48 protein-coding genes, 2 tRNA genes and 1 other RNA gene (1 of these 51 cut by a window edge) are annotated in these 46,429 nt (G+C 64.9%); 16 read left to right on the plus strand and 35 right to left on the minus strand.

Going from position 1 to position 46,429, the window contains the following annotated elements; translation table 11 throughout:
* The 7 genes from IEV62_RS03925 to IEV62_RS03955 form a co-directional block, all read right to left on the minus strand.
* A protein-coding gene (locus IEV62_RS03925) for a CheR family methyltransferase (protein ID WP_188445614.1) crosses the window boundary here: on the minus strand, positions 1-486 show its 5' portion. Its footprint begins 309 nt before the window's first position; only the first 486 of its 795 coding nucleotides appear in the window; the start codon lies at positions 484-486; the stop codon falls past the left edge of the window.
* A gap of 65 nt (positions 487-551) precedes the next feature.
* Positions 552-1,631, minus strand: coding sequence for a chemotaxis protein CheB (locus IEV62_RS03930; RefSeq protein WP_188445553.1), 1,080 nt, complete (start codon positions 1,629-1,631; stop codon positions 552-554).
* Between the two features lie 14 nt (positions 1,632-1,645).
* Positions 1,646-2,011: a response regulator gene (locus IEV62_RS03935; RefSeq protein ID WP_188445554.1), complete on the minus strand. Its 366-nt coding sequence runs from the start codon at positions 2,009-2,011 to the stop codon at positions 1,646-1,648.
* A gap of 75 nt (positions 2,012-2,086) precedes the next feature.
* Positions 2,087-2,515, minus strand: coding sequence for a chemotaxis protein CheW (locus tag IEV62_RS03940; protein ID WP_188445555.1), 429 nt, complete (start codon positions 2,513-2,515; stop codon positions 2,087-2,089).
* On the minus strand, positions 2,515-4,803 hold the full coding sequence (locus tag IEV62_RS03945; protein WP_188445556.1) for a chemotaxis protein CheA: 2,289 nt from the start codon (positions 4,801-4,803) through the stop codon (positions 2,515-2,517). The genes IEV62_RS03940 and IEV62_RS03945 overlap by 1 nt, the downstream gene beginning before the upstream one ends.
* A 69-nt stretch (positions 4,804-4,872) precedes the next feature.
* On the minus strand, positions 4,873-5,517 hold the full coding sequence (locus IEV62_RS03950; RefSeq protein WP_188445557.1) for a histidine phosphotransferase family protein: 645 nt from the start codon (positions 5,515-5,517) through the stop codon (positions 4,873-4,875).
* 84 nt (positions 5,518-5,601) lie between these two features.
* Positions 5,602-6,012: a M67 family metallopeptidase gene (locus IEV62_RS03955; RefSeq protein WP_188445558.1), complete on the minus strand. Its 411-nt coding sequence runs from the start codon at positions 6,010-6,012 to the stop codon at positions 5,602-5,604.
* Between the two features lie 16 nt (positions 6,013-6,028).
* Between IEV62_RS03955 and IEV62_RS03960 the strand changes: the two genes are divergently transcribed.
* The 3 genes from IEV62_RS03960 to mtgA all read left to right on the plus strand — a co-directional run bounded on the left by IEV62_RS03960 (position 6,029) and on the right by mtgA (position 8,747).
* Positions 6,029-6,979, plus strand: coding sequence for an RluA family pseudouridine synthase (locus tag IEV62_RS03960; RefSeq protein WP_188445559.1), 951 nt, complete (start codon positions 6,029-6,031; stop codon positions 6,977-6,979).
* Between the two features lie 57 nt (positions 6,980-7,036).
* The gene (gene rpoH, locus IEV62_RS03965) at positions 7,037-7,942 is read left to right on the plus strand and encodes an RNA polymerase sigma factor RpoH (protein ID WP_188445560.1); all 906 of its coding nucleotides are present in this window, start codon (positions 7,037-7,039) and stop codon (positions 7,940-7,942) included.
* Between the two features lie 70 nt (positions 7,943-8,012).
* Positions 8,013-8,747: a monofunctional biosynthetic peptidoglycan transglycosylase gene (gene mtgA / locus IEV62_RS03970; protein ID WP_188445561.1), complete on the plus strand. Its 735-nt coding sequence runs from the start codon at positions 8,013-8,015 to the stop codon at positions 8,745-8,747.
* Between the two features lie 3 nt (positions 8,748-8,750).
* Here mtgA and IEV62_RS03975 read toward each other — a convergent pair whose 3' ends face one another.
* The 9 genes from IEV62_RS03975 to IEV62_RS04015 form a co-directional block, all read right to left on the minus strand.
* Positions 8,751-8,996, minus strand: coding sequence for a hypothetical protein (locus tag IEV62_RS03975; protein WP_188445562.1), 246 nt, complete (start codon positions 8,994-8,996; stop codon positions 8,751-8,753).
* 170 nt (positions 8,997-9,166) lie between these two features.
* On the minus strand, positions 9,167-9,490 hold the full coding sequence (locus IEV62_RS03980) for a YbaB/EbfC family nucleoid-associated protein (protein WP_176495800.1): 324 nt from the start codon (positions 9,488-9,490) through the stop codon (positions 9,167-9,169).
* Positions 9,487-11,178: a DNA polymerase III subunit gamma/tau gene (locus tag IEV62_RS03985; RefSeq protein ID WP_188445563.1), complete on the minus strand. Its 1,692-nt coding sequence runs from the start codon at positions 11,176-11,178 to the stop codon at positions 9,487-9,489. The genes IEV62_RS03980 and IEV62_RS03985 overlap by 4 nt, the downstream gene beginning before the upstream one ends.
* Before the next feature lie 592 nt (positions 11,179-11,770).
* Positions 11,771-11,944, minus strand: coding sequence for a hypothetical protein (locus IEV62_RS03990; protein ID WP_188445564.1), 174 nt, complete (start codon positions 11,942-11,944; stop codon positions 11,771-11,773).
* A 303-nt stretch (positions 11,945-12,247) separates the two neighbouring features.
* Positions 12,248-12,343: signal recognition particle sRNA small type (gene ffs / locus IEV62_RS03995), an RNA gene on the minus strand.
* A gap of 40 nt (positions 12,344-12,383) precedes the next feature.
* Positions 12,384-12,605 carry a hypothetical protein gene (locus tag IEV62_RS04000; RefSeq protein ID WP_188445565.1) on the minus strand — a complete coding sequence of 74 codons (222 nt, stop codon included), beginning with the start codon at positions 12,603-12,605 and terminating at the stop codon, positions 12,384-12,386.
* Between the two features lie 59 nt (positions 12,606-12,664).
* A complete protein-coding gene (locus IEV62_RS04005) occupies positions 12,665-12,997 on the minus strand; it encodes a 2Fe-2S iron-sulfur cluster-binding protein (protein ID WP_188445566.1) in 333 nt (110 codons plus the stop codon).
* The gene (locus IEV62_RS04010; RefSeq protein ID WP_229732812.1) at positions 12,994-14,256 is read right to left on the minus strand and encodes a cysteine desulfurase family protein; all 1,263 of its coding nucleotides are present in this window, start codon (positions 14,254-14,256) and stop codon (positions 12,994-12,996) included. Before IEV62_RS04010 ends, IEV62_RS04005 begins: the two co-directional genes overlap by 4 nt.
* Positions 14,253-15,269: a cysteine desulfurase family protein gene (locus IEV62_RS04015; protein ID WP_229732813.1), complete on the minus strand. Its 1,017-nt coding sequence runs from the start codon at positions 15,267-15,269 to the stop codon at positions 14,253-14,255. Before IEV62_RS04015 ends, IEV62_RS04010 begins: the two co-directional genes overlap by 4 nt.
* 182 nt (positions 15,270-15,451) lie before the next feature.
* Between IEV62_RS04015 and IEV62_RS04020 the strand changes: the two genes are divergently transcribed.
* Genes IEV62_RS04020 through IEV62_RS04030 form a run of 3 tightly spaced genes read left to right on the plus strand, consistent with a single transcriptional unit; the run spans position 15,452 to position 16,872 of the window.
* On the plus strand, positions 15,452-16,108 hold the full coding sequence (locus tag IEV62_RS04020) for an alpha/beta hydrolase (protein WP_188445569.1): 657 nt from the start codon (positions 15,452-15,454) through the stop codon (positions 16,106-16,108).
* Positions 16,109-16,135: 27 nt separating this feature from the next.
* On the plus strand, positions 16,136-16,405 hold the full coding sequence (locus IEV62_RS04025) for a hypothetical protein (protein ID WP_188445570.1): 270 nt from the start codon (positions 16,136-16,138) through the stop codon (positions 16,403-16,405).
* Positions 16,405-16,872 (plus strand): PIN domain-containing protein, encoded by a 468-nt coding sequence (locus IEV62_RS04030; protein WP_188445571.1) that lies wholly within the window; start codon positions 16,405-16,407, stop codon positions 16,870-16,872. The genes IEV62_RS04025 and IEV62_RS04030 overlap by 1 nt, the downstream gene beginning before the upstream one ends.
* Before the next feature lie 22 nt (positions 16,873-16,894).
* Here the strand turns inward: IEV62_RS04030 and IEV62_RS04035 are convergent, their stop codons facing one another.
* Together IEV62_RS04035 and IEV62_RS04040 are read right to left on the minus strand one after the other, a co-directional pair.
* Positions 16,895-17,062, minus strand: a complete 168-nt coding sequence (locus tag IEV62_RS04035; protein ID WP_188445572.1) for a hypothetical protein — start codon at positions 17,060-17,062, stop codon at positions 16,895-16,897.
* Positions 17,063-17,218: 156 nt separating this feature from the next.
* Positions 17,219-18,187: a threonine ammonia-lyase gene (locus IEV62_RS04040; RefSeq protein WP_188445573.1), complete on the minus strand. Its 969-nt coding sequence runs from the start codon at positions 18,185-18,187 to the stop codon at positions 17,219-17,221.
* A gap of 137 nt (positions 18,188-18,324) precedes the next feature.
* On the opposite strand from IEV62_RS04040, the gene IEV62_RS04045 reads away from it, so the two are divergent.
* From IEV62_RS04045 to IEV62_RS04055, 3 genes are all read left to right on the plus strand, one after another.
* A complete protein-coding gene (locus IEV62_RS04045; RefSeq protein WP_188445574.1) occupies positions 18,325-19,545 on the plus strand; it encodes a type III PLP-dependent enzyme in 1,221 nt (406 codons plus the stop codon).
* A gap of 152 nt (positions 19,546-19,697) precedes the next feature.
* Positions 19,698-20,747, plus strand: coding sequence for a 1,9-bis(guanidino)-5-aza-nonane synthase (locus IEV62_RS04050; RefSeq protein WP_188445575.1), 1,050 nt, complete (start codon positions 19,698-19,700; stop codon positions 20,745-20,747).
* 59 nt (positions 20,748-20,806) lie between these two features.
* Positions 20,807-21,235 carry an MAPEG family protein gene (locus tag IEV62_RS04055; protein ID WP_188445576.1) on the plus strand — a complete coding sequence of 143 codons (429 nt, stop codon included), beginning with the start codon at positions 20,807-20,809 and terminating at the stop codon, positions 21,233-21,235.
* A gap of 1 nt (position 21,236) precedes the next feature.
* Here IEV62_RS04055 and IEV62_RS04060 read toward each other — a convergent pair whose 3' ends face one another.
* The 12 genes from IEV62_RS04060 to IEV62_RS04115 form a co-directional block, all read right to left on the minus strand.
* Positions 21,237-23,129: an XrtA/PEP-CTERM system amidotransferase gene (locus IEV62_RS04060; protein ID WP_188445577.1), complete on the minus strand. Its 1,893-nt coding sequence runs from the start codon at positions 23,127-23,129 to the stop codon at positions 21,237-21,239.
* Between the two features lie 133 nt (positions 23,130-23,262).
* Positions 23,263-24,819, minus strand: a complete 1,557-nt coding sequence (gene xrtA, locus IEV62_RS04065) for an exosortase A (protein WP_188445578.1) — start codon at positions 24,817-24,819, stop codon at positions 23,263-23,265.
* A gap of 4 nt (positions 24,820-24,823) precedes the next feature.
* On the minus strand, positions 24,824-26,035 hold the full coding sequence (locus IEV62_RS04070) for a TIGR03087 family PEP-CTERM/XrtA system glycosyltransferase (RefSeq protein WP_188445579.1): 1,212 nt from the start codon (positions 26,033-26,035) through the stop codon (positions 24,824-24,826).
* The gene (locus IEV62_RS04075; protein WP_188445580.1) at positions 26,035-27,108 is read right to left on the minus strand and encodes a FemAB family XrtA/PEP-CTERM system-associated protein; all 1,074 of its coding nucleotides are present in this window, start codon (positions 27,106-27,108) and stop codon (positions 26,035-26,037) included. Before IEV62_RS04075 ends, IEV62_RS04070 begins: the two co-directional genes overlap by 1 nt.
* On the minus strand, positions 27,105-27,962 hold the full coding sequence (locus IEV62_RS04080) for an XrtA system polysaccharide deacetylase (RefSeq protein WP_188445581.1): 858 nt from the start codon (positions 27,960-27,962) through the stop codon (positions 27,105-27,107). The genes IEV62_RS04075 and IEV62_RS04080 overlap by 4 nt, the downstream gene beginning before the upstream one ends.
* Positions 27,963-27,966: 4 nt before the next feature.
* On the minus strand, positions 27,967-29,148 hold the full coding sequence (locus tag IEV62_RS04085; protein WP_188445582.1) for an ExeA family protein: 1,182 nt from the start codon (positions 29,146-29,148) through the stop codon (positions 27,967-27,969).
* A 39-nt stretch (positions 29,149-29,187) separates the two neighbouring features.
* Positions 29,188-30,822: a hypothetical protein gene (locus tag IEV62_RS04090; protein WP_188445583.1), complete on the minus strand. Its 1,635-nt coding sequence runs from the start codon at positions 30,820-30,822 to the stop codon at positions 29,188-29,190.
* Positions 30,819-31,733 carry a P-loop NTPase family protein gene (locus tag IEV62_RS04095; protein ID WP_188445584.1) on the minus strand — a complete coding sequence of 305 codons (915 nt, stop codon included), beginning with the start codon at positions 31,731-31,733 and terminating at the stop codon, positions 30,819-30,821. The genes IEV62_RS04090 and IEV62_RS04095 overlap by 4 nt, the downstream gene beginning before the upstream one ends.
* Positions 31,730-33,247, minus strand: coding sequence for an XrtA system polysaccharide chain length determinant (locus tag IEV62_RS04100; RefSeq protein ID WP_188445585.1), 1,518 nt, complete (start codon positions 33,245-33,247; stop codon positions 31,730-31,732). The genes IEV62_RS04095 and IEV62_RS04100 overlap by 4 nt, the downstream gene beginning before the upstream one ends.
* Before the next feature lie 15 nt (positions 33,248-33,262).
* Complete coding sequence (locus IEV62_RS04105; protein WP_373868542.1) at positions 33,263-33,877, minus strand: XrtA/PEP-CTERM system exopolysaccharide export protein; 615 nt, start codon at positions 33,875-33,877, stop codon at positions 33,263-33,265.
* Positions 33,878-34,025: 148 nt separating this feature from the next.
* Complete coding sequence (locus IEV62_RS04110; protein WP_188445587.1) at positions 34,026-35,255, minus strand: pyridoxal-dependent decarboxylase, exosortase A system-associated; 1,230 nt, start codon at positions 35,253-35,255, stop codon at positions 34,026-34,028.
* A gap of 142 nt (positions 35,256-35,397) precedes the next feature.
* Positions 35,398-36,897 carry an acyl-CoA ligase (AMP-forming), exosortase A system-associated gene (locus tag IEV62_RS04115; protein ID WP_188445588.1) on the minus strand — a complete coding sequence of 500 codons (1,500 nt, stop codon included), beginning with the start codon at positions 36,895-36,897 and terminating at the stop codon, positions 35,398-35,400.
* A gap of 108 nt (positions 36,898-37,005) precedes the next feature.
* Between IEV62_RS04115 and IEV62_RS04120 the strand changes: the two genes are divergently transcribed.
* Genes IEV62_RS04120 through IEV62_RS04130 form a run of 3 tightly spaced genes read left to right on the plus strand, consistent with a single transcriptional unit; the run spans position 37,006 to position 38,774 of the window.
* Positions 37,006-37,278, plus strand: coding sequence for an acyl carrier protein (locus IEV62_RS04120; RefSeq protein WP_188445589.1), 273 nt, complete (start codon positions 37,006-37,008; stop codon positions 37,276-37,278).
* 9 nt (positions 37,279-37,287) lie between these two features.
* The gene (locus IEV62_RS04125; protein WP_188445590.1) at positions 37,288-37,995 is read left to right on the plus strand and encodes an alpha/beta hydrolase family protein; all 708 of its coding nucleotides are present in this window, start codon (positions 37,288-37,290) and stop codon (positions 37,993-37,995) included.
* Positions 37,983-38,774: a hydrolase 1, exosortase A system-associated gene (locus IEV62_RS04130; RefSeq protein WP_188445591.1), complete on the plus strand. Its 792-nt coding sequence runs from the start codon at positions 37,983-37,985 to the stop codon at positions 38,772-38,774. Before IEV62_RS04125 ends, IEV62_RS04130 begins: the two co-directional genes overlap by 13 nt.
* A gap of 169 nt (positions 38,775-38,943) precedes the next feature.
* On the opposite strand, the gene trxB is transcribed toward IEV62_RS04130, so the two are convergent.
* The 5 genes from trxB to IEV62_RS04155 form a co-directional block, all read right to left on the minus strand.
* Positions 38,944-39,909, minus strand: coding sequence for a thioredoxin-disulfide reductase (gene trxB / locus IEV62_RS04135; RefSeq protein ID WP_188445592.1), 966 nt, complete (start codon positions 39,907-39,909; stop codon positions 38,944-38,946).
* Positions 39,910-40,023: 114 nt separating this feature from the next.
* A complete protein-coding gene (locus tag IEV62_RS04140) occupies positions 40,024-40,401 on the minus strand; it encodes a VOC family protein (RefSeq protein ID WP_188445593.1) in 378 nt (125 codons plus the stop codon).
* A 116-nt stretch (positions 40,402-40,517) separates the two neighbouring features.
* Positions 40,518-40,594: transfer RNA gene (locus IEV62_RS04145), tRNA-Met, on the minus strand.
* 65 nt (positions 40,595-40,659) lie between these two features.
* Entirely contained in the window at positions 40,660-41,181 is a 522-nt protein-coding gene (locus IEV62_RS04150; RefSeq protein ID WP_188445594.1) for a 2'-5' RNA ligase family protein, read from the minus strand.
* Complete coding sequence (locus IEV62_RS04155; protein WP_229732806.1) at positions 41,178-43,124, minus strand: potassium transporter Kup; 1,947 nt, start codon at positions 43,122-43,124, stop codon at positions 41,178-41,180. The genes IEV62_RS04150 and IEV62_RS04155 overlap by 4 nt, the downstream gene beginning before the upstream one ends.
* A gap of 162 nt (positions 43,125-43,286) precedes the next feature.
* On the opposite strand from IEV62_RS04155, the gene ald reads away from it, so the two are divergent.
* The 4 genes from ald to IEV62_RS04175 all read left to right on the plus strand — a co-directional run bounded on the left by ald (position 43,287) and on the right by IEV62_RS04175 (position 46,217).
* The gene (gene ald / locus IEV62_RS04160; RefSeq protein ID WP_188445595.1) at positions 43,287-44,393 is read left to right on the plus strand and encodes an alanine dehydrogenase; all 1,107 of its coding nucleotides are present in this window, start codon (positions 43,287-43,289) and stop codon (positions 44,391-44,393) included.
* A 4-nt stretch (positions 44,394-44,397) separates the two neighbouring features.
* Positions 44,398-44,868 carry a DUF3237 domain-containing protein gene (locus IEV62_RS04165; protein WP_188445596.1) on the plus strand — a complete coding sequence of 157 codons (471 nt, stop codon included), beginning with the start codon at positions 44,398-44,400 and terminating at the stop codon, positions 44,866-44,868.
* A gap of 6 nt (positions 44,869-44,874) precedes the next feature.
* Positions 44,875-46,125 (plus strand): S1 family peptidase, encoded by a 1,251-nt coding sequence (locus IEV62_RS04170; protein ID WP_188445597.1) that lies wholly within the window; start codon positions 44,875-44,877, stop codon positions 46,123-46,125.
* Between the two features lie 15 nt (positions 46,126-46,140).
* Positions 46,141-46,217 (plus strand) — tRNA-Pro (locus tag IEV62_RS04175).
* The last annotated feature ends 212 nt before the right edge of the window (positions 46,218-46,429 follow it).

The raw sequence follows: 46,429 nt of genomic DNA on the forward strand, positions 1-46,429 counted from the left end.
GCGCACCATGCGGCGCACCGGGAGCCCGCGTTGAATCTCGAATTGCGAATAGCGCCCCGAACGGGCTCGGGTGAGTGCGATCTCGGAGACGTCGGTCGCGACAATCTCGGGCGGCTGCGTGTCGCGGCCGATCTCCCGTTCGCCAAACAACATCGCCAGCGACAGCGGTTCCTGCCCGAACGAACATCCTGCGGACCAGATTCGCGGGCGGCGGTGGGGATGATCGGTACGCATCGCCTCGACCGCGTCGGCGACCATGTCGAGCACGGCGGCGTCGCGAAAGAACGAGCTTTCCTGGTTGAGCAAGGCATCCGCCACCTGGTCGCCAATGTCGGGCGATCGCAGCGCCGCGCTGGCCAGCGCTTCGATCGTGTCGAACTTGAGGTCGCGCAACAACGGCTTCAACGCGGTTTCCAAACGCCATTCGCGATTCGCCGCCAGTTGCTGCCCGGTGCGGGATTCGAGGATTGCCGTCAGGATGCCCATCGCCCCCTTTGCCGAGGCGCGGGGGGAAGGTTGGCGGGGGACGAAGGTGTCGGCGCGCGGCTCGATCATGCCGGACGCCGCCGCGCAGCGGTGAGACGCCCGATCTCGACGGGGGTCAGCACCGCGCTGGCGATACCGGCGCCAGCGATTGCGCCGGGCATGCCCCACACCACCGAACTTGCCTGGTCCTGCACGACGACCGTACTGCCGCGATCGATCAAACTCCGCGCGCCCTCGCACCCGTCGCGCCCCATACCGCTGAGCACGATGCCGAGTGCGCGGCTGCCATAGGTTTCGGCGACACTCTCGAACATCGGATCGACCGAAGGCATGCAGCCGCTTTTGCTCGGTTCGTGCGACAAACGGACGGCGGTCGCATCACCGGTGCTGACGATCCGCATATGCGCATTGCCGGGCGCGACGATCACGCGGCCGGGCCGAATCCGCATACAATCGGTCGCGACATCGCAGGGCCGGTTGGACAGCAGCGCCACCTGCGCCGCGAAATACGGCATGAACGATTCGGGCAAATGCTGGGTGATGACGATCGGCACCGGAAACGCCGTCGGCAATTCGCGCAACAAGACACTCAACGCGTGGATACCCCCGGTCGACGCCCCAATCGCGACGACATCGAAACCGTGGCCGGCGGTGACCGGTAGGTCCGGCGCGCGCCGCTGGGCCGGCAGCTCTGCTGGCAGCTCGACGGCAAGCAAGCGCGCCAGCTTCTCGACCAGTTCAACCGAAAAGCGCCCAGCGAAATCGCCGACATCGGGCTTCACCAGCGTATCGGCCGCACCCAGCGCCAGCGCCTTGATCGTTGCCGCGGCGCCATCGCTGGCGGAGGACGACACGATTAAGACCTTCGCCCCCCGCCCTGCGGCGATCAGGTCGGGCAAAGCGACCAAGCCGGTGACACCTGGCATTTGGATGTCGAGCATGATTCCCTCGACACGGGTGTGGCGCAGGAAATCGAGCGCGGCGGCGGCGCTCGAGACCGCACCGGCCACCACGAAACGTCCGCGCTGTTCGACGGCGCGTGCGATCACCGCCCGCGCGACCGCCGAATCATCGACGATCAACACGCGCGGTGGCGCATCGCCGCCAGCGAACCGTTCTTGACTGGGGGCGGTCTGGATGGGCATCGTATTCGGCCGTTTCAGGCCATGCCGACGATCTGAAGTTTGCTTTCCAACGTCTCGCGATCGAAGGGCTTCATGACATATTCGTCAGCCCCCGCCTCGATCGCGGCCCGGATATGCGCCATGCCATTCTCGGTCGTGCAGAACACGACCTTCGGGCGCGTTGGAATGCTGCTGTCGCGGAGCGCACGCAGGAAATCCATGCCGCTCATTACCGGCATGTTCCAGTCGAGCAGGATGACATCGGGCGCGGAGGCCAAGCACGAATCCAGCGCCTCGCGCCCATCACAGGCTTCGCTGACCTGAAAATTGAGCGTTTCCAGAATGTGACGCGCGACCTTGCGGATCACTTTTGAATCATCGACGACGAGACAGGTCTTCATGAAGTCACCCTGAGTAAGCACGCTTGCGAACACCCTTGCCCTAAAGGGGTAAGCGTCCCGTTAATCTGCGAAGATTCAGGCGGCGATTGCGGCGACGCCGGGGATCAGCGCATCGAGCGCAATCGCCAGGATCGGCTCGCCATCTCGCTCGACCAGCCCGCGTCCGATCGTGCGCCACCCCTTGTCGAGCACGATCCCCGCCGACACCGGTGCCAAATCAAACGGTGCCACATCATCGAGCGCGTCGACCAACACTGCATAATGATGACCCTCGACAATCGTAATGACCGCCCGCGTCGCCTCGACGGAACCCGCATCGAGACCGAGGGCGGCACGGGTATCGATCACGGTCACGACCCGGCTGCGCAAGGCCGCAAGCCCACGCACGTGCCGCTCGGAACGCGGCACCGGCACGATCGTGCCGATATCGACGACGGATTCGACTTGGCCCGATTCGATCGCCACGGTCCGTCCGGCAATTTGCGCGATCAGGAACAACGCCATTATCGACCTCCCGCCGACCGTGCGACCGCGGCCAGGAGGCCCGACCGGTCGTATCGGAAAATGCTGCTCTCATCCCCTTCCGCCTCGCGGCGCAGGCGAACAACCGCGGCGGACCCGACCGGTGTGGCGACATCCCCGTCCATCCTGACCACGACCTGCGCGCTTTCGCCAGCGCGAAGGGCCGAAGTCACGCGATATCCGGCCCCTTCGAGGACCGGCCGCAGGAATGTCGTCATCCAGGCCGATTCGGTGCCATCAAGCAGGCATAACGGCGCGCCGAGGTCGGATCCGCCCTGCGCATGATGCGCGAAAATCCAATGAAGATCGACGACCTCGACCTGCTCACCCTCGATCGCTACCACGCCTGCGATCGGGCCAGCTTCGCGCGCGGCAACGATCGCATCGGGCAGTTCGACGATGTCGAGCGCCTCGCCGATCGCGTAACCGATCTCGAGCCCGCCATCGCGCAGCCGCAAGACGGAAACCGAGGTCTTTGCCGCCCAGTCACCCAAAGCGACGAGTGGAATGATCGCATCATCGACCGACAATCGAAGCTGACCCGCAGAAAAGCGAATGGCGCTGGTCGACACCGGTTCGACGCGATCGATCACCGACAGCGGTACAATCCGGCGCGTGCCATCAAGGTCATCAAACAAGAGTGCCTGAACACCCGGCGTTCGCGTTTCGACCACAAAATCGTCGGTCGGAGATTCACGTCGGAATTCCAGCCCGGCGACATGCGCGATCCCGGCACAATCGAGCATCAACATCGGCAGACCACTGTCGGGCAGCGTCTGCCCGGCATAGACGCCCGTTGCCATAATCGCAGGCGCGGCGGGCTTTATCACCAATTCCTCATGATCGAGCACGGTATCGACCGCCAGCGCGTAGCTGCCGCCCGACACCCCGACGATCACGAGCATCGCCGGTTCGCTGGGTTCAAAACCGAGCATCGCGCCAAGGTCGATCAAGGGCATCCGGCGGTCTCGAACCGTCGCGGTGAGCGTATCGCCGATCCGGTCAATCCGGATCGCCTCGCCGCCGACGCGCACGATCTCTTCAATCGCCTGACGGGAAATCGCAAAGCGCTGATCGCGCACGCCGATCCCGATCGTCGCCATGATCGATAGCGTCAGCGGCACATGGATCGCGATCCGCAGGCCCTTACCCGGCGTGTTGTACAATTCGATGCGCCCGCCAATCTGTTCGACATTGGCCCGAACGACATCCATCCCGACGCCCCGACCAGAGATGGCGGTAACGGTGTCCTTGGTCGATAATCCCGGCTCGAACACCAGTTCGAGCCTGGCCTGCTCCCCGAGCCCGCGAAGCTCAGCCTCACCGCGAATCCCGCTGCTGGCGATCTTGGCGACGAGCCGGTCGATATCGATTCCCTGCCCGTCATCGCTGATCTCGATGATGATCTGATTGCCCGATTGGCGCGCCGCGACGTTCAGCCAGCCATTTTCCCGCTTGCCAGCCATCCGACGCAAGGCCGGTGCCTCGATCCCGTGATCGATCGCGTTGCGGATGATGTGGACCAGTGGATCGCGCATCATCTCGATCATCTCGCGGTCGAGCTCGACGTCGCTACCCTCGATATGGAGCGTCACCGATTTGCCGAGTTCGGCCGCCGTATCGCGCACCATGCGGGGGAGTGCCGAGAACAGCGCATCAATCTTTTGCATGCGCGTCCGGGTCACGGTGTCGCGCATCTCGGCGACCGTCAATGACAGCCGTTCGAGCGCTGCCTCGACGCTCGGGTTCGCCCCATCGTCGCGCATCCGGCGTGCGAGTTCGTTGCGCGCGAGGACCATGTCCGACATGCCGCTCATCATCCGGTCGAGCAGATCGACGTTAAGGCGCACGCTACGGCTTGGCGTGCGCAGCGTTGGGGCGGCCGCGACAACGACCGCTTCGGCCCCGGCATCGAGCGCGGCGATGAGCAGATCTTCGCCAGAATCCGCGAGCGCATGACCCGAATCGATCGCCTCGACGATCTCGCCGATCCGGTCGACAATCGCCAACACCGCATTGACGAGCTTTGTATCGGGGCTACGCTCCCCCGAGCGCACTGCGGCAAGCACATCCTCTGCGGCGTGACTCATCCGTGCGAGTCGCGGCAGATCAAGAAACCCGCAGCTTCCCTTTACGGTGTGGACAAAGCGGAAGATCGCATCGAGCCGATCGCGATCGTCGGGCGCGGATTCCCACGCGACGATCTCGCCCGAGAGCGCTTCGAGCGTCTCGCGCGTCTCGGCGATGAATTCCTGTAGCAGATCGTCCATGAGCCCCCGCGGAACAGTAGGGACTTGCATGGGCGGGAAGTGGTTAAGGAGCGGTTTATCGAGCCCCGCTCAGGCGACTTTAAACGCCGCGCCGAATAACAAGACAGCTTCGTCCGGATCGGACACCTGGACGATGCCGCCGCCCTCCTGAACGAGCGCGTGGACCAGATAGGCCGCCGCCGCGCGCGGGGTGATGACCGCTTCGCCATGAGTACCGGTCAGTGCCGCGCGCATTTCGGCGTCGAGCACGATTCGCGGGCCATCCGCGCGCACGACGATCTCGACTTGGCCATCGACGCTCTCCGCACCGACATCAAGCTGCCCGCCACGCACCAGCGCATCGCCCGCGATCAGCGCGAGATTGAGCAGCACCTTGATCGCGGGCTTGGGCAATGTCGCATCCTCGACCAGCCAGCCAAGCTTGACCTTGTGCCCATCGCCGAACAGCCCCTCGATCGCGGCGCGTGCCTCGCGCGCATCGACCGTCTCGCCGAATCCGCCCGCGGCACCAAAGGCAAGCCGGAAGAATTTGAGTTTGTTGGCCGAAGCCTTGGCGCTGTCGCTGAGCAGTTCGAGGCACCGCGCCCGCATTTCGGGGTCGTGTTCGTCGGTGAGCAATTCGAGCCCGTTGTTGAGCGCGCCCACCGGGCTGAGCAGATCGTGGCACAGCCGCGAACACAGCAGGCTAGCAAAATCGACGGGAGTCATCGTCATCGGGTCTTTGGCTTTCGGGTCAAAACGTGTCGCTCTTCTGACGATGCAGGCGCAGTGACGCAACCCACAGCGCAGCGACGCGACTCATAGTTCCACAATCTCGTGCCGGACCGCGACGAAGCGGCCCTCGACCGGGCCGTTTTCGGCTGCGCGGTAAAAGCTTGCGTCACGCCCGGCCATGATCAGCCAGATTGAATCATCCGGCGTGGCAGCCGCCGCATCGCGCGCCGACGGAATCGCCGCGCCGCAGGGGTGTGAATGATAGCAGCCGACAATCGCTGGGCCGCCGGCACGCGCGGCTTTGTGCGCAGCGATCAGCGGCACTGGGTCGATTTCAAACGCACAGCGTGGATCCGGTGCGACATTGCGACAGCGTGAGAAGTCGAGAATGCGGGTCGGCGACCCGAACAGCAAGCCGCACACCTCACGGTCCGGGGTCTTTTCCGCCTCGTTTAGCAGTCTCGCTAGTAGAGTGCTTGAAATCTCCAACGCCATGCCCAGATTCTAGCGCATGAACCGGGGGAGTGCCACTATCGAAGCCCGCGTCGCCGACGACGTGCCAGGCTTGCGTCTCGACCGGGCGCTGGCGGACGCCTTGCCCGAGGTTTCGCGGGAGCGTTTGAAGGCGCTGATCGCCGGCGGCGCGGTGACCGATCCGCAGGGCAAGCTTGCCAGCGATCCCTCCGGCAAAGCGATTCCCGGCGCGATCTATCGCGTCACCTTTCCACCCGCCGCACCCTCCGAAAACGCAGCGCAAGATATCGCCCTGAACGTCGTGTTCGAAGACGAATATCTGATCGTGATCGACAAGCAGGCCGGGCTCGTCGTGCATCCCGCCGCTGGCAACGCCGACGGCACGCTGGTCAACGCGCTGCTGCACCATTGCGCGGGCAATCTGTCGGGCATCGGCGGCGTCGCGCGGCCCGGGATCGTCCACCGTATCGACAAGGACACCTCCGGGCTGATGGTCGCAGCGAAGACCGATCGCGCGCATGAGGGGCTCGCCCGACAATTTCACGACCACACCATCGACCGGCGTTACAAGGCGATCGTGTCAGGACGCCCTGCCCCGCCCGCTGGAACGATCGATGCGCCGCTCGCGCGGTCGCCATCCAACCGCAAGAAGATCGCGATCGTCCCCGGCGGAAAGCGCGCGGTCACGCATTACAGCACGATCGAGCGGCTGCGTGAGGGCGCGCTGGTCGAATGTCGACTCGAGACCGGTCGCACGCATCAAGTCCGCGTTCATATGGCCTCGCTCGGACACCCCTTGCTCGGCGACCCGGTGTACGGTAGAACAAAGCAAGGCCATAAGGCAGTTTTGGAAACCTTGGGTTTCCGCCGTCAGGCGTTGCACGCCGCCCGGCTTGGGTTCATTCATCCGGTAAGAAGTACCGCTTTGTCATTCGATAGCGAAATGCCTTCGGACATGCAGGAACTGTTCGATACACTCTATAGTTAGACTACCGGGCGGGTGTATCCTATTCTGGAGCAACCGCCGCATAAAGGGAGACACACCATGGCAGCCCGCAGCAACGTCCCCGCGACGATCCCCGCCCTTGGCGGCGAGGCAAGCCTCAATCGCTATCTGAGCGAGATCAAGAAATTCCCGCTGCTCGCGCCCGAGCAGGAATATATGCTCGCAAAACGGTTCGAGGAACATGGCGATACCGATGCCGCGGCCCAGCTCGTCACCTCACATCTCCGCCTCGTGGCGAAGATTGCGATGGGCTATCGCGGCTATGGCTTGCCGGTCAGCGAGCTGATTTCCGAGGGCAATATCGGCCTGATGCAGGGCGTAAAGAAGTTCGAGGCCGATCGCGGCTTCCGACTTGCGACCTATGCGATGTGGTGGATTCGCGCCTCGATCCAGGAATTCATCCTGCGCTCGTGGAGCCTCGTGAAGATGGGCACCACCGCTGCGCAGAAGAAGCTGTTCTTCAACCTGCGCCGGATGAAGTCGAAGCTTGATGCGTTCGAGGACGGCGATCTGTCGCCGGAGCATCTCGCCAAGATCGCCAAGGACCTCGGCGTGACCGAGGCCGAAGTGACCAGCATGAACCGCCGCATGGCGATGGGCGGCGACACGTCGCTCAACGTGCCGATGCGCGAGGATGGCGAAGGCCAGTGGCAGGATTGGTTGCAGGACGATGCGCCGCTGCAGGACACCGTCGTCGCCGAAGCGCAGGAAGCCGATGTCCGGCACGAGATGCTGACCTCGGCGATGAGCGATCTCAACGAGCGCGAGAAGTTCATCCTGACCGAACGCCGCCTGACCGACGAGCCCAAGACGCTCGAAGAGCTTTCGCAGGTTTACGGCGTAAGCCGCGAGCGCGTGCGCCAGATCGAGGTGCGGGCCTTTGAGAAATTGCAAAAGGCGATGATGCGGCTTGCCGGTGACAAACGGATGCTAGTCGCCGCCTGATTCGCCTGGGGCCGGTCGTAAAGTGGACAGTGCCGACCGGCTCCTCCTAGAAGACGGTATGAGCGACCTGATGCCGTCCCCCGCCCTGCCCAGTCCGCGTGACCAGCGGGCGTCGCCAAGACGCGGCATCGTCCGGCGACTCAACGCTTGGATCGTGCGGCTCGTGCTGGGTTTCGTGCTGCTCTCGGTCCTTATGGTCGTGATCTACCGCTTCGTGCCGCCACCGGTCACGCTGACGATGATTGGCGATGCGATCGGCGGGCACGGGATCGACAAATCCTGGCGGCCCTTGTCCCAGATCGACCCCAATATGGCGCGGGCCGCGATTGCGGGCGAAGATTCGCGGTTCTGCACGCATCACGGGTTCGATCTGAAGGCGATCGAGACCGCCTATAGCCGCAATGCGCGCGGCGGGCGTATCCGCGGTGGATCGACGATCAGCCAGCAGACCGCCAAGAACGTCTTCTTGATTCAGGGCGGCGGTTATGTCCGCAAGGCGCTCGAAGCGTATTTCACCGTGCTGATCGAGGCGATTTGGGGAAAACGCCGGATCATGGAGGTGTATCTCAACGTCGCCGAGACCGGCATCGGCACCTACGGCGTCGAGGCCGGCGCGCAGCGTTATTTCGGTCATGACGCCGGGCAATTGTCGCCGCAGGAGGCCGGGCGGATCGCTGCGATCCTGCCGCTCCCGAAGAAGCGCGCCGCAGTGGCCCCGCGCGGCTTCACTCGCCGTCACGGCAACGCCATCACCCGCCGGGTCGGCGTCGTCCGCAACGACGGGCTGGATGGGTGCCTGCGCTAGCGCTTATTTGGTTGCGTCGTCCGCAGCTTTGGAGGCGCTGTCGCCGACCTTCTTTGCACTATCGCCGACATCCTTGGCGGCACTCGTCACCGCGTCGGTCCGCAGATTGTCGTTCTGGCTCTTGTTGAAGAGAAAGAACGCGCCGACCGCGACCGCGATCAGCAACGCGAGGCCGATCAGGATCGTCCCGCCGCTGCCGCGACGTTCGATGACGGTGGTGTGCGGCGTGTCGGTGACCTTGTCTGGCATGCTATCCTCCTGTTTTGACTGGAGACGATAACTTGCGCAGCGGTGAAACGTTCCGCTGGGGGGATCCGCTCGGAGCGCGCGACGTGGCAAAGCCACGTCGTCGGACGGGCAAATGCCCGCCGGCCGAGCTTGCGCGAGTCGAGCGGGCGTAGCCGCTCGCCGCGCTGCGCTCAAAACGGCAATTTGAACCCCGGCGGCAACGGAATGCCGCTCGTCATCTTCGCCATTTCCGCACCCGAAGCCGCATCGGCCTTCGCCTTGGCGTCGTTAAAAGCAGCGACGACCAGATCCTCGATCATCTGCTTCTCGCTTGGCTGGAGCAGCGATTCGTCGATCTCGATGCCGATGATCCGGCCCTTGGCCGACGCACGCACCTTGACGAGGCCACCGCCCGCGGCACCTTCGACCTCGATCTTGTCGAGCCCATCCTGCGCCTTGGTCAATTCGGCCTGGACGTTTTGCGCCATCGCCATAATCTCTTCGATGCTCTTCATACGCTCTTACTCCGCTGTTTCATCAAACTCTCGATCTCGCTGTCGGCGATCTCCGCCTCCGGGAACACATCAAGCGCCGCTCGGACCATCGGACTCGCCATGATTTCGGCCTTGAACGATTCATACTGCGCCGCATCGAGCTCGCGCAGCGTTGCTGCACCCGGCGTGTCGGCAGTGGTGATCTTCCAGTTACGCGCCGTGGCGCTCTTCAGCGCCCCCGCAAGTTCGCCGATCAGATCGGACGGTAACGGCCGCGCCGAGCTTAGCACGAGATCGGTCCCGCTGAGACTGACGAGGCTGGCATGATGCCGAACGCGCAGCGACAGGCCGATATTCCGGGTCCGCTCAAGCAAGTCGATGATCTCCGAGATCGATGCAGGCAAGGCCGCCTCGGCCGAAGCACCCGCCGGCGCCGCCACCGGTGCCACGGGCGCGGAGATCGCCATCGGCGCACCATTCTGGATCATCCGCGCCAGCTCGCCCGGATCCGGCAAGGTCGAGGCATGGACCAGCCGCAACAGCGCCATCTCGCACGCCTCGATCGGCATCGCCGCGCGGCCGACCTCTTCATGCCCCTTGAGCAGCAATTGCCACAGCCGGTGGAGCGCGGCGAAGGACAGCGACGCGGCCCAGCCCTGCAGCGCCTCGCGCTCCTCGGTCGCTTGCCCCGGCTCAACCGCCGCGCCGAGCTTGACCAGCGTGGTCGCGTGGACCGTCTCAAGCAGCCCGCGCAGCACGCCGAGCGGATCGACGCCGAGATCATATTGCCGCCGCAGCGCCGCGAGCGCCCCGATGCCGTCGCCGCCGAGCAGCAGCGTCATCAAATCGCGGATCGCACCACGATCGGACAGACCGAGCATGTCGCGCACGGCGGCGGCACTCACCGCGCCGCCGTCCATATCGGCATGCGCGATCGCCTGATCGAGGATCGACAGACCGTCGCGCGCCGACCCTTCCGCCGCGCGCGCGATCAGTCCGAGCGCCTCGGGCTCGGCGCTCACACCCTCAGCGTCGAGCACGCGAGCGAAGTGATCCGCGAGCTTTTCCGCCGGAATACGGCGCAAATCGAAGCGCTGGCAGCGCGACAGCACCGTCACCGGCACCTTGTTCACTTCGGTCGTGGCGAGCACGAACTTCACGCCCTCGGCCGGTTCCTCGAGCGTCTTCAACAGCGCGTTGAACGCGTTCTTGGACAGCATATGGACTTCGTCGATGATGTAGATCTTGTAGCGCGCGACGAACGCGGTCATCCGCGAGGCATCGATCACCGCGCGCATGTCATCGACGCCGGTATGGCTCGCGGCGTCCATCTCGATCACGTCGATATGGCGGCCCTCGGCGATGCCGACGCATGGCTCGCAACGCCCGCACGGATCGATCGTCGGCCCGCCCTGCCCGTCCGGCCCGATGCAGTTGAGCGCCTTGGCGAGCAAGCGCGCGGTCGAGGTCTTGCCGACGCCGCGCACACCGGTGAGCAGAAAGGCATGCGCGAGCCGCCCGCGGCGGATCGCATTGCCGAGCGTGGTGACCATCGCATCCTGGCCGATGAGTTCGGCAAAGGTCTGCGGGCGGTATTTGCGGGCGAGGACGCGGTAGGCTTCGCTCTTCGGCGGCGCGGGGGGTTCGCCCAAGTCAAAGCCGGGGGTGTCGTCGGCTGGGCCGCCAAGGAGATCGGAGGAGTCGGACATTGCGCCCTATCTAGGGGCAGCGGGGGGGATTGTCGAAGGGTTGGTTTTGGCGGGCGGGCGTGTGCGTGGGACCGGCGTTAAAGTCGCAAAAGTTACGGTATCCCGCGTTTTTCGGGGAATGCTCGATGCGCGGAAGTTTAGGCTAAGGTTAGGGATAAACGCGGTTGCTTTGGCTATTGCGTGCGCAACGGCGCACGCCGTGGCTCCGCGCGTCCAGCTGGTTTTGGCGACAACGATGGGAAAGAGCAGCCGCGAGTTTGGCAGATCGCGCGGTTGTAGGACATATGTGTCGGTTTGGGGTGGGAGCCGGAATGGCCGCTTTGGAGCGACTGTTTGCAGTAAGCCGACATTTTTCTTCGCGCCTTGGCAGGTCAGCTACACGCCCTCTAATCGAGATCAGTCGCGATTGATTTCAAACGAGCCGATACTGGTCGTTCGCTCAACTCCCGTGTCAGTGCGGCCCACATCGCCTTGACCGTATCACGTTTTCCGGTTGAGCAACCAAGGCGGGCAATTTTGACGGTCATGAGTTCCGCGGCGCTGAGGGACCGGCGAAGCCGACGTTCCTGATAGCCGATGAAGTGGCCGGGTTTCATTCGACTGCCCGACGGAATGGAAACGCGTCGTCGCCGTGCGCCAGCATCTCATATTGTGTCGCCATTTCGACGTGGATTTGCCGAATACCCGCGTCGGTTGCCTTGTCGGCGAGCGAGCGCGCTTGGGAGGCGCGAACAGCATAATATGGACCTTTACGATCTTCCTGCATTGGAATTCTCCTGCCCGAAGCGGGAGCTTTGCAGACGCTCTCAGTCACCGACTCGCCATGCCAGTCTCGATGATACCAAAGTATAACATATATTAGGGGACAGAGTCTCTCGCTAGATCAAAAGCTTTCCCTACAGGGAAACGCCCGATCTTTGCCGGCCAGTCGCGCCGAGAAGCGTTTGCTCGGCGAACGGCAGATTTCCTGAAATTGAAGCGACCCGGCAAAGCCGGGTCGTCGGACGGGCTTTGCCCGCCGGCCGCGCTTGCCTGCGTGGCGAGGCGCAGCCTCGCTCTCGCTGGCTGCGCGGTGGGAGCCGGAACGACCCGGGGCGAAATCGTTGTGGCTGCTGCCTTCCGGCCCTGACCAGGTTGGCGACGACCCCGTCCGCCCGACTCCCACGGCGCATATGGCGGGGTCGGGCGGCGGGATCAAGGGCTGCTTAGCGGCGAACCGTGCGGCAGGTGCGGATGCGGCGGTGATGGCGATACTTTACCGTGCAGACGCGGCGGGTGTGCGGGCGATAGCCATCGCGCACGGTGTGGACGGTCCGCGTGCGCTCAACCACGCGACCGTGGCGCTCGGCCATTTGAGCGCTGGCGCTGGCGGGAAGCATCGCGGCGGCGGCGATCAGGCCGGCGGACAACAGGGCTGCGAGTTTCATGCGATCATCTCCTGAACATTGCCCCAAAACCCATTTTCGGCGGCACCGGAGCGAAATGTTCAGCGGCCCTGCATGTTCCGTACTTCGCCCGGAATTCGCACCGTCAGCCCGTCGAGCGCTTGCGTCAGCAGAATCTGGCACGCGAGGCGCGAGGTGCGCGTGGCGCCGGCGGCGAGATCGAGCATGTCCTCCTCATCCTCGCTCGGCGGCGGGAGACGCGCGAAATCCTCGGCCGCGACGATGACGTGGCAGGTCGAGCACGCCATTTGCCCCTCGCACGTACCCTCGAGCGGCTGGCCGTCGGCTTGCGCGACTTCGAGCAAGCGGTCGCCAGGATTGGCCGCGACGGTGCGCACCGCGCCGTCCAGTCCGATGAAGCGCACCTCGATCATGCCGCGCGGTCTCCTATCGTCTGTTGCGCGTCGGCGGCGGCGATGATGCGGTCGATCGCCTCGGCCAATTCGGCTTCGGTGGTGTAGCGCCCGAAGCCGAGCCGGATGCTGGAGCGCGCCTGTGCCTCGCTGAGGCCCAGCGCGCGGAGCACGTGGCTGGAGCGGCCCGAGCCGCTCGCGCAGGCCGAGCCTGCGGAAAAGGCGATGTCGCGGAGGTCGGACATCAGGCGCGCGACGTCTAGGCCGTCGTGGCGGATGTTGAGGTTGCCGTAGTAGCGGTGCTGGGTGGAGCCGTTGATGTTCCATCCTCCCCTCCTTGGACGAGCGTCAGGAGAACCATGCCCCGCATGGTTCAGGTCATCCCGGTGGGATGACCGACCTGACGCTGGGGCGGGTTGGTATGGGGAGAGGGTAGACGCCGCCTCTGGCCGACCCACCCTCAGCCCCTCCCTTCCAGGGAGGGGAGGCGTCAAGCCCAACCGCTCGGTCGCGATAACCCAAAGGCGTTCGATATGCACCGCGTCAGCCTCGCGCCGTTCCGCCATCAGGGCCGCCGCGCGACCGAAGCCGGCGCACAAAGCGGGCGAGAGCGTGCCCGAGCGCCCGCCTTCCTGATCGCCGCCGTGGAGCAGCGGCTCCAGCGTCACGCCGTCGCGGATCCACAACGCACCGATGCCCTTGGGGCCGTATATCTTGTGTGCGGAGAGCGCGATCAGGTCGCAGCCTTCGGGGATGGGCACGCGCCCGTACCCCTGCACCGCATCGCACAGGAACAGCGCCCCGACCCGGTGCGCCGCTTCGGCCAGTTCGGTGATCGGCTGAACGACGCCGATCTCGTTATTGACCAGCATCGCGGCAACCAGCCCGGTGCCCGGCTGGATCGCCGGATTCGCCGCAGCGAGATCAACAACGCCATCGACATCGACCGCCAAGACCGTGGCCGATCGCCCGTGCCGCGCTTCAGCATCGACGGCATCGAGCACGGCGGCATGCTCGCTCGCGAGCGTCACCATCTCGCCAGTCGTGCCCTTGATCGCCCAGTTGAGCGACTCGGTCGCGCCGCTGGTGAAGACGACACGCCCGCCCGGTGGCAACACGGCCGCGACCTGATCGCGCGCGAATTCGACCGCCGCTTTTGCCTTGCGCCCCGCGGCATGCGCCGAGTGCGGGTTGGCGTGCTGGTCGCGCAGCCATGGCAACATCGCATCGAGCGCCTCGGGCGCGAGCGGGGTGGTCGCCTGATAATCGAGGTAGATCATGCCGCGAACGCCCGCGCCGCGCGCGAGATCGCGCGCCATTCCTTGATGAAGCGATCGACATCGGCCGCGCTGGTCGAGCGACCGAAACTGACGCGGACGACTTCGCGTGAGGCTTCCACGCTCCAGCCCATCGCGCCCAGCACATGGCTCGGCTTCATGCTGCCAGAGGAACACGCGCTGCCGGCCGAGACCGCGATCCCGGCCATGTCGAAGCGGATCAACTGCGTCGCGGCGCCCAGGCCGGGCATGCGGTACGACCCGATCGCCGGGTGGCGCGGCGCGGCGGGCGCGACAATCTGCCCGCCCGAACGGGTGATCGCGTCGTCGAGTGTCGCACGAAGCAGGGACATCGCGGCGACATCCTCCGGCGCGGCCAGCGCTGCGGCGAAACCAAGTGCGCCGGGAAGATTCTCGGTCCCGCTCCGATAGCCGCGTTCTTGCCCGCCAGTCGGGCTGAGCGTCGCCACGTCGCGCACCAGCAATGCGCCAACCCCCGGCGGCCCGCCGCGCTTGTGCGCGGAGATCGCGATGAAATCGGCGTGGTGCGCCACGTCCGCATCGGCCCCCGGCGGCATTTGCGCGGCATCGACCAGCAACAGGCCGCCTGCGGCATGGACGATCCCGGCGATCGCGGCGATCGGCTGGCGCACGCCGGTTTCGCTGTTGCACCATTGCGCCGCGAGGAGCGTCGGCTGCCCGGCGAGCACGCGCTGCAAGTTCGCGGAATCGATCAGGCCATCGGTGCCGACGCGGAGCACATCGGCCGTAGGGGCCGCGCGAATCACCGCATCATGCTCGACCGCCGAGATCAGCCGCCGTGCCGCCACACCGCGCCCGAGCGCGATCGCCAGCGCCTCGCTCGCACCGCTGGTCAGGATCGTCTCGCCGCTCCAGCCATAAGCGGAAGCGATCCGCGCCCGCGCCGCCTCCAGCGCCGCGCGCGCGGCGCGGCCTTCGGCATGCGGCGAGGACGGGTTCGCCCAGTGCGTCATCGCCTCCGCCGCCGCCGCCATCGCCCCGGGCAGAATCGGCGTGGTGGCGGCGTGATCGAGATAAAGCCGGGAAGCGGGGTGGTCGGTCAAAAGGCGGTCGGTTCCGAAGTGATTGCGAAGGGGAGCGTTGTGCTTATATAGCGCGCAACTTCCCGCGCCCAAATATCTTGGGCTGCGCGCCCCTTTTTTAGTCAGCAGGTCCGATGCCAGAAGTCATTTTCCCCGGCCCCGACGGCCGTCTCGAAGGCCGTTTCATCCCCGCCCCGCGCCCGCGCGCGCCGGTCGCGATGATCCTCCACCCGCACCCGCAAGCCGGCGGCACGATGAACAATCACATCGTGCTGGAACTGTACAAGACCTTCCAGCGGCGTGGCTTCGCCGTGCTGCGCTTCAATTTCCGCGGCGTCGGCAAGAGCCAGGGGACGTTCGACAATGGCGTGGGCGAGCTCTCCGACGCGGCGAGCGCGCTCGACTGGGTGCAGAGCTTCCACCCCGAGGCCTCGACCACCTGGATCGCGGGAGTCAGCTTCGGCGCGTGGATCGGAATGCAACTTCTGATGCGCCGCCCGGAAATTCGCGGCTTCATCTCGGTCGCGCCGCCCGCCAACATGTACGACTTCACCTTTCTGGCCCCCTGCCCGGCGAGCGGCATCATCATCCAGGCCGAGAATGACGAAGTCTCGCCGCCGCTCGCGACGCAGAAGCTGGTCGACAAGCTGCGCACGCAAAAGCACATCACGATCCACCACGACACGATCCCCAAGGCGAACCATTTCTTTGAGCATGAAATGCCGCAGTTGATGGGGTCGGTGGACAAGTATCTGGACATGCGGCTCGATCCGAATTCACCGATTCGCTAGAAGACGTCGATATTGAGGAGGGTAGCGATGGACGTTCAAGCTGCTGTTGCAAAAGCAAAAAGCTATGTAACTCAGATTTTTGGCCCGGAAGGTGCGACCAATATCGGGCTGGAAGAGGTACGTTTCGACGATGAGAAATCGATTTGGAATGTAACGATCGGCTTCACGCGGCCATGGGACAATCCGTCAAGGTCTCCTCTCCTTCCAATTGCAGATAAGCGTACCTACAAGGCGGTCGAGATAGACGATGGCGGCAATGTATTGGCCGTACGAAATCGTCACGCAACCGAGTTTTAATGTCGCACCGTGTCATTATAGACACAAATCTGCTTTGCCTTTTGGCGGTGGGCAGAGTCGGTGTAGATTGGATTGCGCGTCATAAGCGTTTACAAGCCTATAACGCCCTTGATTACGAATTGCTCGCTCAAGTGCTTGGCGGATTTACACACTGGGTGACGACTCCTCATATCCTCGCAGAAACATCAAACCTAATTCGACAGACTTCGAACCCTTTGGCGAGTTTGGCCAGCGTATCGTTAGCTGAACTGATCTTGCAATCCGATGAACTGGCCGTTTCTGGTGTAACGGTCGTCAAAATACCCGAATATGTCCGGCTTGGTGTTACGGACGCTGCAATCCTTGCCTTGCTTGCCGACGGGTGTAGCCTGGTAAGTGTGGACTTTGATCTCTATATCGCAAGCGTTGCGGCAGGCCATAGCGCCATAAATTTCAATCATTTGCGAGAGGATGCCGGACTCCTGTAGTAGTTCCAGCATGTGTAAGCCCTCACATCGTCCAGATCAGCACATTCCCGACCAGCACCGCCGCCATCACCAGCATCAGCACGCCCTTGCGCGCGTTCTGGCGCTTGGCGATCAGCGTGCCGCCGCCGAGGAGGCAGGCGAAGGCCGCGAGCATCGCGATGGCGGGGGCGAGCGATTCGAGCGTGGTCATGGGGGGTTACTAACCATTCCTCCCCGGTACGGGGAGGGGGACCGTTCGGCTCCTTCGGCCGAATGGTGGAGGGGCAGTTGCGGGTGACGGCGTTTGGGGCTGCCCCTCCACCGTTCGCTGAATGCTCACGGTCCCCCTCCCCCGTTGGGGGAGGAGTTAAGAGATGCCCGCCAGCACCCGCCCGTACGCCGCCAAATCGACGTTCCCGCCCGACAGCAGCACCAGCATCCCAGCCTCGACCTTTACCCGCCCCGCCAGCAGCGCCGCCAGCGCGACCGCGCCACCGGGTTCGACCACCAGCCGCAATCGCTCTGCCGCCCAGCGTTGCGCTGTGCGAATCTGCGCTTCGCTCACCGCCACACCCGTCGCGCCACGGCGCGAGAGGACATGGAAGGTCAGCTCCGACACGCGCTTGGTCTGCAAGGCATCGCAGGCGGTCGGCGGTGGCGAAGCGCCGACTTCCTCGATCCAGCCGGCCTCGAGCGAGCGGCGCATGTCGTCCCAGCCTTCGGGCTCCGCCACCGTGATGCCCGCATCGGGTAAGGCCAGCGCCAGACCAGCGGCCAGGCCACCGCCACCGCATGGCACGACCACGCGAGTCGGCGCGCCGAGGCCGACCGCCTGCATCTGCGCCGCCGCTTCGATCCCGGCACTCCCCTGCCCCTCAATCACCCACGGGTCGTCAAAGCTCGGCACCAACACTGCGCCCCGCGCCGCCGCGAGGGCTGCTGCGATCTTCTCGCGACTCTCCGTCGCGCGGTCATAGGTCACCACCTCCGCCCCGAGCGCGAGCGTGCCCTCGCGCTTCGCTTTGGGGGCATCGGAGGGCATGACGATCAGCGCGGGCATGGCGAGCCGCTTCGCCGCCCACGCGACTCCTTGGGCGTGATTGCCCGATGAGAAAGCGACGACGCCTTTGCTGCGCAAATCGGATTCAATGGCGGTGAGCCGATGCCATGCCCCGCGCAGTTTGAACGCGCCCATCGGCTGCAAGCATTCAGCCTTGAAAGCGACCTTAACCCCTTCGATTTCCACCACGAATAAGGGCGACGGCGGGACGATCGCGGTGACCTTTGCGGCGGCATCGCGCACCCCGGCGCGGGTCGGCTGTCTTAAAATTGTCACGCATTATCTCCGGGGGTCTAAAACCGCTTTACAATAGAAAAGCGCGACCGTATTGCGCCCATCCGCTGCCCCATGGGACTTCCAACCGCAAGGCAGTGTTTCGTGAACTTGTCTGCGGACATTGGAGGTCCCTTGAATTGCACAATCTACATCGCGCGCTGGGGTTAGCGACCACCCCTTCGACTACCACTTCGGTATTCGACATCGCTAAGCAGCGGCCGGTTCAGCCGGTCACGCTGGTTCGTCCGCATGCGGCATCGCGTGCGGCCCGGTTCTTCGTCGAGAAGTTCCCGGGCCGCTCGATGTATGCGGTGAAGGCGAACCCGTCTCCCGCCCTCCTGCAGATTCTGTGGGGCAGCGGAATCACGCATTACGACGTCGCCTCGATTGCCGAGGTGCGGCTGGTGGCGACCACGCTGCCCGACGCGACCTTGTGCTTCATGCACCCGGTCAAGGCAGCGGAGTCGATCGCTTCGGCCTATTTCGACTATGGCGTGCGGACGTTCTCGCTCGACAGCGTGGAAGAGCTGGAGAAGATCGTCCGGGCGACCAACCATGCCGAGGATTTGACGCTGTGCGTCCGTCTCCGCGTATCGTCGGAACATTCCAAGCTGAGCCTCGCGTCGAAGTTCGGCGCGGCCCCGGGCGAGACCAAGGAACTGCTGTTCCGTGCGCGCCAGGCGGCGGATGCGCTTGGCATCTGCTTCCATGTCGGCAGCCAGGCGATGACGCCCGAAGCCTATGCCAATGCGATGGAGCGTGTTCGCGCCGCCATCGTCGATGCGGCGGTGACGGTCGACGTGATCGATGTCGGCGGGGGTTTCCCCTCGACCTATCCCGGAATGGAACCGCCCCCGCTCGAACGTTATTTCGAGACGATCCACCGTGCGTTCGAATCGCTGCCGGTCAGCTATTCGTCCGAACTGTGGTGCGAGCCCGGTCGTGCGTTGTGCGCTGAATATAGCTCGATCGTGGTGCGCGTTGAGAAGCGCCGCGGCGATGAGCTGTTCATCAATGACGGTGCTTACGGCGCGTTGTTCGATGCAGCGCATATCGGCTGGCGCTTCCCGGTCGAATTGCTGCGGGAACCCGAGAGCCGGTCGAAGGACATGCCGTTCAGCTTCTACGGCCCGACCTGCGATGACATGGACCATATGGTGGGTCCGTTCTATCTGCCGGCGGACGTGCAGGCGGGCGACTATCTCGAGATCGGGATGCTCGGCGCGTATGGATCGGCGATGCGCACCGCGTTCAACGGCTTCGGATCGGACGAGACGGTGATCGTCGCGGATGAGCCGATGGCGTCGCTGTATGTCGGGGATGAGCGCGAAGTCGCTTCGAACGTCGTCACGCTGTAACACGGCAACACCACTATGGCCTTCTTCCTCCCCTCCCGCTTGCGGGAGGGGACCGAGGGGTGGGCCTGCGCTCTCCCCACACCATCCCTCGCGGTTCACGCGAGCCCACCCCCCTGCCCCCTCCCGCAAGCGGGAGGGGAGGAGAAGAAGAAATGACCGAAGTCCTCAACACCAACCGCAAGGCCGAGCTCCTCTCGACCACCGTCGAACATATCGACATCACCAGCTTCGACGCGCGGCCGATTGTCGACGCAATGAAGAAGATGAGCTTCACCAGCCGCGATCTCGGCCGCGCGACCGACATCTATAACCAGATGCTCGCCGATCCCGATTGCTCGATCTTCCTCGTCATCGCCGGATCGACCTCGGCGGGCGGGTGCATGGACCTCTATGCCGAACTGCTGCGCAACAACATGATCGACGGCGTCGTCGCGACCGGTGCGTCGATCGTCGACATGGATTTCTTCGAAGGCCTTGGCCACAAGCATTATCAGGCGCTCGACGTGCCGCACGACGACGTGCTGCGCTCGCTGCTGATCGACCGCATCTACGACACCTATATCGACGAGGAAGAGCTCCAGCACGTCGACCATACGATCTTCGAGATTGCCGAAACGCTGGAACCCCGCCCTTATTCGAGCCGCGAATTCATCCGCGAGATGGGCAAGTACCTCGTCGAGCATGGCAAGAAGGACAACAGCCTGGTCAAGCTCGCGTATGAGCATGACGTGCCGATCTTCTGCCCGGCATTCGTTGACAGCTCGGCCGGCTTCGGGCTGGTCAAGCATCAGGTCGACAGCGTTAAGGCGGGCAAGCCGTACATGGTGCTCGACGCGATCGCCGATTTCCGCGAGCTGACCGAAATCAAGATCAAGGCAGGCGTTACCGGCCTGCTGATGATCGGCGGCGGCGTGCCGAAGAACTTCATCCAGGATACGGTCGTCTGTGCCGAAATCCTCGGCCATGACGATGTCCAGGTGCACAAATACGCCGTGCAGATCACCGTCGCCGACGTGCGCGACGGGGCGTGCTCGTCCTCGACGCTGCAGGAGGCGGCGTCGTGGGGCAAGGTCAACACCGCGATCGAGCAGATGGTCTTCGCCGAGGCCGGTTCGGTGATGCCGCTGCTCGCCAGCGACGCCTATCACCGCGGCTTGTGGAAGAATCGCGTGAAGCGTCGCTGGGGTGCCAGCTTCGATTAAGTTGCGCTTCGCTACCGAATGATGCAGCCTCCCCCGAAGCAATTTGGGGGAGGCTTTTTATGCAGAGCGAAATTCTAAAACCGGTCGTCGTGCTCGTCGCCTGGTCGCTGGTGATGTGGGCGTGGATGGTTGCCGTGCGCATTCCCGCGCTGAAGAAAGCCGGGATCGATCTCGGCAAGATACGCGGCAGCCGCCCGGGGCAGCTCGACGGCGTGGTGCCGGACAAGGCGCAATGGCCCGCGCACAATTACATGCATTTGATGGAACAGCCGACGATCTTCTACGCGATCGCCATCGTCATCGCGCTGAGCGGGACTGGCAACGGCGTTAACGCCTGGATCGCCTGGGGCTATGTCGCGATTCGGATCGCCCACAGCGTTCTTCAGTCGACGATCAACAAGATCAACATCCGCTTTCTGTTGTTTTTGCTCTCTACGCTGTGCCTGATCGCGCTGACGCTGCACGCGGCGATGGCAGTGTTCGCGTAGCTCAGCCGAACAACCGCGCCATCGATCGGTCGAGCATCACCAATTGCCACAGCGTCCGCCCATGGTCGGCGCGACCGGCGCGGTGATCCTCGGCGAGGCGCGCGATCGTGGCGGGATCGAACCAGCCGGTGCCGATCAGCACGCGCGATTTGGCGAGCGCCGCCGCCTCGTTGGCGAGCGGCCCGCGCAACCACGCACTGATCGGCGTGACGAAGCCCATTTTCGGGCGGTAGAGAATGTCCTTGGGGAGGTATCGCTCCATCGACTTTTTGAGCAGCCACTTCCCCTGCCCTCCCTTCAACCGCAGTCCGGCGGGGAGTTTCGCGGCGAATTCGACGAGGCGATAATCGAGCAGCGGCTCGCGCGCCTCCAGCCCGACCGCCATGCTGGTGCGGTCGGCCTTGGTGAGGATGTCGCCGGGCAGCCAATGCTGGAAATCGGCATATTGCGCGCGGTCGAGCGCATCGCGCGCTGGCGCATCGCGCATCGAGCGGACGTAGCGGTCCTCGGCGCGGTGGCCGCCGAGCGCGCTGCGGGCGGCGTCGCTGAACAGGGCCGCGCGCAGAGCGGGCGTGGTGACACCAACCGAGCGGGCATAGCCCTCCGCGCCATCTGCGGCGAGAGCGAGCAAAGTGGTTTTGGCGCGCAGCGGGCGCGGCGCCCAATCGGCCTTGGGATAATAGCGGCCGAGCGTGCCGAACAAATTCTGGCGGATCGAAGCGGGGACAAGGCCTCTTACCCGTTCTTCCGCCGCCTGAAATTTGTAGCGGCGATAGCCGGCGAAGGCTTCATCGGCGCCGTCGCCCGAGAGCGCGACTGTAACATCTTCGCGCGCAAGTTCGCATACGCGGTAGGTGGCGAGCGCCGAGGCATCGGCAAACGGCTCGTCGAACGCGTGGACGAGCGTGTCGATCAGGCTGAAATCATTTGCTGCGACGATCCGCTCGCGGTGCTGCGTGGCGAAGCGCTGCGCGATCTCGTCGGCATAGCGGCGCTCGTCGAGGCTCGCTTCGTCGAAGCCGATCGTGCAGGTCCGCACCGCGCCGCGCGACGCCTCCGCCATGAGCGCGACGACCGCCGAACTGTCGACCCCGCCCGACAGGAATGCACCGAGCGGCACGTCCGCCACCATCCGCGAGGTGACGGCATCGCGCAGCAAAGCGAGCAACTCTTCTTCGAGCGCCTTGGCGGAGCCAGTCGCACGGCGGCTGAAATCCACGTCCCACCAGCGCGATGGCGCGGGCACGGCCTTGCCGCGTTCGATCAGCAGGGAATGTCCGGCGGGCAGTTTCTTCACCCCTGCGACGAGGCAGGTGTCGTCGGGGACGTAGCCGAAGGCGAGATAATCCTCGACCGCGCTGATCTGCGGCGCGCGACGCAGCAGCGGATGCGCGAGCAGGCCCTTCAACTCCGACGCGAAGGCGACCGCGCCATCGGACAGTTCGGCATAGTGTAGCGGCTTCACGCCGAGCCGGTCACGCGCAAGGAACAGGCATTGCCGCCGCGCATCGTGCAGCGCGAAGGCGAACATGCCGTTCAACCGATCGAGCATCGCCGGGCCCCATGCCGCCCAACCGTGGAGCAGCACTTCGGTATCGCCTGCGGTGACGAACACCGCGCCCATCGCCTGCAATTCGGCGCGGAGTGCCGCGAAGTTATAGATTTCGCCATTGTAGGTGACGGTCAGCGCGCCATCGGCGCTCGCCATCGGTTGCGGCGAGCCTGCCACATCGATGATCGAGAGGCGACGATGGCCGAGGCCGACGCCGGGCGCGGTCCACACACCCGATCCATCGGGCCCGCGATGCGCTTGCGCGTCGGCCATCGCCCGGATCCGCGCGGGATCGACGGGCTTGGGGGTAGCGGGATAATAGAGACCGGCGATGCCGCACACTAACGCGTCACCCGGACAATAAGCGTCACCCCGGCCTCGAGCCGGGGCCCATGATTCCGCGCACGCATCGCCGGCTGGATTCGCTGCACGATGGGCCCCGGCTCAAGGCCGGGGTGACGGATATGGTGTGCCGTCACTCAGGCATCCCCGCCGCCCGATCCGCGACGCGGTTGATCGGCCCGAGTGCCGTAACGAAGCGCGCCATCGCAGCGCGCGGGTCGCGACCCGGCATCACCTCGGCCGAGACGTGCACCGCCACCGCCCGTTGCGGTCCGCCGAGCAGCTTGGCCTTCAGGCTTTCGAGTTTCACAATCACGCCGCGATGCGTCACCACGTCACCGACGCGGTACCATGTCGCGACTTGCCGCTCGACCGGCCCGGGTGCGGTGATGCGCATCGCCGCGCCTCCGGCGAGATCGGGCAGATCGGCGACGCGCACCCAGCGGTCATCCTCACGCAGCACGCCGACGCCGAACGCAACCAGTTCCTTGCCCTCGCGCTGGCTGCCATAGACCGCGATGGCGAGATCGACCGTATCGCCGCTTGCGTCGGCATAGCGGCCGAACAGGAAGTGATCGGCGCCGGGGTAGTTGGGCGACCAGGCCGCACGCGTGCTGATACCGGTGCGGTGCCAGCCGGGAACCTCCGGCAGGGCGATTTGCGACGGCAGCACTTGTGCGCGCCCGGCAATCGCGGCGGACCAGGCGGGGAAGACCGCGGCGCTCGCCAGCACCAAGGTTGCCGCGATCAGTGCGTCCATCCGCAACGTCGGCTGCGCCTGCAACCGCGCCGGATCGAACACCGGCGCATCGGGCGCGCGATCGAACCAGCGCCAGCCGATCGCGAGCACCGCCGCCATCACCAATCCGAAAAACACCCAGCCATAGACGATATGGTCGAGACCGGTCGCGCGCTCGACCGAGGTGAGATACGCGGCATAGATCGTTCCGAACGCGCGCAGGCCGTTGGCGATGACCGGCACGACCACCGCCACGACCATGAAGATCGCGCGTCTGCGCCACGACACGAAACAGACATTGGCGACGAGCGCACCATAGGCGATCATCGCGATCACGAACTTCGCGCCCGAACACGCCTCGGCCACTTCGAAATAGCCGCCCGGAATGGTAATCAGCACACCATCGACCTGCGCGGGCACGCCGAACAGATGGAGCAGCGGCATCGTCATCGCGACGGTCGCGCTCTGGAGCGGCTCTTCCAGCCCCTCGCCGAAGGGCACCAAGAAAACGGCGTAAACGAGCGGAAAGAGCAAAGCGCGCGCAACGTTCGGGCCGAGGAGCGTCACAACCGCGCCCTGTAGCATCAACACGATGCCAAGATGCCGCGCGAGCGCCACCCCGCCTGCCTCACCCAGCAACCAGCCGAACCCGCCGAGCGCAACCAACAGGAGGCCTGGAGCCCAGGCAACCGGGGTCAACTGCGCCAGGCCAGCGCGGCGTTGCCACACCAGCCATGCGAGAACCGGGCCGATGAACAGGCAATGCCCGAAGGTCGTGCTGGTCCACCAAATCGTCGCCAGCGCGACAACATCGTGCCAGAACGCAGCGATCAGCAGCAGGGCAACGCCGCCAAGGATCGCGCTGTGCCGCCGCCATGCTGCACCGACAGCCCCCACTTGGCCCGCCGCCCCTGCTCGGGCGAATGCCGCCGCAGGGACGGGGATTGTCATCGCGTCACGCCACGTTGCGGCGCGGTGGCGCTTTGATGCTGATGCCGAGGATCGCGTCGAGCGGGGCAAGCCGCGCTTCCCAGCTATAGCGCCCCTGCACTTGCGCGCGCGCCTCGCGCCCCATTTGCGCGGCCCCCTTGGGATCGTCGAGCACGGCGATCACCTGCTCGGCGATTTCGCCGACAGTCGCGCCGACGCGAATTTTGCGGGCATGATCGATTCCCTCGGCGGCGGCGGCCGATGCGACCACGGGGCGCGCCATCGCCATCGCCTCAAGCACCTTGTTCTGGATCCCCCGCGCCATTTTCAGCGGAGCGACCACCACCGACGCCGCCGCGATCCAGCCGCGCACATCGGCGACTTCGCCCGTCACGATGACACCCCTTTGCCGGGCAAGCGCCTTCACCGCATCGGTCGGGCCACGCCCGACGATCGCAAAGCGCGCGTTCGGATGGCGCACATGGATATGCGGCAGGATCGATTCGACGAACCACGTCACCGCCTCGATATTGGGGCGGTAATCCATCTGGCCGGTAAAGACGATCAGCGCACCGGTCGTGTCGATCCACTTGAACTGCGCGGTGGGATCGAAAAATTCGGTATCGATGCCGTTTTCGACGACATGGACGCGCTCCGCGCCCGTTTTGTCGCGGAACAGTTGCGCCTCGGCTTCGCTGACGAACAGGCTGGCATCGGCACGGTGCGCGACGGCGCGCTCATGCTGCAGCAGCAGTCGCGCCTCGCGCCCCATCAACCACCCCATCGGGCCGTGCGATTGCTTCGCATAGGAGTCGAATTTCGCCGAATCCATATCGACGAAATCCATGATGATCTTTTGCCGCGGGCGCGCCGGGAGATATTGCGCCATCTGGCTGGAGAAGACGTAGATCGTGTCGATCGAATGGCGCGACAGGATCGACTCGACCGCTTCGCGCAGTGATGCATTGTCAAAGGCGGTCAGCGAGATCGGCTTGCGCGACATCAACGCCTCGATCGCCGCCGTCGCACGCGATTTCGAACGCCAAATGATCGAGCGGTTGCCGGTCAGTTTCGCCAGCCCGCCCTTGCGCTTCATATCGCGCGTATCGTCGGCAAACGCGATCAAATGGACGCGTTTGCGCGCCGCCAGGAATTTGAGAATATGAAAGCCGCGAATCTTGTCACCCCGATCGGGCGGATATGGCACGCGGTGCCCGAGGAAAAGAATGTCGCCCATTATCCGAGGCCTTTGGAAATATGCGGCCCGACCCGGTTGGCGACCCAGAGCGGCAGCGTCTTCCACAGCTCGACCTTCTTGGCATAGCGTGGGTTGGTGGGATTGATCTCACGCACCGCCGATTCCGACACTGCGCGTTTGGCGTATAACAGAGGAACGCCTTCGAAACCCCAGTTTTTCTTGAACGCGGCAGGCCCGGTCCCGGCCTTCGACCGGCCGAAGTCGAAGCGGGTGCAGCCCCGCGCCCGCGCGTGCGCCATCAGCGCGAAATACATCCGGTCATTGGCGCGCAAACCCCGCGCAGCGGGGCTGCCGCCACCCCAATAGGGATAGACCGTACCGTTGAAATAGAGGCTCAATACGCTGGCCACCACGCGCCCTTCATGCCGCACCGTCAGGATATCGGCGGATTCACCAAAATACTGTAAAACCGCGCGAAACAGCGCCGCCGGGAACACCGGGGTACCAAGGTTGCGCACCGACTCTGCATAGGCTGCATAATGCGCCTTGATGTCGCTGCGGTGACAGCCAACAGAAATGCCGAGATCTGCGTCCAGCGCCTTGCGCACCTCGGCGCGCTGTTTGCGCGGAATGGCGAGCAATTCGGCCGCGTCATTATCAGCCAGCGAACGCGCGAACCCGAGATACGTATCGCGATCGACCTGCCAGTCGCCCGCGGGCAGCGCCCCGCCGCGCAGTTCGAGTGTCGGGCAGCCCAGCCGCTGCGCCATCGCCCAGGCGGCATTGGCAAGCGCCGGGACGGCCGCATCGGTCTCCGCCAGGATCCCGCCACCGACCGCGAATCCATTCGAAACCAGTGCCTTGCCGAACAAGATTGAGTGAATTTCGGTAAGCGGCAGCACCCCGGCGAGCGACCCGTCGGCGCGTTCGGCGACCAAGCCATGGCTGGTCTGGCCACAGCCTTGTGCGACGGCGCGGCTCCACGCCGTCAAGTGGAAAGGCGTTCCCTCGGGATGGGCGTGAACAAACGCATCGATCCGCGCGCGCTCGTTCGCATCGTGCAGATCGACCGCGCGCACCGCGATCAACGCCGAGAGCGGCTGGATCGTCATGCCGCCAGCGCCACCGGCGTGGCGACAGGCTGCAGATCGCGCACGACCTCGTCGACCCGGCCCCACTGGTGCCGTGCCAGCAGCCCACGCAGTTTGCCCGCCATCGCGCCCAGGCGGCTGTAGTGGCGCAGCTTCGATTTGACCGGCGCGTTGGCGACGCGCGGCTGCCCCGGGTCGATTTCCCACGGGTGAAAATAGAAGATCGCGGGTTGGCCCTGTTTGGCCACTTGCTGCACCGCATAATCGGTCAGCGCCGCCGGAAACAGCCGGAAGAAGCCACCCCCCGTCGCCATCCGTCGCGCGCCCAGTTCGGCGACGGTGACAGGCAGTTCGATCAGAGCGGAATCGTCCAGCGGGCGGAAGGCGAAGCGCGGTGCTTCGGGCCAGCCGTAATGATCGTGGCGCAGCGGCGCGACGCTGGAGGAATAGGCATAGCCTTCCTCTGCCAGCACGGCGTGGGCCCAAGGCGTGCGCGCGTCGATCGAGAAACTTGGCGCACGATATCCCGTCACCGCGACACCACCGGCGTCCTCCAGCGCTTTCCGCGCGCGGGCAATGTCGGCGCGGAAGCGCGCGGCATCGAGGGTAAAGACGCGGTCATGGTCCCAGCCGTGACTGGCCAATTCATGCCCCTGCTCGACGATTCGGCGGATCATCGCGGGATAGCGTTCAGCCACCCAGCCGAGCGTGAAGAAGGTCGCCTTTGTGCCGCTTTCGGCGAACAAGGCGAGGACGGCATCGGTATTGCGTTCGACGCGCGGCAGCAGCGAATCCCAGTCGGCCTTGGCGATCACCTTTTCGAAGGCGCCGACCTGAAACCAGTCCTCGATATCCACCGACATAGCGTGCCGCATGACTTCAGCCTCCCGCGGCGCGCACAGACGCGAGGTTCGGGGTCTGCTCGCCCTCGGCCCAATCGACCAGCAGCGTCAGCACGCGGCGCAGCGCAATGTCCTGTTCGTCGATCCGCGCCTCGAGCGCGGCGATGCGGTCGACGAGGCCGTCCTGCGCAGGTTCGGACGCCTCCAGCGGTTCGTCGCGCGACAGGCGGATCGGGCGCGGTTCGGCGGGCGGTGGGATATGCGCGATCGGCAGTGGGCGCGGTGCTTCCGATTCCGGTTGCAGGTCTGGTCCAGGCGCTGGGGCGACCTGCACGGACGGCTCGGCAGCGGCTTCGGTTTCGCGAACGCTGTGGGGTGCCGAAACGGCAATCGGTTTCACACCCGGCATATCGCCCGCAATATCCGCCACGACACTCGCCACCGCGCGCGCGTCGATCGTATCGATCTGCTCGATCGCACCGAACAACAAGACCCGTCCGGCAAGCTGGTTCAGTCGGCGGGGCACCCCGTCCGAGGCGGCAAAGAGCGCGGCATAGGCATCGGGGGTAAAATGCGGGCGCCCCGTCCAGCCGACGACGCCCAAGCGATGCCGCATATAAGGTTCAACCTCGTCGGCCTCCATCGGATCGAGATGGTGCATCGCGATCACGCGCTGGCGCAACTGTTCGAGGCGGTCGGAGCCGTGCAGCCGCTCGCGGAATTCGGGCTGGCCGAGCAGGAAAATCTGCAACAAGGCATGGCCGCCGGTCTGGAAGTTGGACAGCATCCGCAATTCTTCGAGGCTCGACACCGGCAGCGCCTGCGCTTCGTCGACGATCAGCAGCGTGCGTCGTCCGGCGCGCGCGGTCGCGTGGAGCCCGCGTTCGATCGCGACGAGCAATTGCGCCTTGGTCAGGCCGTCGCTGTCGATCTCGAGCCCACCCGCGACCATCCGCAGCAAATCTTCCGCCTCGATCTGGGTCGAGACGATCTTGATGACGTGCAGCCGCGTCGCATCGACCGTTGCCATCAAATGGCCGACCAGCGTCGTCTTGCCCGCGCCGACATCGCCCGTGATGACGATGAAGCCCTCGCCCTGCGCCAGGCCATAACCGAGATAGGCCATGGCCTTGCGGTGCGTGGCGGTATCGAACCAGAAGCGCGGATCGGGTGTCAGCGCGAACGGTCGGCCGCTCAATCCGTAATGATCTTCGTACATGTCACTGTCCTCGCACGGGGTCTTACTGACCCAGGCGTTTCAGAATTGATACCGCACACCGACTTGGCCCTGCGCCGACAGTTGATCGTCCGCGCCCTTCTGCGTGAAGGAGTAGATCCCGGCCGAAGCGGTGGTCGAGATTCGACCAAAGTTGTGATAATAAAGCCCGGTTGCGCCGGTGCTGAACACGCCGGGGGCCGACGCGATGCCGCTTTCGTAATAATTGGCGAAGACGTTGCCGTTCACCCCGGAATTGCGATCGATCGGCACCGCAACAAACGCTTGTCCGTAGTAGCTGTTGTCGGTGATGCCGTTGACGGTGAAGCCGGTTGTACCGGTCGGCGCGGAGAAGCGCCGCGTGGCATAACCGCCGCCAACCCCGAAGCTGAGCGCACCGCGCTTCGCCGCGATCACCGCATCGATGCCGCGCGCGCGGTAGGCCGCGGTCGAGATCGACTGGAATACGCCGTTGAGGCACCCGCCGGCCGAGCCGCCGGTCACACCGGGATTGCCGAAGGTGCAGCCGCTGAATTGCTGCCCGAAGGTGTCGCGCTGTTCGATGAAGCTGGTTGGCAAATTCGAAATGCCGTTGCGGAGCTGTCGCCCGAAAGTATCGACGCTGTCATACACCCCGATCTGCACGCCGAGCGCGCGCGATGCGGCATAGCTGAACGATCCGCTATACGTCATGCCGCCATAACGCCGCCCGGCGCGCGCCTGCAGCGTGGTGCGCCCCGACGGCCGCCAGATCACCCCGGCATCGTAGATGATCCCGTCGGTCTGATAGGCGATGCGTTGCGGCGAGGCCGGGTCGGTGACGAAGCGACCGCGCGCGTCGGTCACGGGTGCGCCGGTGCTGTCCTTCAGCACGTCCTTCTGCGTGATGGTGATCTTTTCATAGCCGCCACCGGCCGTCAGCGCGAGCGTCGGCAGCACGGGCAGGACGAGGTCGCCGCGCGCGAGCTTGCTTTCATATTTCTGGTCGAGCTGCCCCGCCGTGCCGCGCTCATACGCCGCCGAGACGTTGACGCCGACCGGCAGGATTGTCCCCGCCTTCACGCCTGCACTGACATTGACGACATGGCTTTGCGACGTGTCGAAGGCGTCGAGCCGGGGGCTACCCGCGGGCACGCCGGTCGCGCCGGGCGCCTCGACCTTGGTGAAGCCATAGCGATAGCTTGCTGCCACGCCGACCGGGCCGACATGGGTCGCGAGATTGGGGCCGGCATAGGCCGAATAGACCTGGCTGATATTGTCGACATTGCCCGCCAGTGTGCCGGGTGCCGCGCCGCGAATGTCCGAGCGGACGCGCGTCGCGATCGCGCCGCCTTCGAGCGTGAAGCCGGGTGCGACGGTGAAGCTGGCGCGGGCAAGGCCGCTATGCACATCGTCATCGCCGACTTTCTTGCTGTACGAAAAGCGCCGTTCGTAGCGATAGCTCACTTGCACCTGGGTACGGCGCGTTTCGACCGACGCACTGATCCCGGCGGCGACGGTCGAATAGGTCAGCACGTCATCGGTCTTGAGATCGGCGGTCACGACCTGGCCGATTTCGATATAAGGCGCGATCGACGTCTTACGCTTCTGCGCTTGGGCATGCGCAGGCGCACCCACGAGCAGGGCGATCAGCCCGGCACCAAGGACGGTCGATACAGCTGCGATTGGGCGCGTCATGTCGCGTCCTCCTCCTGCGTGTAATAAGTGCCGAAGCGGCGGCCGCCGGGTGCGAAGGCGACGGCATTGAGAACCAGTTGCACATGTTCGCAGCCATCGAGCAGTGCGACCGCTTCGCGCAAGTCGCTCTCCCCAGTGCGGTCGGCGCGGACAACGAGCATCACTTGCCCGGCATAATTGGCGAGCACCGAAGCCGGCGAAGCGGCGAGCACCGGTGGCGAATCGAAGATCAGGATGCGTGTCGGGTCAGCGGCGAGCAATTGCGCGATCAGTTCGCCCGTCCGCGCGCTGGCGACCAGTTCGGTATCCGCGTTGGACTTGGTGCCACACGGCAGCAAGCTCAACTGCGGCACGTCGGTGCGTACGACGCAGCGTTCGACATCGACCTTCGGATCGGCCAGCGCGTCGAGCAGACCGGGTCCATCGGGCAGGCCAAGGCGCGCCATCACGTCGGGCTTGGCGAAATCGGCGTCGATCAGCAGCACTTCGACATCGCGCTCTGCCGCCATCGAAATGGCGAGGTTGACCGCGCAGAATGTCTTGCCGTCATTGGGTTGCGCCGAACACACGAGGATCGTGCGCGACAGATCGGCATCGCCGCGCCGCACGGTGCGCGCGGTGGTGAGCAACTGCCGCTTCACCAGGCGAAATTCTTCGGTCAGCGCGTCGATTGCGGCACCCGGCACCAGCAGGCCACGTTCGGCCAGCAGCGCGCGGTCGATCACCGCCACCCCGCCCCGCCGCGCGAGCTTCGCCACCGGGCCGATGGGCAGCGGCGCAGCGAGCGGCTGCGTGACCGGCGGCGGTGCGACAGGTGCGCCCCGCGCCCGCGCATGTTCGGCGAAATCATAGACTTCGGCGGCGCGCTCGAGGAGCGAGGCTTTGACCTTGCGGGGTGCCGTGTCGCTCATGCCGCCAACCCCCGCTGGAGCATCTCGACCCCGAGCAAGGCAATATACGCCACCCCCAGCGCCGCAGCCCCGCCCCCGTAATACAGCAACAACCGCCGCCGCGTCGCGACCTGCGCCTTGGTCACCATTTCGCCGATCGAGCCGATCACCGGCATGCCGGTCGCTTTTTCCAGCCGGGCGGCGGTCGCAAAGGTGGTCTTGAGCTGACCCAGCGCAAAGGCGACCGCGACGCCGACGGACAGCCCCGCGATCAGCACGCCGGTCAACAGCAACGGACGATTGGGTGCCGCCGGCACGCGCGGTGCCGTCGGCGGATCGATCACGCTGAACTTGATCGAATCGGTCTGGCTTTGCGCCTGGCCGCGCAGCTTGATCGCCTCGCGGTCGCCGAGCAGCTTGGCATAGCCATCCTTGAGCACCTGATAATCATTCTCGATCTGCGATTGCTCGGCGGCGACTTGCGGATTGCCCGCGAGCTTTGCCGTGATCGTATCGAGGTCACCCTGCAATTGCGCTTTGCGCGCCATCAGCGAGGCGACTTGCGCCTGTTTGTCGCCCTGCAGCGAGCGCAGCGAAATATAAGCGGGATTGGTCGATCCACCGCCCGCGCCACCGACCAGCGGCTCATTGCGGGCCGCCGCTTGCGCCGATGCCAATTGGCTGCGCAACGCGATCACGTCGGGGTGGCTTTCGGTATAGCCCCTGGCGCGCGCATCGGCGAGCTGGCCCTGAATTGCATTCAGCCGGGCGCGCGCCGGCCCGGCGCTGACGCTGCCCGCCGCGCCTGCGATGTTGGCGGGTGTCCCCGCCATCTGGCCATTGATCGCGGCCAGGCCCGATTGTGCGGCGGCGAGATCGCTGTCGACTTGCGCCATGGCGGAGCGTGCCGCCCCCATCCGGTCGGTGAGCGAGCCCGTGCCCGGCAAGCTGCCAAGGTAGCGGTTCTGGAAATCGGTGCGCTTGGCATCGGCATCGGTAAGCTGCTTCTGCCGCTCCGCCAATTGCGCATCGAGGAACTTCAGGCTGGTGCTCGTCTCATCGCGGTCGCCCGACAGATTCTGTTCGACGAACAGGTCGATCAGTTTCTGCACGATTTGACGCGTGACCTTGGGGCTCGATCCGGTGGCGACGATCGAAAACAGATTGTCCTGCTCGGCGGTGATCTTGATCGCCTTGGACAGGCCCGCGACGCGATCCGCCACATCACGGTCGGTCTTGACGGTGTTGGCGAGATCGGTCCCGCGCACGACCTTTTCGAGACTCATCGCAGAGGTCAGCGTCTGGCGGATCGTATCGACCTCGCGCTGTTGATCAGCGGCGCTGATGCCGACCGCATTGGGCAGGATCGTGTTCATCTGCACGAACACGCGCGCCCGAGATTCGTAGCTGTTCGGGATTTGCGCGACCGCCGCCCAGCCAAGCACGGCGACGCCCCACGCGACCGCGAGCGCGATCCAGCGGCGTGTCCAGACCGTGTGCAGCGCAATCCGCAGCTCATCGTAAAGGCCGTTCATCCCCCTGCGCGCTCCTTAGAACATGCTCTCGGGGATGATGATCACGTCGCCCGGTTCGAGGCGGACGTTCGCACGGCTGTCGCCATCCTTGAGCAGGGTCGAGAGCTTGATCGTATATTCGACCTGTTTGCCGGTGCTGCGGTCGTAGCGGACGAGCTTGGCACGGTTGCCGGCAGCATATTCGCTCAAGCCCCCCACCGCGATCATCGCGTCGAGCAGCGTCATATTGGCGCGATACGGGATCGAGGCGGGTTTCGCAGTCGCACCGATGATGCGCACTTGCTGGCTGAAGGTCCCTGAGAAATTCTCGACGATGACCGAGACGAGCGGATCCTTGATATATTCGCCGAGCGCGATCTTCATGTCGTCGGCGAGCATCCGCGGCGTCTTGCCGACGGCAGGCATGTCGCTGATCAGGGGTGTGGTGATGCGGCCGTCGGGGCGGACCTGGACCTTGGTCGACAGTTCGGGGTTACGCCACACGAAGATGTTGAGCTGATCGAGCGGGCCGATGATATACTCTTCGCCCGGCTGTTCCTGGCTCGCGACGAAGGTGGCGGCGGGGAGTTCGGGACGGCTCGCGCCGACACAACTGGTGAGCGCCATCGCGCCGACGCCAGCGACCAGCATCATGCGGAAAGTCTTGGAAAAATGCGCCATACAAACCTCCTGCCGCGCGGTTCCGCCGATGCATCACGTCTGAGGCATCCGAACAGGGTCGCGGCGATCATGCCGATATGCCGCGCGAGAGGTAAAGATTGCGTTAGGAATGGTGGACTTAGCTGCCTGTAATGCCCACCAAAAGCTCGCATGGGGCCGGGTGCCCGAGGAACGCGGTCGGGCTTGCGCTGAGGCCATAGGCACCCGCCATGAACACCGCGACGAGATCGCCAACCGCGGCCACCGGCAGCGTGACGCGGTCGGCGAGCCGGTCGAGCGGCGTGCAAAGCGGCCCGACCACGCTAACGGTTTCGGTCGCGGCGTCGGCCTCTGCGGAGGCTATGGCGACGGGGTAGTTGCGCTTCACCACGGTGCCGAGATTGCCGCTCGCCGCAAGTTGGTGGTTCATGCCGCCATCGGTGACCAGGAACGTTTCGCCGCGGCTTTCCTTGCGATCGACGATGCGCGTGAGGTACACGCCGCATTCGCCGACAAGCCAGCGGCCTAGTTCGATCGCGAAGCGCGTGTTCTCGAGGCTGTGCGCACGATCGTCGAGCGCTTCGGCTAGTGCATTTCCGATCGCCATTTCATCGAGCGGCTGCTCCCCCGGGAAATAGGGAATGCCAAATCCGCCGCCGAGGTTGACCAGCGGCGGCGTGACGCCAATCGCCTCCGCGAGATCGCCAGCGAGATGCAAGGTCGCGCGCTGTGCCTCGATAATCGCCAGGCCGCCAAGCGCCTGCGATCCGGCATAGATGTGCAACCCGCGCCAGTTCGCACCCGTATCGATCACCTGCCGCGCGACCGCTGCGGCCTGATCGGCATCGATCCCGAATGGCGATGCGCGCCCACCCATTCGCATGCCGGAGCCGCGCAATTCCAGCTCGGGATTGACGCGGATTGCGAGGCGCGGCGTAAAGCCGGTTCGTTCGCCGATCCGCAATGCGCGCTCGGCCTCGCGCGCGGATTCGAGGTTGATCGTTATCCCGGCGCGGATCGCGAGCTCCAGTTCGTCATCGCGCTTTCCCGGCCCGGCAAAACTGATGGCGTTTGGCGTTTTGCGCCGCGTCGCCCAAGTCACTTCGCCGCCCGACGCGACGTCCAACCCATCGACCAGCGGTGCAATCGCATCGAGCAACGGGCCAAATGGATTGGCCTTGATCGCGTAATGCAGATCGACCCCCGAAAAAGCCGCGCGAAAGCGTGCAATGCGCGCCGCGACCACACCGAAATCATAAACGAACAGCGGGGTGTCGCCCGCGACGTCCGCCCAATGCTCGGCGGTCTCACCCGCGATTCTGAGTGGCGCGTGCGAGAATTCAGCGGGAATGGTGCCCATCGGCTTCATGACGCCAAACCGCCAACTTCGACCTTCCCCGGCGCAGGCCGGGGCCGAGGTACGAAACAGTGGGAACAGAGCGCTACCGTCAAAAACGCACCGCTCGCAACTGGGCCCCGGCCTGCGTGGGGAAAGGCAATAAAGGGCGCCGTCATGCAATAATCTCCGCCTTGAGCGCCGCGCGGTCAAGCTTGCCATTGGCGTTGCGCGGCAATTCCGCGCGCCATTCATAGCGCGACGGTTGCTGAAAACTCGGCAAATCGCGCCGGAGCCGCGCGCGCAGATCGGCCTCGCGCGTGCCATCGCCACGCGCCACCACCACAATCGCTTGCCCCAGCCGCACGTCCGGCACGCCGAACGCAACCGCTTCCGCCGTCTCGCCGCCCGCGACGACCGCCTCCTCGATCTCGGTCGGGCTGATGCGATTGCCCGCGCTCTTGATCATTTCATCATCGCGCCCGACGAAACGCAACAGGCCTGCGGCATCCACCGTCACCGTATCGCCCGACCACACTGCCATGCCGCCGGATTTGGCCCAGACGGGTGCGGGTCGAAAACGCTCGGCCGTCCGCTCCGGATCGCGCCAATAGCCGTGCGCGACGAGCGGCCCGGCATGGACCAGCTCGCCTGCTTCGCCGACCGCGGCTTGTGCGCCATTGGGCCGCACCACCATCACCTCGGCAAAGGGAATCGCGCGCCCGATCGAATCGGGGTGCGTAGCGACCAGATCGGGTGGCAGATAGGTCGAGCGGAAGGCTTCGGTCAGGCCGTACATCGGGTAGATATCGGCCTGCGGGAAGCGTTGGCGGAGGCCCGCGACCAGCGGTGCCGTCAACGTACCGCCAGAATTCGTGAGCCTTTTCAATAATGATGTCGCCGCTTTCGGCCATTCACTCTCAAGCAACTGCACCCATAAGGGCGGGACGCCAGCGAGCGTCGTCGGCTGCATCCGTTCGACCGCCTTCACGACATCACGCGCGGTCAGATAATCGAGCGGCGCATAGCTCGCCCCCGCCGCCCAGGTCGAGAAGAGCTGGTTCTGTCCATAGTCGAAGCTGAGCGGCAGTACGCCGAGCACGCGATCAGCGGGCGCCAGCTTCAGATATTGCGCCACCGAGACCGCGCCGAGCCAGAGGTTGGCATGGCTGAGCATTACCCCCTTGGGCCGCCCGGTCGAGCCCGAAGTATAGAGGATCGCGGCCAGCGTATCGGGGTCGGCAGCGGAGGGCGGCAGCGCGTCGGCACTGTGGACATCGCCCTCATCGAATACCGCGCAATCAGCCGGCACATCCCCCGGCTCCAAGGACGCCAGACGCGCCGATTGCGTCAGTAGCGCGATCGCGCCGCTATCGCTGAGGATATGCGCCACCTGCGCGTGCTTGAGCATCGGGTTGATCGGGACATGCACCAGCCCGGCGCGCGGTGCGGCAAGCGGCAGCACGCAGGCGAGCCGCGTCTTGGGCAGCCAACTCGCCACTCGCGCCCCAGGAGGCAGCCCCTGCCCCCGCAGCCATGCCGCCACTTCACCGGTCCATCGCTCCAGCCCGGCGAACTCGAGCGTCCCCGCGCGATCGATCAGCGCGACGGCGGCGGCCTGCCCGCGCGACGGCAGCGTATCTATGGGGCAAGGAACTGGGTCGAGGGCGATCATCACGCTCCTGATAGCCGCGACCGCCGTGGTGTGAACAGGGACCTCTTGGCATCTCATGCCCCAGTCTCTATCGCGACGCAGCATAACAAAGCGAAAACGGGGCTCGCCTTGCGCACTGACGATTATGACCAGATTGATTCCACCGTGCGCGCGGTGCTGCGCGACGTGCTTGGCCTGAGCGAGGCGCGCGTAGCCGGGTTTAACGCCGAAACCCCGTTGTTCGGCGCGCTGCCCGAGCTCGATTCGATGGCGGTGGCGGGGTTGCTGACCGAGATTGAGGAGCGGCTCGGCATCCTGATCGAGGATGACGAGGTCGATGGCGAGATGCTTGAGACCTTCGGATCGCTGGTCCGCTTTGCTGCGGCGAAGGCGCCGCGCTGAGATGGCGGCTTGATCGACCATTATGACTGGAGCGGAGGCCGCGAGGCGATGCTCCGGTTCGGGCCTGCGACTGGCCCCGTCGCGGTCGTCGCGCTCCCGTTGTTCGAGGAAGCCAATCGCACGCGGGCGTTCGCGGTGACGATTTGCCGCGCGCTCGCGAAACGCGGCGTGGCGAGCGTTCTGCCGGATTTGCCGGGACAGGGGGAGAGCGTGGTTCCGCTGGCGGACATGACGCTTCTACGCATGCGCGAAGCTATGGAGGGGGTAGAAGCGAAGGTTGGTACAGTCGGACGCCCGTATGCGGTTGGAATTAGAAGTGGCGCACTCCTCAATCCGCTCGGATTGTTTTTCGGTCGTTGGCATTTCGCCCCACAGGAGGGTGAGGACGTCATGCGAGATTTGCTCCGCATTGCACTTGCCGGAAACGCTATCCCTTCCGGAAGCAGCATCTACGCGCTGATAGGATCAAACAATCCGGTCGTGATTGCTGGAAATCCCATTTCCAGCGCAATGGCCGCAGACCTGCAAGGTGCGATGCTTTACGACGAACCCGGCGTTCCCCTGCGCACCGTCCGCCTCGACACCGACCCCAAACCCGCCGACCGCCACGTCCCCGGCACGCCGCTCTGGCGGCGGGCAGAGCCGGATAACGACCGCATCCTCGCCGCGCTGCTTGCCGAGGACATCGCCGACTGGATCGCAACATGCGAAGGGTGATGTGCTTCCCCTGCGCGGGCGATACGCTGTTCGGGACGCTGGACACCCCCGACAATGGGGCCCCCGGCAAGACCGGGCTGTTGATCGTCTCAGGCGGCAATGAAATCCGCATCGGCGCGCATCGCGGGATGGCGTTGCTGGCGCAGCGACTCGCGGCGCGCGGCATCCCAGTGTTCCGCTTCGACCGGCGCGGGATTGGCGAGTCGACGGGTAGCAATGGCGGCTTCCTGTCGTCCGGCCCCGATATCGGCGGTGCCGCCGCGACGTTCAGCGCGGAGGCCGGGATCGAGCGGCTGGTCGCGTTCGGCAATTGCGATGCCGCGACCGCGCTGGCGCTGTTCGGGTCAACCGCCGGGATCGACCGGCTGATCCTCGCCAATCCGTGGATAGTGGAGCCGACCGACGATCTCCCCCCCGCCGCCGCGATCCGCAGCCGCTATGTCGAGAAACTGAAGGACCCGCGCGAACTGTGGCGGCTGGTCAGCGGTGGCGTGAATATTGCGAAGTTAGCCAAAGGTTTGACTCGCGTTTCTCTCCCTCGAACTGAACCGAACGAATTGGCGCTGCGCTTAACGACCGCATTATCGGGCTGGCAAGATCGCGCCACGATCCTGCTCGCAGGCGGCGATGCGACCGCGATCGCCTATCGCGATGCGATCACGCGGACCGGGCTGACGCTCCCCACCGTCACGCGCGACACACCGTCGCACAGCTTTGCGCGCGAGGGGGATGCTGGGTGGTTGGAGGAGCGTATTGTGGAAGCGTTGGGGCACGGCTGAGTTTCGCGATATGCGGCTTCCCACATGCTACCACCCCGGCGAAGGCCGGGGCCCAATAGCGCGGCAGAAGTAACCGCTGACTGCCCGCCATTGCCTCCGCCATTCCAACTGGGCCCCGGCCTTCGCCGGGGTGGCGGTGGGCGGGGAAGCGCGGATCGGGGAAGCCAGATTACTCCGCCGCCTCGGCCAGTTCGAACTCGGCTTCCGCGAGGAACTTCTCGGCATCAAGCGCCGCCATGCAGCCCGTTCCCGCTGCCGTGACCGCCTGCCGGTAGATCTTGTCCATCACATCGCCGCAGGCGAAGACGCCGGGCACGCTGGTGCGCGTCGATCCCGTCTCGACACACAGATAATGGTCGGCATCGAGCTTCAAATGCCCGCGGAACAGCTCGGTCGCCGGGTGATGCCCGATCGCGACGAAGCCGCCTTCGGTGTCGAGCCGCGATTTCTCGCCCGTCACCGTGTCGACCAGATCGATCGCCACGAGGCCAGCGGTGCCGCCGCCATCGACGAACTCGGCGACTTCCTTATTCCACAGCACCGTGATGTTTTTGTGCGCGAACAGCCGCTCCTGCAGAATCCGTTCGGCACGGAGCGTGTCGCGACGGTGGATCAGCGTGACGTGCGGGCTGTGGTTGGTGAGGTACAGTGCCTCTTCGACCGCGGTGTTGCCGCCGCCGATCACTGCGACGTTCTTGCCGCGATAGAAGAAGCCATCGCACGTCGCGCACGCGCTGACGCCCTTGCCCTTCAGCGCTTCCTCGCTATCGAGCCCCAGCCATCTGGCCTGCGCGCCCGTTGCGATGATCAGCACGTCGCCTTCGTAAATGTCGCCGCTATCGCCGACCAGCCGGAACGGACGCCGCGTCAGGTCAACCTCGACCACGGTGTCGTACATCAGCGTGGTGCCGACATGCTCGGCCTGTTTCTGCATTTGCTCCATCAGCCACGGACCCTGGATGACGTCGGCGAAACCGGGATAATTCTCGACATCGGTGGTCGTCATCAACTGCCCGCCGGGCTGGATGCCCTGGACGAGAATCGGCTTCATCCCGGCGCGCGCGCCATAAATGGCGGCGGACAAACCAGCAGGGCCGGAACCGAGGATCAACATGCGGGTGGAATGGGTGGTCATGAGTGCTTTCTTACCTGTCGTCCCGCGCTATCCGGGGCAGCGGGGTGACCGGTTACATGGACAGCGGCGGAGCGACACGCAAGAGCCGCTCCGCCGATATCGTTACGCCTGGCGTCAGGCGGGAATGCGGTGCATCGCGCACACCTTATTGCCCGACGGATCGCGCAGATACGCGAGATACAGCTTGCCGAATGCCCCTTCGCGCACGCCGGGATCGGCTTCGATCGGCGTTCCGCCATTGGCGACACCGGCGGCGTGCCAAGCGTCGGCTTGCTCGGGCGAGGCTGCGGCAAAGCCGATCGTGCCGCCATTGGCGTGGCAGGCGGGTTCGCCATTGATCGGTTTGGTCACCAGGAACAGGCCGCCGCCATGCATATAGACCAAGCGATCGCCGGGGCCAGCCGCGCGGGCACCGAGCGCGCCGAGCGTGGCGTCGTAGAATTTACGTGATGCGTCGAGATCATTCGATCCGACCATGATATGGCTGAACATGGGTAATCCTCCCCTGGAATCCGCCGCGCAAATGCAGCGGCGTCGCCGCGGCGCTACCGCATTTCGGGCCCATGCGAAACCGGAGATCGGTGCTTGGAAACCGCATGTCGATGCGGTGGTAGCGAAGGAGGGATTTGAACCCCCGACCCCAGGATTATGATTCCCGTGCTCTAACCAACTGAGCTACTTCGCCATGCCAGCGCCGGGGTGAACCCGACGGTTGCGAGGCGCGGGCTATAGGAATGCGTTTCCGAGCGGTCAACCGCGAACTTGGGCAAACATGTGCCGCGACAGTGCTTCCCACGGTCCGCCGCGATACCACCACGTCGCCAGTCCGGCGATTCGCACGTCACGCGGGCGAAAATCGCGCTCAAGTTCGCCCTGAAGCGCCTTGGCGACGGCGGGCTCGACCTTGTTCTGGATCGTCACGTGCGGACGCCAGCCGGCACGGTCCTGCGGCGTCAGCAGCGTGGCGAAGGCGTCGGCGAGTCGGTCGCGAACATCCTCCAGCACTGGCGAATCGATCCGGAAGGCAACGCCGCGACCGAGCGACATCAGCCCGGCGATTCGCGCAGCGGGTGCTGGCACGCCTTTCGTCTCCGCCACCAGCCGCTGTTTGAGCTCGCGCTCCAGGCTCGGCGCGAGGTGATGGAACATCGTCAGATGCGCCTTCAACTGATTGCGTTCGGGCGGGAAATGTCGGGCGCGCAGCGCATCGAAGAACGCTGTATCCGCCGCACCGAACAGCGCCGTCACGATGATAGGCGCGGCTTCGCTCAAATTTCGAGCTGGCTGCCGAGTTCGACCACGCGGTTGGTGGGCAAGCGGAAAAATTCCATCGCGCTTTCGGCGTTGCGCAGCATCCACGCGAACAGCTTTTCGCGCCAGATCATCATGCCCGGATGCGACGAGGCGAGCAGCGTCTGCCGCGACAGGAAGAAGCTGGTGTCGATCATCCGGAAATCGGCGCCGCAGCGATGCACATTGGCAAGTGCGGCCGGCACATCGGGCTCCTCGATGAAGCCGTATTTCAATACCATCCGATGGAACCCGGCGCTCAGATCCTCGAGCGAGCAACGCTGCCCCTCCGCGACATACGGCACGTCGGCGATCTTGATCGTCAGCAGGATGATCCGCTCGTGCAGCACCTTATTATGCTTGAGGTTGTGGAGCAGCGCGTGCGGCACGCCATCAGGGGAGGAGGTCATGAACACCGCCGTCCCCGGCACGCGCGTTGCCGAGGTCGCGGCGGATTGGATGAACACCTTGATCGGCATCGCCGATTCGCGCATCCGGTCGATCATCAGCTGTCGCCCCTTCGACCACGTCGTCAGGAAGGTGAAGATGATGAACCCAACGAGCAGCGGAAACCAGCCGCCCGACGGGACTTTGGTCAGGTTCGCGGCGAAATAGGCGCCATCGACCACGAAGAAGATGGCAAGGAGCGGGACCGAATAATAAATCGGCCAGTTCCACAGCTTGAACAGCACCACCGTTAGCAGACACGTGTCGATCAACATCGCCCCGGTCACGGCGATGCCATAAGCCGAGGTCAAGTTCGACGAGGTCCGGAAGAAGACGACCAGCAACAGCACCATCACCAGCAGCGCCCAATTGACCAGCGGGATATAAATCTGCCCCGCCGTCGCCGCGCTGGTGTGTTCGATCCGCAGCCGCGGGATGAAACCAAGCTGGATCGCCTGCTGCGTCACCGAAAAGGCACCCGAAATGACCGCTTGCGACGCGATGCAGGCCGCGGCCGTCGCCAGGAACACCAAGGGCAGACGGAAATTTTCCGCGGCCAGCATGTAAAACGGGCTTTCGAGTGCCGGCGCGCCGAGCCGCGACAGCAACGCGCCCTGCCCCATGTAATTCAGCATCAGCGCGGGCAGCACGAAGAACAACCACGAAACCCGAATCGGGTTGCGACCGAAATGCCCCATATCGGCGTACAACGCCTCCGCGCCGGTCACCGCCAGCACGACCGAGCCCAAAGCGAGGAACGCGCGCAGCGGATCGAGCGCGAAGAATTCGACCGCATAATGCGGCGAGAACGCCCAGAGAATCTCCGGGGTTTGCGCGATGCTGATAACGCCAAGCGTTGCGATCACTGCGAAATAGAGCAGCATCACGGGGCCGAAGAACAGCCCAACCCGGGCGGTACCGCTGCGCTGAATGTAAAATAGACCAATAATGATCGCCATCGCGATCGGCATGACCAGCTTGCCCAGCCCCGGCGACGCGACCGCGAGGCCCTCGACCGCCGACAGCACCGACACCGCCGGCGTGATCATCGAATCCCCGTAGAACAACGCGGTGGCGAACACCCCGAGCAGGATAATCCCGCGCGACCACCGCTTGTTCTTGGTCTTGCCATTGACCAAGGCGAGCAACGCCAGGCTGCCGCCCTCACCCTTATTGTCGGCGCGCATGATGATCGAAACGTATTTGAGGCTCACCACGATCATCATCGACCAGAACATCAGGCTGATAACGCCGAAAATATGCTCCTGATCGAGCGCGAGCTTGTGGTGGCCGGCAAAGGTTTCGCGAAGCGCGTAGATCGGGCTGGTGCCGATATCGCCGAACACGATGCCAACCGCTCCGAGCGCGAGTTTGGCGAGGCCATCCTTGCCCGGCCCATGCCGATCGCCGCCAGCGGATGCGACATCGCCGTCGGACGCGGCGGACCCTTTGCCGACGCTTGGCTGAACGATGCTCACGCGGCAGCTATTCTTGCCGGATTTTCATGGCGATAGATCATGGATAGCGGCAACGTTCTAGGCCCCGATGGAGCGGCCCATTAGCATGCACCCCTTGCCCCCGCAACGCCAACTGTGGCAGCGCACGTTCCAGTCGTTTCAAACGAAACCGGAGTCGATCTGATGCGCGTAGGCGTTCCCAAGGAAATCAAAAATCACGAATATCGCGTCGGGCTGACCCCGCCATCGGTGTCCGATCTGGTCGCGGCCGGACACGACGTTCTGGTCCAGACGGGCGCTGGCCTCGGCATCGATTTCGAGGATGCGGATTATATCGCGGCCGGCGCGACGATCCTGCCCGACGCCGCTGCAGTGTTCGCGCAGTCGGACATGATCGTGAAGGTGAAGGAACCGCAGCCGAGCGAAATCGCGCTGCTGGAACCGCGCCATGTACTGTTCACCTATCTCCACCTCGCCGCCGACAAGCCACAAGCCGAGGGGTTGATGGCATCGGGCGCGACGTGCATCGCCTATGAAACGGTCACCGCCAACGACCGCTCGCTCCCGCTGCTGAAACCGATGTCGGAAGTGGCCGGGCGCATGTCGGTCCAGGTCGGCGCGCATTATCTCGAGAAGGAACAAGGCGGACGCGGCATCTTGCTCGGCGGCGTGCCGGGCGTGGCCCCGGCCAAGGTCGCGATCCTCGGCGGCGGCGTCTCGGGCGTCAACGCCGCGCAAATGGCGGTCGGAATGCGCGCCGACGTGACGATCTACGACATTTCGAACGCACGGCTTGCCGAACTCGACATGTTCTTCTCCAGCCAGATCAAGACCGCTTATGCCAGCAAGGCGGCGATCGCGGCGGCGGTGAAAAGCGCGCATCTGGTGATCGGCGCGGTGCTCGTCCCCGGTGCCGCAGCGCCCAAATTGGTCACGCGCGAAATGGTCAAGACGATGAAGCGCGGCAGCGTGCTGGTCGACATTGCGATCGATCAGGGCGGCTGCTTCGAGACCAGCCACGCGACCACGCATCAGGACCCGGTGTTCGAAGTCGACGGCGTCATCCATTATTGTGTCGCCAACATGCCCGGCGCGGTCGCGCGCACATCGGCGTTTGCGCTCAACAATGCGACGCTGCCCTTCGCGCTCAAGCTCGCCAATCTCGGTGCCGAGGCCGCGATGAAGGCCGATCCGCACCTCGCCAACGGCCTTAACGTTTATAAGGGCAAGATCGCGTACAAGGCGGTGGCGGACGATCTCGATCTGCCGTTCGAGGCGTGGGCCGGCTGAACCGATGGAGGTGCTCCCTACCCTCCCCCACCGCCATCTCACCACGCTGACGCTCGACGTGGATTTCGGCGGCGTGGTGGCGATCGGCGCAACCGCGGCAGGGCATCGCGGCATCGCGCCGGTGCGCGGCGGGCGGTTCGAGGGTGCGCGGCTGAGCGGGAGCGTCGCGCCGGGGCATGACTGGTTCATCACCCGCGCCGACGGTGCTCTGGTCATCGACGTGCGGCTGACGCTGACCACCGATGACGGCGCGACGCTTCATCTGGCCTATCACGGCACGATGCGCGCCGCGCCCGAGGTGATGGCGCAGTTCCGCAAGGGGGTCCTACTCCCGGCCGAGGATTATGCGCTGCACGTCATCGCGCGGTTCGAATGCGGCGATCCGCGCTACGCCTGGCTCAACGATAGCGTGGTCGTCGGGATCGGCGAACAAACGCTTGTCGGGCCAATCTATCGTCTGTTCGAGATCGGCTGAACCACGATGCTGCGCCGTCTCATATTCGGCGCATTGCTCTTGCTCGCCCAGCCCGCCTTTGCGCAGGCCCCGGCATCACCCGCGCCGATCCTGGAAACCGAGGCAGACGCGCTGGAGCGCGATGCGGCGGAATATGCCCGGCAGTTCGCCGTGTCGCAGGCCGAGGCCAGCGCGCGGCTGAGCGCGCAGGACGCGAGCGTCGCCACCACCGACGCCATCGCCGAAACGTACCGGGATCGCCTGGCCGGGATCGCGATCGAGCATCGCCCGGTCTACCGGATCGTGGTATACCTAACCGGCAGCGAGGCCGTGCCCGAACAAGCGCTGACGACCGACGCCAAGACCGTGCCGATCGTGTTTCGCACCGGTGCCAAGGTCACGCGCGAGCGCGTCATCTGGGCGATGACCTACCATCAGGCCACGATCCGCGCCGCGTTGCGCGCGCCACCAGGCATGGGGCTCGACCCGCGCACCGGCGAGCTGGTCGTCATCATCGGCAGCCTTGATGCCGCTGATGGCACGGCTGTGCTGAAGGCCCGGCTCGAGGCGATTGCCGGCGTGCCGGTACAAATTCGCGTGCTCAACCATGTCGACGTCAATCTTGCGCCCGCCTCGCTTCCCGAAGGCGGTGCGCGCGTCGAGGGCGTCAGCCCGGACGACCGCAAACGCTATCTCTGCACCACCGGCTTCAACGTGACCGATGGCGTGCGCAGCGCCATTACCACCGCAGCACATTGCCTCGATCAGTTGAGCTACCGCGACCCACAGGGTGCCAGCGTGCCGCTCGCCTTTGTCGGGCAATGGGGCTGGGGCTATCACGACGTGCAGATCAACGCCGCCCCCGCGCCATTGGCCCCGACCTTTTATGCCGATACGGCCAAGACCCGGCTGCGCGCGGTGACCGGGCAACGCAGCCGCACCAGCACCCGCGCCGGCGATTTCGTCTGCCATCGCGGCGAACGCACCGGATTTAGCTGCGCCATCGTCCAACTGACTGATTTCGCGCCTGCGGGCGACCTGTGCGGCGGCCCGTGCCTGCCCACCTGGGTGACCGTTGCCGGCCCCACCTGCAAGGGTGGTGACAGCGGATCGCCAGTGTTTAGCGGCACCACCGCGCTCGGCATTCTGAAGGGTGCGAGCTATCGCGCCGACGGATCGTGTGCTTTCTATTTCTACATGTCGCTCGATTATCTGCCGCCAGGCTGGTCGGTGCTGCGCGTCGATCCATCGCTTGCACTAACCGCCGCGCCCCTCTAAGCGCGTCGCTCGCGTCGGGGAGTGGCGCAGTCCGGTAGCGCGCCTGCTTTGGGAGCAGGATGTCGCAGGTTCGAATCCTGTCTCCCCGACCATTTCATTAAAATCGTTATGTTTTAAAGACTTAGCGGTTTGATCTGGCCGCAAATTGACAGCAAGCTTGACAGGCCAAGGCGCGTCGGCCGATTTTTTGTGTATGACCGCTTTCGCCCAGAGCACGAAGCCGCTGCGCGGCAGTGGAGTTTGCGGTGAGGTAGCGCGCGTGCGCTGAGGTTTGGTCCCGCGGAGGCGGTGGCGGACGATGGAG

Origin of the sequence: Sphingomonas psychrolutea, assembly GCF_014636175.1 — a bacterium.
GTDB classification, from domain to species: Bacteria; Pseudomonadota; Alphaproteobacteria; order Sphingomonadales; family Sphingomonadaceae; genus Sphingomonas; species Sphingomonas psychrolutea.

What these genes read in the sequence shown, in the direction of transcription:
- rpoH (WP_188445560.1), top strand. Translation starts at nt 7,037, where the DNA reads ATGGCAGCCCGCAGCAACGTCCCCGCGACGATCCCCGCCCTTGGCGGC.
- IEV62_RS04055 (WP_188445576.1), top strand. Translation starts at nt 20,807, where the DNA reads ATGCAGAGCGAAATTCTAAAACCGGTCGTCGTGCTCGTCGCCTGGTCG.
- IEV62_RS04070 (WP_188445579.1), bottom strand. Translation starts at nt 26,035, where the DNA reads ATGGGCGACATTCTTTTCCTCGGGCACCGCGTGCCATATCCGCCCGAT.
- IEV62_RS04015 (WP_229732813.1), bottom strand. Translation starts at nt 15,269, where the DNA reads ATGGCGGCGGCGGCGGAGGCGATGACGCACTGGGCGAACCCGTCCTCG.
- IEV62_RS03935 (WP_188445554.1), bottom strand. Translation starts at nt 2,011, where the DNA reads ATGAAGACCTGTCTCGTCGTCGATGATTCAAAAGTGATCCGCAAGGTC.
- IEV62_RS04130 (WP_188445591.1), top strand. Translation starts at nt 37,983, where the DNA reads ATGCGAAGGGTGATGTGCTTCCCCTGCGCGGGCGATACGCTGTTCGGG.
- IEV62_RS03955 (WP_188445558.1), bottom strand. Translation starts at nt 6,012, where the DNA reads ATGGCGTTGGAGATTTCAAGCACTCTACTAGCGAGACTGCTAAACGAG.
- IEV62_RS04140 (WP_188445593.1), bottom strand. Translation starts at nt 40,401, where the DNA reads ATGTTCAGCCATATCATGGTCGGATCGAATGATCTCGACGCATCACGT.
- IEV62_RS04100 (WP_188445585.1), bottom strand. Translation starts at nt 33,247, where the DNA reads ATGAACGGCCTTTACGATGAGCTGCGGATTGCGCTGCACACGGTCTGG.
- IEV62_RS04110 (WP_188445587.1), bottom strand. Translation starts at nt 35,255, where the DNA reads ATGAAGCCGATGGGCACCATTCCCGCTGAATTCTCGCACGCGCCACTC.
- IEV62_RS03930 (WP_188445553.1), bottom strand. Translation starts at nt 1,631, where the DNA reads ATGCCCATCCAGACCGCCCCCAGTCAAGAACGGTTCGCTGGCGGCGAT.
- IEV62_RS04090 (WP_188445583.1), bottom strand. Translation starts at nt 30,822, where the DNA reads ATGACGCGCCCAATCGCAGCTGTATCGACCGTCCTTGGTGCCGGGCTG.
- IEV62_RS03960 (WP_188445559.1), top strand. Translation starts at nt 6,029, where the DNA reads ATGAACCGGGGGAGTGCCACTATCGAAGCCCGCGTCGCCGACGACGTG.
- IEV62_RS04080 (WP_188445581.1), bottom strand. Translation starts at nt 27,962, where the DNA reads ATGCGGCACGCTATGTCGGTGGATATCGAGGACTGGTTTCAGGTCGGC.
- IEV62_RS03990 (WP_188445564.1), bottom strand. Translation starts at nt 11,944, where the DNA reads ATGCAGGAAGATCGTAAAGGTCCATATTATGCTGTTCGCGCCTCCCAA.
- IEV62_RS04170 (WP_188445597.1), top strand. Translation starts at nt 44,875, where the DNA reads ATGCTGCGCCGTCTCATATTCGGCGCATTGCTCTTGCTCGCCCAGCCC.
- IEV62_RS03945 (WP_188445556.1), bottom strand. Translation starts at nt 4,803, where the DNA reads ATGGACGATCTGCTACAGGAATTCATCGCCGAGACGCGCGAGACGCTC.
- IEV62_RS04005 (WP_188445566.1), bottom strand. Translation starts at nt 12,997, where the DNA reads ATGATCGAGGTGCGCTTCATCGGACTGGACGGCGCGGTGCGCACCGTC.
- IEV62_RS03975 (WP_188445562.1), bottom strand. Translation starts at nt 8,996, where the DNA reads ATGCCAGACAAGGTCACCGACACGCCGCACACCACCGTCATCGAACGT.
- IEV62_RS04010 (WP_229732812.1), bottom strand. Translation starts at nt 14,256, where the DNA reads ATGATCTACCTCGATTATCAGGCGACCACCCCGCTCGCGCCCGAGGCG.
- IEV62_RS04050 (WP_188445575.1), top strand. Translation starts at nt 19,698, where the DNA reads ATGACCGAAGTCCTCAACACCAACCGCAAGGCCGAGCTCCTCTCGACC.
- IEV62_RS04165 (WP_188445596.1), top strand. Translation starts at nt 44,398, where the DNA reads ATGGAGGTGCTCCCTACCCTCCCCCACCGCCATCTCACCACGCTGACG.
- IEV62_RS03940 (WP_188445555.1), bottom strand. Translation starts at nt 2,515, where the DNA reads ATGGCGTTGTTCCTGATCGCGCAAATTGCCGGACGGACCGTGGCGATC.
- IEV62_RS04030 (WP_188445571.1), top strand. Translation starts at nt 16,405, where the DNA reads ATGTCGCACCGTGTCATTATAGACACAAATCTGCTTTGCCTTTTGGCG.
- IEV62_RS03980 (WP_176495800.1), bottom strand. Translation starts at nt 9,490, where the DNA reads ATGAAGAGCATCGAAGAGATTATGGCGATGGCGCAAAACGTCCAGGCC.
- trxB (WP_188445592.1), bottom strand. Translation starts at nt 39,909, where the DNA reads ATGACCACCCATTCCACCCGCATGTTGATCCTCGGTTCCGGCCCTGCT.
- IEV62_RS04075 (WP_188445580.1), bottom strand. Translation starts at nt 27,108, where the DNA reads ATGACGATCCAGCCGCTCTCGGCGTTGATCGCGGTGCGCGCGGTCGAT.
- IEV62_RS04020 (WP_188445569.1), top strand. Translation starts at nt 15,452, where the DNA reads ATGCCAGAAGTCATTTTCCCCGGCCCCGACGGCCGTCTCGAAGGCCGT.
- ald (WP_188445595.1), top strand. Translation starts at nt 43,287, where the DNA reads ATGCGCGTAGGCGTTCCCAAGGAAATCAAAAATCACGAATATCGCGTC.
- IEV62_RS04085 (WP_188445582.1), bottom strand. Translation starts at nt 29,148, where the DNA reads ATGTACGAAGATCATTACGGATTGAGCGGCCGACCGTTCGCGCTGACA.
- mtgA (WP_188445561.1), top strand. Translation starts at nt 8,013, where the DNA reads ATGCCGTCCCCCGCCCTGCCCAGTCCGCGTGACCAGCGGGCGTCGCCA.
- IEV62_RS04000 (WP_188445565.1), bottom strand. Translation starts at nt 12,605, where the DNA reads ATGAAACTCGCAGCCCTGTTGTCCGCCGGCCTGATCGCCGCCGCCGCG.
- IEV62_RS04095 (WP_188445584.1), bottom strand. Translation starts at nt 31,733, where the DNA reads ATGAGCGACACGGCACCCCGCAAGGTCAAAGCCTCGCTCCTCGAGCGC.
- IEV62_RS04035 (WP_188445572.1), bottom strand. Translation starts at nt 17,062, where the DNA reads ATGACCACGCTCGAATCGCTCGCCCCCGCCATCGCGATGCTCGCGGCC.
- xrtA (WP_188445578.1), bottom strand. Translation starts at nt 24,819, where the DNA reads ATGACAATCCCCGTCCCTGCGGCGGCATTCGCCCGAGCAGGGGCGGCG.
- IEV62_RS04025 (WP_188445570.1), top strand. Translation starts at nt 16,136, where the DNA reads ATGGACGTTCAAGCTGCTGTTGCAAAAGCAAAAAGCTATGTAACTCAG.
- IEV62_RS04105 (WP_373868542.1), bottom strand. Translation starts at nt 33,877, where the DNA reads ATGCTGGTCGCTGGCGTCGGCGCGATGGCGCTCACCAGTTGTGTCGGC.
- IEV62_RS03950 (WP_188445557.1), bottom strand. Translation starts at nt 5,517, where the DNA reads ATGACGATGACTCCCGTCGATTTTGCTAGCCTGCTGTGTTCGCGGCTG.
- IEV62_RS03985 (WP_188445563.1), bottom strand. Translation starts at nt 11,178, where the DNA reads ATGTCCGACTCCTCCGATCTCCTTGGCGGCCCAGCCGACGACACCCCC.
- IEV62_RS04115 (WP_188445588.1), bottom strand. Translation starts at nt 36,897, where the DNA reads ATGATCGCCCTCGACCCAGTTCCTTGCCCCATAGATACGCTGCCGTCG.